Raw genomic sequence first — 54,747 nt, forward strand, 5'->3', positions numbered from 1 at the left:
AGTCCAGCAGCGGCAGCAGGGTCTCCAGGCGTTCCGGGTAGGGGCCGGCGGTATGCAGGCCCACCGCCAGCCCCAGCTCGCGGCAGGCCCTGGCGGCATCAGGCAGGTCGGGGTGCAGGGTGGGCTCGCCGCCGCTGAACACCACCGCCTCCAGGTCGCCGGCCCGGGCGGCGAGCAGCGCCTCGACGGCCTCCCACTCGCCGGCCACGGCGCGGCGTGCTTCCCCCATGGTGCTGGCCGTCTCGCAGTAGCCGCAGCGCAGCGGACAGCCCTGCAGGTAGACCACCGCGGCCCGCCGGCCGGGAAAGGCCGTGTGGCTGGTCGCGGCCAACCCGGCGAGGGGCAGGCGGGGGAGGGGAGGAGAGTGGCTTCCAGGCGCATGGGGAGGCTCGAGTATCGACGATGCGACCATGCTAGACGAGCTGCCGGCCGCGCCCTTTGACGAGCGTCATAAGCGGGCGTGCTTTGCCGCGCCGGGGAGCGGCAGAGTGTCACTGGCGCAGCGTCAGCTGCCGGAAAGCGGGCTCTAGCGCCTTGACCAGCGTCTCGACCTCGGCGGTGGTCGGGGCGCCCGGCACCGGCGCGGCGTAGGCGCCGTCCAGGCACTGGTCGGTGCGGGCCAGCTGGATCGCATAGTGGCGCACGCCTTCGTCGGCGAGCGTCAGCGCCAGCTCCTCCAGGCGGGCCAGGTCGAAGTCGCGCCAGTGCACCGTGGTGCGGCACTCGAAGGCCACCCCGCTCTCCCGCAGCAGGGCGAGGCTCTCGGCGTGGGAGGCGGCCATGCCGGGGCGGCCGACGATACGGTCAACGTCATCGGCCAGGCCCTTGACGTCCAGGCCTACCCAGTCGAGCCAGGGCAGCAGCTCATGCAGCCGCCTCGGGTATACGCCAGCCGTATGCAGGCCGACCTTGAAGCCGAACGCCTTGGCTCGCTGCACCGCGGCGGGCAGCTCGGCGTGCAGGGTGGGCTCGCCGCCGCTGAAGACCACGCCCTCCAGCAGGCCCTGGCGCTTTCTCAGGAAGGCCTCGATCTCGGCCCACTCGCCGGGCGCGCCCCGACGGGAGGTGAGCATCCCGGGGTTGTGGCAGTAGCCGCAGCGCAGCGGGCAGCCCTGCAGGAAGACCACGCAGGCCAGGTGCTCGGGGTAGTCCAGGGTGGTTATGGGGGTAAAGCCGGCCACGGGCAGTCGCAGCCGGACATCGTTGCGGTGGGGCATGGCGGTCATCCGGGCGAGCGCCCCGCATCGGCGCGGGACGCCCGGTGTGGCGGTGGGGTCAGAGAGAGGCGGCCTGCTCGTTAAAGTGCCGGCGTTCGCGGTGTTCGGACTGCTTGCCATGGTTGAACTGGCTGACCGGGCGGTGATAGCCCATCACGCGGGTCCAGACTTCGCAGCGTTGGCGCTGTTCGGTGGGCAGGGTCGTGTACTGTTTCTGGCTCATGGGATGCTCCTTTTCGTTGATGGAGGGGAAATATCCGAGGCTGTTTCAGATAGTGGCATCCTGTAAGGAGCATCCGGCGACAGGTCTGCGAGGAGGCGCTGTGAACCCGTCCCTGGGCGCTACATTTGCCATCCTTGGCAAATGACCTCCTCTTCGACCTGTCCCCGGAGTCCCTACGGATAGACTTCGGGTGCCTCAGGCCGTGGCGGTTTCGGCATGCGAGGCCCGTTGTGCCAGAAGCGCGTCGTCGCACTTCGGGCAGAACTCGTGTTCGCCGGCCAGGTAGCCGTGCACCGGGCAGATCGAGAAGGTTGGCGTCACGGTGATATAGGGCAGGCGAAAGCGTGACAGGGCGGTGCGCACCAGCTTGCGGCATGCCGCGGCGCTGGAGAGCCGCTCACGCATATAGAGATGCAGCACCGTGCCGCCGGTATAGCGGGTCTGCAGCGGGTCCTGGTGGAGCAGCGCCTCGAAGGGGTCATCGGTGAAGCCCACCGGCAGCTGGCTGGAATTGGTGTAGTAGGGGGCCTCCGGGGTGCCTGCCTGGAGAATGCCGGGGAAGCGCTTGGCGTCCTCCTTGGCGAAGCGGTAGGTGGTCCCCTCCGCCGGGGTCGCCTCCAGGTTGTAGAGGTGGCCGGTGGCCGCCTGGAACTCGCGCATCCGCTGACGCACGTGGTCGAGCACCTCCAGCGCCAGCTGCTGACCCTCGGGGTCGGCGATGTCGAAGCGGTCCTCGCTGAAGTTGCGCACCATCTCGTTGAGGCCGTTCACGCCCAGGGTGGAGAAGTGGTTGCGCAGGGTGCCCAGGTAGCGGCGGCTGTAGGGATAGAGGCCGTCGTCCATCCAGCGCTGGATGCAGTCCCGCTTGATCTCCAGACTGTCGCGGCCGAGCGCCAGCAGGCGGTCCAGTTCGGCGTAGAGGCCCGTTCTGTCGCCGGCGAAGCGGTGCCCCAGGCGCGCACAGTTGACGGTCACCACGCCCAGCGAGCCGGTCTGCTCGGCGCTGCCGAACAGCCCGTTGCCACGCTTGAGCAGCTCGGACAGATCGAGCTGCAGCCGGCAGCACATGGAGCGCACCATATGCGGCTCCAGGTCCGAGTTGAGGAAGTTCTGGAAGTAGGGCAGGCCGTACTTGGCGGTCAGGGCGAAGAGCCGCTCGGCGTTGTCGCTCTCCCAGTCGAAATCGGGGGTGATGTTGTAGGTGGGGATGGGAAAGGTGAAGGCCCGCCCGTGGCAGTCGCCCTCTTCCATGACCTCCAGGTAGGCGCGGTTGAGCCGATCCATCTCGACCTGCAGCTCGCCATAGGTGAAGGGCTGCTCCTCGCCGCCGATGACCGGCACCTGGTCGCGCAGGTCGTCCGGGCAGACCCAGTCGAAGGTAAGGTTGGTGAACGGCGTCTGGCTGCCCCAGCGCGACGGCACGTTGAGGTTGTAGATGAACTCCTGGATCGCCTGCTTCACCGCCGGATAGTCGAGGCCGTCCTTGCGCACGAAGGGCGCCAGGTAGGTATCGAAGGAGCTGAAGGCCTGGGCGCCGGCCCATTCATTCTGCAGGGTGCCGAGGAAATTGACCATCTGGCCCAGGGCGCTCGAGAGGTGCCTGGGGGCGCGCTCTCGGCGCGACCCGGCACGCCATTGAAGCCTTCGATCAGCAGCTGGCGCAGCGACCAGCCGGCGCAGTAGCCGCTGAGCATGTCCAGGTCGTGAATGTGCAGATCGCCCTTGCGGTGGGCGGTGCCCACCGCCGCCGGGTAGACCTCGTCGAGCCAGTAGTTGGCGATCAGCTTGCCGGCGGCGTTGAGGATCAGCCCACCCAGGGAGTAGCCCTGGTTGGCGTTGGCGTTGACGCGCCAGTCGGCGCGCTGCAGGTACTCGTTGACCGTCGAGGCGACCTCGACGTGGCGTTTGCCGGCCTGGCGACTGGTGGGGGCGCTCACCGCAATCTCCCTATATATGGCGTCTATTTGAAGAAATGGCACTATATGTTGTGTCAGGAAGGCTAGAGGCTAAGGCGTGAGAAGGAAATGATCCAGATCAGAAAACGGCCAGATAGGGAGAGACTCGCGGTGCAACGACAGCGGGCCCCGTCGTGTGACGGGGCCCGTTGGTAGGGGGATCGCATGATGCAACGCTGTCTCATCGAGCGGCTTCTGAATTGGCCAGGGGTGACATGTGAGGGGGCCAGTTCACGCCAGCCAGCGATGTGTCGCAGCGCTCAGTCGACCGCGGCGCGGGTGTTGTCCATGCCGGGCCGGCCGTGCCAGTAGCCGTCGCAGATCTCGGCGTCCACCAGTGAGAGCGGGTCCGGCGCGGGCAGCTCGCCGCGGCGGGCGGCATCGAAGGCCGCCACCACCTCGGCCATGCCCTCGGGGCGCGGGCTGAGACGCGCCACCCCGGCGCCCATCTCGGCCATGTCGGGCACCTCGTGACGCAGGTCCTGGCAAGCGCCGGAGAGGGTCTGGATGCCGTTCAGCGTGAACACCTGAGCCGACTCCTGGGTACGCAGCGGCAGGCCCTCCGGGTGCTTCTGGCAGACGAACTGGCAGCGGTCCTTGGGCTTCTGGTAGCGGCGTGCGGTGAAGCAGCGCGACGACCAGGCCAGCGGCAGGTGGCCGTAGGCGAACACCTCGCAGGGCTCGTCGAGGCCCTGATCCCGACAGTCGGCGAGCAGGCGGGCCAGATCACTGCGTGACATCTCCACCGGGGCGTTCCAGCGTTTCATGCTGGTGCGGGCCAGCACCGCCAGGGTGGTGGGATTGTAGAGGTTCAGGGCAGCCCCGGCGACGAAGGGCAGGCCCGCCGCCGAGAGGCGCTGCAGGGCGCTCTGGTCGTTGGCCTCGACCAGGAACTCGCCGTTGTCGCACAGCTTTCGCAGGTCGCGCAGGTCGGCCTCGGATTCGATCAGGGTCTGGCTTGCGAGCACCACCTGCTTGCCGCTCTGGGCCAGCTCGCGGCCGATGCCCATCCAGTCGTCGAGCTTCATGTCGCGGCGGCGCGAGCAGACGGACTCGCCCAGATGCACGATCTCGACGGGCCAGTCGGCAGCCTCGCGATAGAAGTCGGCGTAGCGCTCGCGGGTCCAGTAGAAGAGGACCGGGCCCAGCGACAGCTGAAGGGAGTGAGGGGTGGACATGGCGCTCTCCTATTTCCAGCGGCGCTCGTAGGCGCCCAGGGTGGTGGTGCTGCCCTCCGAGACCTCGCCGAGGCCGGTCATCCAGGCGGGTTCGGTGTGGAAGCGGCCCGGGGCCTGCTCCAGGCGGTCCAGGGCCTGGCGCCAGATCCCTGCCACCTTGGAGACATAGGCGGGGCTGCGCTGGCGTCCCTCGATCTTCACCGCCGCAATGCCCAGTTCGGCAAGCTCGGGCAAGAGCTCCAGGGTGTTGAGGCTGGTGGGCTCCTCGATGGCGTGGTAGGTCTCGCCCCCCACCTCGAAGCGCCCCTTGCAGAGCGTCGGGTAGCCGGCGTTCTCGCCCTCGCCGTAGCGGTCGATCAGCACGCCGTTCAGCCGCGACTCCAGGCCCTCGGGGGTCTCCTCCCAGCGCACATGGGCGGCCGGCGAGCAGACGCCGCGGGTGTTGGGCGACTCTCCGGTGAGGTAGGACGAGAGATAGCAGCGCCCCTCGGCCATGATGCACAGGCTGCCGAAGGCGAACACCTCGAGCTCCACCGGGCTCTGCTTGGCCAGGTCGCGCACCTGGGTGATGGAGAGCACCCGGGGCAGCACGGCGCGCTTGATTCCGAACTGGTCGTGATAGAAGCGCAGGGCCTCGTGACTGGTCGCCGAGCCCTGCACCGAGAGGTGGCGGGCGAGATCCGGGTGGCGGCGGGCCGCATAGTCGAGCAGGCCCATGTCGGCCATGATCAGGGCGTCGACGCCGAGATCGGCGGCCTGATCCACGGCGCGGGTCCACATATCCCAGCCGTCCGGCTGCGGGTAGGTGTTGATGGCGCAGAATACCCGCTTGCCGCGAGCATGGGCGTAGTCGATTCCCTCACGCGCGCGCTTGTCGGTGAAGTTGAGCCCGGCGAACTGGCGAGCGTTGGTGGTGTTCTGGAAGCCGAAATATACGGCATCGGCCCCTTCGTCCACAGCGCGCTTCAGGGCGGGCAGGTTGCCGGCGGGGCAGACGAGCTCCATGGTGAGCCTCCTGTCGTTGGAAACCCGACCATGCTAGTCGACTACGTGGCGCGGCCTTTTGACTCGGGTCATGGCGGGCTCGGTTCTCCGTTGCAGTTCCCTTATCGCAGCGCGGCGGTATCGGCGGTGGCGCAGGAAAGCTCTCCGTAGCGTCCTTCGATGACCGGTTCATGGGTATCGACGGAGCGCTTGCCTTCGGTGGGCAGCGCGTCCTGTCGTGTCTCGGGCCGGTACTTGCGCATGATATAGCGAAGCCGCTTCATCACATCCAGGTTGGCCGACTCCATGCGCGAGAGTGCGTCCATGGCGTCGTCCATCTGGCCGGCTCGATAGTGAGTCACGGCCTCGATGGCGCAGCGGTGGACCTGGCGGTGGGGCATTTCCAGGGCCTGGAAGTCCTGGTCACTGTAGAACTGCTGGCTGCCGGTGCCCTCGTAGTACCAGCGCCCCAGGGCGCACTGGGTCTCATCGGGGATGTCCGTGACCCCTTTGTCTGAGAGCCCCATGAAGATGCGGTAGACCTCGAGCTTGATCTCCAGCTCCTCGAGGTTGGCCAGCTCGACTTCGCTAAGCATGGCCGAGAAGGCCAGTGCCTGGCTGCTCTCGCCGGTCAGGCCCAGCAGCTGCTCCGTGCGCTCCATCACCCGACTGGCCTCGGCGCTCAAACGCTCGGCCTTACGTGCGTTGTCCTCCATCACGCTATCGACATGGTCGGCCTGGCTCAGAATGCTGCCGTTGAGTCCGCCGATCTCTTCGGTGGCATCGTTGGTCCGCGAGGCAAGCTGGCGAACCTCGGTGGCCACCACGGCGAAGCCACGCCCGGCATCCCCGGCGCGGGCCGCTTCGATGCTGGCATTGAAGGCCAGCAGGGTCGTCTGCATCGAGATCTCGTCGATGACCTTGACGAAGCCATCAATGTGGCCTGCGTTGCCGCGCAGCGAGGTGACCTGTTCGGCGGCGTTGGCAATGCGCTGGTTGAGGGCGCGCAGCTCCCCCACCATGGCGTTCAGGGCTTCCTGGCTGCGCTGGGACTCGCTGGTGGTGAAGTCCGTGGCCTGTCGATTGCCTACCAGCAGCCCCGAGAGGTCCGAGAAGGATTCGCGCAGCGCTACCAGCGAATGGCCGAATCCGGTGAGATTGGTGAAAAGCTGCTGATGGAGTTGCTGGTCTGCTTCCAGCGTGTCGATGCGGGCCTGGAGGCGGTCGCGCTCCGCGTGCAGTGCGGCCTCGTTATCGGGTTGTTTGTTGGGAGCGTGGCGGCGGAAAAGGCGCATAGGACCTCCGAGTCGTTCGTTGCAGGTGAGGGGTGTTCTCATATAAGCAATAGCCGTGCCAGGCCGGCAGCGTCCGATCTGCGGGCATGGCGGACTTATCGGGTGATTTAAACCCAGGTAAGATGGGGTTATTCATACCCTGAAAGGTAAAAAACACCATGCTGGACGATACTCTGCTGGCCGATTTGGTGGTCGACCTGCCCAGCGCCGTGCGTCTGCAGCGGCTGGTGCGCACCCTGCGGGAAGGCTTTCGCTGCGGCGCGGTCTGTCTGCTGCGTCGGGAGGAGAGCGCCCTGGTGCCGGTGGCCGTGGATGGCCTGGTGCGCGAGGCACTGGGGCGGCGCTTCGAGGTGGGCCAGCATCCACGCCTGGCCACCATTCTCGCCAGCCGGGGCACCACGCTGTTTCCGCCGGATGCCGGCCTGCCCGATCCCTACGATGGCTTGGTGGAGCAGCAGCCGGGCCAGCCGCTGCATGTGCACGACTGCATGGGGATCAGTCTGCACGTGGAGGGAGAGCCATGGGGCGTGCTGACCCTGGATGCGCTGGAGGCGGGCACCTTTGACGCGGCTGATCGGACTGCGCTGGAGCGCTATGCGCTGCTGGTCGAAGCGGCAGTTCGTGTCAGCCGCCTGGAGCGTGATCTGCGGGCCCTGCATATGATCCGCGAAGATGCCGGTCTGCCCCAGGCGCTGCCCGAGGCGCGCGATATTCTCGGCCACAGCGCCGTGCTCCAGCGCCTGCTGCACGAACTCGACGTGGTGGCGCAGTCCGACCTGCCGGTGCTGCTCAGCGGTGAGACCGGGGTGGGCAAGGAGCTCTTTGCCCGTCGGCTGCATCGCCGCTCGGCTCGTCACAATGAACCTCTGGTGCAGGTCAACTGCGCCGCCCTGCCCGAATCACTGGCGGAGAGTGAGCTGTTTGGCCATGTCAAGGGAGCGTTCTCCGGGGCGAGCGCCGACCGCGCCGGCCGCTTCGAGGCAGCCAACGGCGGCACCCTGTTGCTCGACGAGGTGGGCGAGCTGCCGCTGCCTGTTCAGGCGAAGCTGCTGCGCGCCCTGCAGGAGGGGAGGTGCAGCGTCTGGGCGAGGATACGCCGCGGCGGGTGGATGTCCGCATCATCGCCGCGACCAACCGCCAGCTTGCCGAAGCAGTACGCGACGGCCACTTCCGGGCCGACCTCTATCACCGGCTGTCGGTCTATCCGGTGGTCATTCCGCCTTTGCGCGAACGGGGCAGCGATGTTCTGGTGTTAGCCGGTCACTACCTGGAAATCAACCGTGCCCGTCTGGGGCTGCGTAGCCTGCGCCTCTCGCCGCAGGCCGAGGCGTCGCTGCTGGCGTATGCCTGGCCGGGCAATGTCCGCGAACTCGAACACGTGATCAGCCGGGCGGCCATCAAGGCGCTCAGCCGAGGGGCTCATCGTGGCGATATCATCACGCTGGAGCCCGAGAGGCTCGACCTCCCGCCGGTGGCGGACGGAGCTAAGGGCGGCTCGGAGCCGCTCTCTGCGTCATCTTCGGCCGCTGCCCTGCCGCTGCGTAGCAGGGTCGAGCAGGCCCAGCGTGCGGCAATTCGCGAGGCGCTTTCGGCCTGCGATGGGCGCTGGGCGGCGGCGGCCCGGTGGCTGGAGGTGGATCCCAGCAACCTGCACAAGCTGGCCCGACGGCTGGGCATGAAGCCAGAGGGGTAGCAGCCTGCAACGAAACCCTTGCCATCTTCTACATGACGTTCCATTACGATTGGGGTGACGATCCCGCCGGCTGAGCCCGCCACCCTTACCACCGAGCCCGGCACGCAGGCCCCCCAGGCGAGGCCCAGGGGGGCTGTGGCGCCATCTGCTTGCCGGATCAGGAAGAAGTGGCTGGCCTGGCGTCGCAGAGCGGGCAGAAGTCGGCCTGTTCGCCATGGCCCAGGCGCAGCCCTGTGTGGTGATCGGCGATCTGCCGGTAGAGCTGCTGGAAGCCGGGGCTGCCCTCGGCGGGGCTGGTGAGCGTGATCCGCGGCGGCATCGCCTCCAGTTCCGCCGCCGGGAGGCAGCGCTCGATGAGCGGGTAGACGTGGCGGTTCTCGCTATGCAGGTGATGGTGGTAGAGCTCGCTGAAGGCGCGTGCCAGGTTGAGCCGGTTGGCGTCGAGCTCCTCTCCCGGCGCCTCGTCCGCCTGGCGGCGGAATGCTTGCTCGAGCTCGCTGCCATAGCGGACGATGCGCCGATGCTCCTCGGTGAGCACCTCCAGCAGTTCGGCGCTCTGAGAGTGACAGCTGGCCAGCTGCTCGAAGAGGGCATCCTCCACCGGGTGGTGCCACTCCTCGGGCTGGCGGGTCAGGTAGTGGCACAGCCTGGCCAGCAGCCGGTAGTCCGGGAGCTCGTTGCAGGCCGCGATATGCAGCTGGCGATCGAGGATGCACAGTAGCGCCTCGTAGCGGTAGTGGTCGGCGTGCAACCGTTCCAGAACGATGGCTTTCATGGTGACCTCCCTGACGCGCCGCCGCGGGACGGCGCGTCGCTGTTGGGCGCCGCCCAGGGTTCAGCCGGCGCGTTCGAAGAGCAGGTTGTTCTCCAGATGAATGTGCTGCATCAGGTCCTCGCGGAACTCGCGCAGCCCGGTGTAGAGGGCGCGCCAGGTGGTGCAGGCGCCCTTGGGCGGGGTGATGTTGTCGGTCAGCGCCAGCACCTGCTCGAGGTTCTCGCCGTGGTCGTCGTGCTCGTGGCGCATCACCGCGATGGGGCCCTGGGCCTGGGCGCCCATCCCCCGGCGCAGCATCGGGAAGAGGATCTGCTCCTCCTTCTGCATATGGCTCTCCATCTCCTGGTGGATGGTGGTGAGCAGGTCGGCCAGGCCGTTGGGGCAGGTATCGCGTTCGCCGTGGACCTGCTCGACGCGACGGGCCATGCGCACCAGCTCGGGCAGCTGCTGGCGATGGACGTCGTGGTAACGAGTCAGGATATGGTCGATCAGCTCGTAGTTGCTGGCCGCCTGCCAGTCGCGCTCGTCGCTGGCAACGGCCGGCAGCCCCTCGAGCTCAGCGACCAGGGCTTCGGGCGCGAGGCCAATGCGCTCGGCGGCCTCGCGCAGGCTGATGCGTCCGCCGCAGCAGAAGTCGATGTTGTGTGCCCGGAACACCCGGGTGGCACCGGGCAGGGTCAGGGCGGTACGGCCGACGGTCTGTTCGATCAGGCTCATGGCAGGAACTCCTTGGGAGATGGGTCGCAGAGATTGAGTGACACTCTATACCAAGCAAGTGGCGTGCCAGCTCACGGGAGTGCGTCATCAGGGGGCTTGCCGGATTGATGGTGAAAATTACCTGGAACGTTTAGGGTCAATACAACCCTTGAGGGTAGAAATAACTATGCCGTCCGATTTGGTGGCCGACTTGCCCAGCGCCGTGCTCCAGCGCCTGCTGCAGGAACTCGACGTGGTGGCGCAGTCCGACCTGCCGCTGCGTACCAGGGTCGAGCAGGCCCAGCGTGCGGCAATTCGCGAGGCGCTTTCGGCCTGCGATGGGCGCTGGGCGGCGGCGGCCCGTGGATCCCAGCAACCTGCACAAGCTGGCCCGACGGCTGGGCATGAAGCCAGAGGGGTAGCAGCCTGCAACAAAACCCTTGGCAACTTGATGGCTGGCGTTACGTGGTGACCTCGCATAAGATAGTAATCAATTACTATCTTATGGGGATCAGGACATGTCTGAACGCCAGCATCTTTCCGCCGATGAGCGCCGGGAACGCACTGTGGAAACCGTCGTCGCCCTGTGCGGCGAAGAGGATCCCGCGACCCTGACCACCGGACGTATCGCCAGCCGCATGGGCGTCACCCAGGGGGCGCTGTTTCGCCATTTTCCCAACAAGGAGGCGATCTGGGAGACGGTGGTAGCCTGGGTGTCCGAGCGAGTCATGGCCAGAGTCGGTGCCGCCGCCGAGGGCGTTGAAAACCCTCTTGACGCTATGGAAGCGATGTTCCTGGCCCATGTGGCTTTCATCGCCGAGCATCCCGGGGTGCCCCGGCTGCTGATGGGGCAGCTGCAGCAGCCGCACCCTACCCCGGCCAGTCGTTTGGTGAAGGGACTCCTGGCGACCTACCGAGAGCGACTGATGGGACTGCTTGAGGAGGCTCGGTGCCGCGACCAGCTGCGCCCTGGGCTTGATTTGGACGCCGCGGCGGCCCAGTTCATCGGCTGCATTCAGGGGCTAGTGCTGCAGGCGCTGATCAACGACGACGTGGTCGGGATCGTCGGCCGTGCGCCGGCGGCTTTCGACCTCTATTGGCACGGCATCCGAGCGGATCGCGGAGGTGAGGCATGAGTCCCCGGGTGAAGCGCCTGGGCAAGGGATGATGGTACTGGTGGGCGTCGCTGCGGGCGTGGCGTTGCTGGTCTTCTTCTTGGTCAATCGCCAGGTCCCAGAGCGCAGCGACACGCCACCGGCACCTGCGGCGGTGGCGGTGATTGAGGCCCAGCCGCTGGCGCTTCGCCTGGAGGCGCGCGGCCACGGCGTGGCGCGCCCCGCCGAGACCTGGCAGGCCGTGGCCAACGTCTCGGGCCGGGTGGTGGCGCGCCACCCGGACCTGGAGAGCGGCACTCTGCTGCGTGAAGGCATCCTGCTGCTGGCGCTGGACCCGAGCCGCTATGAGCTGGCCATCGCTGAAGCCGAGGCGGAGTTGACTCAGCTCGAGGCAGAGGAGGCCAATACCCGGCGCCTGCTGGAGCTGGAGCGTCAGTCACTCGATCTCGCCGAGCAGGAGCTTTCCCGAATCGAGCGATTGGCGGCCACCGGCTCGGTCTCCACTTCTCAGCGAGACGCTCAGCGTCGCAGCACGGTAGGGCAACGCCAGGCAGTGACCACGCTGGAGAATGCCTTGGCCCTGATGCCGGCTCAGCGCGAGCGGGCATCGGCGCGCCTGGCCCAGGCCCGGCAGGACCTGGCGGATACCCGCTTCGTGGCGCCCTATGACCTGCGCCTCGGTGAGGTGGACGTAGCGCTGCACCAGTTCGTGGGCGCGGGGCAGCGGCTGTTCGAGGCGGATAGCCTGACCGCCGCCGAGGTGGAGGCGCGTATCCCGTTCAGCATGATGCGGCGCCTGCTGGGCAGCGTGGCGCCGGTCGAGCCTGAGCCCGGCACCCTGGATCTTGGTGAGCGCATCGACCTCGGCGTGATCGAGGCCGAGCTGGCGCTGGTCGGGGCGCCCGGCGTGGGCTGGCAGGGTAAGGTCGTCAGAGTGGCCAGCGGCCTCGACCCTGCCACCCGCGCCGTGCGGGTGGTGGTCAGGGTCGATGAGCCCTGGCGCGATGCGCGGCCCCCGGATCATCCACCGCTGCAGCGCGACATGTATACCCGGGTGCGGCTCTCGGCTCTCGATCCCAGGGCCTTGATGGTGGTGCCGGCGTCGGCGCTCCATCAGGGCGAGCTCTATCTTGCCGATGAGCAGCAGCGTCTGGTGCGTCGCCCGGTCTCCGTGGCCTTCGAGCAGGGTGGGCTGGCGGTCATCGAGGCGGGGCTTGCCCGGGGGAGCAGGTGGTGGTCGATGACCTGCAGCCGGCCATCGAGGGGATGGCACTCTCCGTGCGTCGGGACGAGGAAGCCGAGGCGCGTCTGGCCAACCGGGCCCGAGGCGAAGTGCCGGAGGGAGAGCAGCCATGATCCGCTGGTTTGCCGCTCACCCCACCGCCGCCAACCTGCTGCTGATCCTGCTGCTGGCCGCCGGGCTCTTCGCTGCCCCCAACCTCAAGCGCGAGACCTTCCCCGACTACCGCCCGGTGGAGGTGTCGGTGGAGGTGGTCTACCGCGGGGCCAGCGCCGCCGACGTCGAGGACGCCGTCTGCAGACGCCTGTTCGATGCCGTCAAGGGCGTGGAATTTCTCGATGAATTTAGCTGCGTGGCACAGGACAATCTGGCCAGCGCCACGGCCACCATGGCCGTCGGCGGCGATGCCATCCGCTTCCTCAACGAGATCGACACCGAGGTGAGCGCCATCACCGAACTGCCGGCCCGTGCCGATCCCCCGGTGGTACGTGAACTCCACCGCAGCGACCTGGTAGCCGCGATCGCGGTGTCCGGCGACATGCCCAAGCGCCAGCTGGAAGACTACGCCCTGCGCCTGGAGGAGCGCATCATGACGCTGCCCGGGTCGCTCGGGTAGCGATCCACGGCATGCCCCAACGCCAGTGGCAGGTGGAGGTGCCCCGTGAGGTGCTGGGGCAGCACGGCCTCTCGGCCCGGAAGCTGGCGGGGCGGGTAGCCGGTCAGAGCCTCGATTTGCCCCTGGGTACCCTGGAAACCGCCGAGCGCGATATCCTGCTGCGCTTCACGGATCAGCGTCGTTCGCCCGCTGAGCTGGAAGAGCTGGTAGTGGTCTCCGACGCCGGAGGCGGTGAGCTGACCTTGGGTGAGCTGGCCACCATCACCGAGGCCGGCGAGCGAGCCGAGGAACAGGTCCGCTTCAACGGCGAGCCGGCGCTGGTGCTGGAGGTGAGCAAGGCGCTGCGTGACGATGCCCTGACGGTTAAGGAGCGGCTCGAATCGCTGCTCGAGGCCGAACGTCGGCGCTTCGACGGCGGCATCTCGCTGACGCTGACCCAGGATGCGACCAGCATCGTCCGAGACCGCTTGCAGATGCTGGTGGGCAACGGCCTGATGGGCCTGGTGCTGGTAGTGCTGGTGATGAGTCTGTTCTTCCGCCCCCGGCTGGCCCTGTGGGCGGTGCTGGGCCTGCCGGCGGCCTTCATGGGCGCTTTCATCGTCATGGCCCTGACCGGGCTGTCGATGAACATGATCACCTTGGTGGCGCTGCTGATGTCCATCGGCATCGTCATGGACGATGCCATCGTGATCACCGACAACATCGCCCGCCACGCCCTGCAGCAGAAGTCGCCGCTGGAGGCGGTAGTCGATGGGGCTCGCCAGGTCATGCCCGGTGTGCTCTCGTCCTTCTTGACCACCGCCGCGGTCTTCGTGCCTCTGTCCTTCCTGGCCGGGGAACTGGGGGTGGTGTTGCAGGTGCTGCCCGTGGTGCTGATCGCCGCCCTGGCGGCAAGCCTTGTCGAGGCATTCTGGATCCTGCCACATCATCTGAAGGGCAGTGTGCAGAAGCTGGCCGATGGCCACGACTCCCGCTTTCGAGCTGCCTTCGAAGCTCGCTTTGACAGGTTCCGCGAGGCCGTCGGGCGACTGGCCGATCGGGCGATCCGCTTTCGGTATGCGGTACTGGGGGCCATCCTCGCCGTCATGCTCGGCTCCTTTGGCTTTATGGCCGGGGGGCATGTGGGTAGCGAAGCGATGCCGGATATCGATGGCGACGTGCTCGAGGCGCGCATCCTGATGCCCCAGGGCACGCCCCTGGCGCGCACAGAGGCAGTGGTCGAGCGGGTCGAGGCGGCGATCCGCGAGCTCGATGCTCGCTTCTCGCCAGCGCAGCCGGGAGGTGCCTCACTGGTCGAAGCGACCCAGGTGCGCTTCAACCATAACCTCAGCGCCCGGGAGACGGGCCCCCATGTGGCCACCGTCATCGTCGACCTGCTGACCGCCGAGCGGCGCCGGGTGACCCTGGATGAGCTGACCCCCGCCTGGCGGGAGGCCATCGGCGAGGTGGAGGGTCTGCAGCGGCTGATCATTCAGGAGCCCGGATTCGGGCCTGCCGGCGTGCCGGTGGAGGTGCGCCTGACGGGAAACGATCTCGATGCCATGAAGGCGGCAGCGCTGGAGCTGAGAGAGCATCTCGAGGGCTATGCGGCCGTCTACAACGTCATCGATGACCTGCGCCTGGGCAAGCCCCAACTGACCCTCTCCATCGCCGAGGGCGCCCATGGCCTGGGGCTCTCCGCCGAGGAGGTGGCCGGCCAGCTGCGCGCGGCGCTGCTGGGGGAGGTCGCCGATACCCAGCGTATCGGTGACCGGGAGGTCGAGGTGCTGATCCGCCTGGCCGAGGAGGACCGGAACTCCCTCGATGCGCTGGTCGACATGACCATCGCCCTGCCCGATAGGAGTCGGGTACCCCTGGAAGTGGTGGCCAACGCCGAGGAGCGGCGCGAATGGGCGCACATCACCCGCATCGACGGGCGGCGTACCGCCACCGTGGAGGCCAACGTGGATGCGCGACAGGCCAGCGGCCAGGCTATTGTCGATGACCTCGCCGGCAGCGGCTGGCTCGAGGGTTTCCGCAATCGCTATCCTGATGTCGCTGTCTCCTTCGAAGGCCAGGTGGCCAGCTCCGCTGAAACCGGTGGCTCCATCGGCCGTGGACTGCTGATCGGCCTGGTGGGCATCTTCGTCATCCTCTCCTTCCAGTTCCGCAGCTATGTAGAGCCACTGATCGTCATGCTCGCCATTCCCCTGGCCTTCATCGGTGCCATCTGGGGTCACGTGCTTATGGGCTACTACCTCTCCATGCCCTCGATGATTGGCGCGGCCTCTCTGGCCGGTATCGTGGTCAACAACGCTATCCTGCTGATTCACTTCATCAAGGGGCATCGGTCCCAGGGGCTCGGTGCCGTGGAGGCTGCCGGCCAGGCCAGCCGCGACCGGCTGCGTGCCATCCTGATCTCGTCCACCACCACCATCGCCGGGCTGCTGCCGCTGCTGGCCGAGACCAGCACTCAGGCGGCGGCCATTAAGCCGCTGGTGATCTCGGTGGTGTTCGGACTGCTCAGCGCCACCGTGCTGGTACTCCTGGTGATCCCGGCACTTTACGTGCTACTGGATGAGTGGGGGTGGGTGAAAGAGTCTGCCAACGCTTCTTGAGAGATTTCCCCTTGATAATAGTGAGCTCTCAGCTACCTTAAAAGAGGCATGTAAAATACATCTTCTAGGGGTGCCTTGATATCCACGCCAGACAACAGAAAAGCACAGGAGGCCGATATGCCACTTTTCGATCGAGTCTCACCCTTGGCGGGCAGGCTCTCGGGTGTTCTGGCCCTAGCCGCAGCTTTAGTGTTGGGAAGTGCGGTTGCAGCGGCAAATGACTACTGGCGGGAGTAATGCGCCCAGTCGTGATTTGAAGATCATGGGAGCTATCGTCATGCTTGATTTTTTTCACAATGCACAACGTACCCATGTCGTTGGCAATATGTTGATGGTGATTGGTCTTCTGCTGCTTCTAGTGGGTGTGCTGGGTGGTTACGTCATTAATGCGCATCTGGCGCTGTATCTACAGGTAGTGGCCCATCTGCTGGTCATTGCCGGGCCAACTCTGATCAAGATTGGCTATGTGATGCGCCTCAATGCGCGCCAGCGGCTGCATCTGGCCTACTGACACGGCCACCCAGCAAGAGGAGCAAGCACCGCATGATCCAAGTCCGACTCTACCGCTACCATCCCGAGTACGATGAAGCGCCGCGGCTGGAAACCCATGAAGTCGCGGAGCACTTCCGCAAGGCGATGGTGTTGGACGTCCTCGAGCACCTGAAGCAGCAGGATGCGACTCTGGCCTATCGGCGCTCCTGTCGCGAGGGGGTGTGCGGCTCCGACGGCATGAATATCAACGGCAAGAACGGACTGGCTTGCGTGACCCCGGTGACAGAAGCGCTGGATGGTAGCGATACCCTGATCCTTCGCCCGCTGCCGGGCATGCCGGTAATTCGCGACTTGGCGGTGGATTACGGCCTTTTTTTCCGCCAGTTTGAGAAGATCCGCCCCTGGCTCATCAACAATGAGTCACCGGCTACCATCGAGCGGCTGCAGAGCCCAGAGGACCGTGAGAAACTCGACGGCCTCTACCAGTGTATCCTCTGTGCCTGCTGCAGCTCTGCCTGTCCCTCCTGGTGGTGGAACCCGGATAAGTACATCGGGCCGGCCGGGCTGTTGCAGGCCTACCGGTTTCTGATCGATAGCCGCGATACGGCCACCGATGAGCGGCTGGCCGACCTCGACGATCCCTTCAGCGTGTTCCGCTGCCGGCAGATAGCCAACTGCACCTGGGTTTGTCCTAAGGGGCTCAATCCCATGCGCGCGATCGGACACATCAAGGCGATGCTACTGGCGCGTGGTAGCTGATCAAAGAGGAGTCGCGAAGATGGCATTTCGACAGGTGAAGGATCTGCTGGCATGGATCCATGACTTCCACGAGCAGCTTGGAAAACAGTATGTCCGTCTAGGGGATCAGCAGCAGGATGAACGAATGAAGATGGCCCTGGTCTTTCTGGCTGACCGTGAGTGGCGCATGCAGGAGGGGATGGCAGCCTATTTGGAAGATGCAGATGAGGGTCTGCTGTCCACCTGGCTGATCGATAGCCAGGAATTTGGCCATCCCGGTGTGCTGGAGCGCATTCCCCAGTGCCTGGGGTGCCATGATGTTCACGATATCCTGGCCAATGTGACGACCGCTCACCAGACCCTCAAAGACATGTACCGGCTGCGCGCTGAGCTGGCTTCCATTCCAGAGGAAACGGAGCTTTTCGAGCGGCTCGCCGACCAGCAAGAGGCTGAGGCTCGCCTCCAGACCCGAGATATTGCGCGTCTGGATATCTATTGAGCGCCGGCATTGCTGAACAGGCTGGCGGCAGGTTGTCGGGCCCCAGGGGAGTAACGGCAGAGGGTGATGTGCCGCCTGCATGATCCAGGTCATGCAGCGCGACATTGCGCGACACAAGTGGATGTCGTCGTTCCTGGCCTGTTCTAGGCTGCTTGGATAGCTACGCCATGGCGACGCTCCTATGGATATCGAAAGGCTCTTCGATGCCAGCTATATGCACGTCCTCAATCGCCGGCTCGAAGGCCGGGAGTTCTTTGACGTCTTCTACGAGTGTTTCCTGGCGGCATCGCCGGAGGTGGCGGCGAAGTTTCGCCATACCGACATGCCGCGTCAGCAGGCCATGTTGAAGAAGGCCTTCTACCATCTGCTGACCTTCTATGTCTCGAGCCATGCCGACTACTACCTGCACCAGGTGGCCGTGCTCCACAGCCGCGCCCACCTCGACGTTCGCCCCGAGCTCTACGATCTCTGGCTCGATGCCCTGATTGATACGGTGCGGCATTTCGATGATCGCTTCAGCGCCGATGTCGAGCTGGCCTGGCGGCTGGTGATGACGCCGGGCATCGTCTACATGACCTTTCATTACGATCGCGGCGGGGATGACTCCGCGCCTTGAGCGGGACAAGCCGCCGACGGGGCTCGACAGGGGAGGCGACACCGGCGCCGGGCCGGTGTCGCTTGGGCGGGTCAGGCCGCTTCGAGGGGGCGTGAAGGGCCGAAATGCTCGTAGTGGCGTCGCTCGGCGGGCACCCCGAGGTCGGTCAGTGCAGCGTCGATGGCGCTCATGAAGCCCTGGGGGCCGACGTAGTAGCAGCGGGCGTCCGCCGGCAGCAGCCGCGCCAGCAGGTCACGGTCGATTCGGCCGCGATGGTCGGCCGCCTCGCCGCGCTCGTGGACGCTCACCGCCTGCAGCGTTTCCGGATGCGCCTGGGCCAGCGCCGCGACCTCGTCGCGAAAGGCGTGGTGCTCGGCATCCAGGGCGGCGTGCAGATCGACCACCCGGCGGCCCTGGGCGAGGGCCTGGCGGGCCAGAGGCAGCATCGGGGTCTGGCCGACGCCCCCGGAGGCCAGCAGCAGCGGCTCGTCGCCGCCCTGCAGGGTCAAGTCGCCGGCGGGGGCAGCAGCGCCAGGGTATCGCCCACGCGCATGGCGTCATGCAGGTGGCGGCTAGCGCGGCCCTGCGGCTCGCGCTTGACCGAGATGCGATAGTGCCTGCCGTTGGGCACATCCGACAGGCTGTAGTGACGATAGAGCGGCTCGCCGTCGAGGGTCAGCCTTACGCCGATGTACTGGCCGGGGGCATGGTCGGCCACCGGGCCGCCGTCTACCGGCTCCAGCACGAAGGAGCGGATCACCGCGCTCTCCTGACGAACCTCGGCGATGCGGAACTCGCGGGGGCCGCGCCAGCCGCCGGGTCGCTCTTCGAACTCTCGATAGCGATGGTCCTCCAGCTCGATCAGCAGCCCGGCAAGCTCCTCGTAGAGCGTGCTCCAGGCGTCGGCGACCTCCGGCGTCACGGCATCGCCCAGCACCTCGCCGATGGCGGCCATCAGGCATTCACCGACAATCGGGTAGTGCTCGGGGCGGATGTCCAGCGAAACATGCTTGCTGACCACCGTGGCCAGGGTCTCGCGCACCTTCTCGCGGTCCTGGCGCAGCTGGACATAGGCCAGCACGGCGCCGGCCAGTGCCCGGGGCTGGCCGCCGTCGGCCTGGTGAGCGTCATTGAACAGCGGCTTCACCTCGGGGTAGCGGGCGAACATCAACGGGTAGAAGCGCTGGGTGATGGCGTCGAGGTGTTCGGCCACGGTGGGGGCGGTGGCCGCGATCAATTGCTCCTGCTCGGCGTTGAGCATAGGGGTCTCCTTCGTCGATGGGGGTATTTTTTATAAGAGGTATTTAGAATACTTCTTATGAGGGGCGACGAAGTGAGGCGTTTTGTCGCAGCCTTCGGCTGGAGCGTTGAGAGCGGGGCTGGACGGCGGCCGGGCTGGCCGCCGCCGCGGCGTGCTATAGCCCGATACGGTGGGCGCGATGGGTGAAGAAGATACCGCTGGGCGATTCGGCCGGCAGGCGCGCCAGCTCCTCGAAGGTGCGAGTGTCGTAGACGACTACCTGGTCGCTGTCCCGGGCCGAGATCCAGATGTGTTCACCACGGGGGTGAACTCCTTGTGCAGGATCGATTCGCCAGGCTCGAGGGTCTTGATGATCTCCAGCGTTCGCGTATCGATCACCTGCACCTTGTCGTTGAGCGGGTGGGCGAAGGTGACCCATACCTGCCGCTCGTCGGGGCGGCTCATCACGAAGATCGGCTGGCCGTGGACCTCGATGCGCTCGGTCAGCGACCAGTCGCGGGTGTCGGCCACCAGCACCTCGTTGCGGCCCACGGCGGGGAAGAAGGCCTGGTCGCCGGCCATCGCCCAGCCCTCCAGGTGGGGCATCTTGTAGACCGGCAGCCGCTCCTCGCCGCGGCCGTAGTCGGGCAGGATGCGTTGCACGCCCTTCTCCGGGTACCAAAGGTCGAGCATCGCCATGCCGTCCTCGCCGAACAGCCCGGCGATATAGTAGCGGCCGTTGGCGGTGATCAGAGCGTCGTAGGGCATGCTGCCCACGTCGCGATACTGGGTCAGCTCGGGCTCCTCGGAGGACATGTCCAGGGTCCAGATCTCGCCGGCCTCGAAGAGGCTGAACACGAACATGTTGCCGGGCACGTCCACCACCCCGACCACCTTGGCCTGGTCGGTGGTGCCATCGGGCTTCTCGTAGGTGGCCGGCACGTCGATCACCAGCTCCATGGTCTCGACGTCGAAGACCTTGACGCCGCCGGGCTCGTAGTTGCCCACCGCCACGAAGCGGCCGTCCTGGGAGATCGCACCGCCGATGCTGTTGCCGCCCTGGATGATGCGCCCGTCGATCTCGCCGGTGAGCAGGTCGAGCCGGGTCAGGCCGCCGTCGCGGCCGAAGACGAAGGCGTAGCGGGCGTCGCGGGTGAACTTGACCGAGGCGTGGGAAAGGTCGCCGAAGCCCTCGACATGGCGCAGCACTTCCCGGTGGGTGGTGTCGACCAGCGCCACGCTGCCGGTGGCGCGCTCGATGATCACCCCGAGATCGCCGGTACCGCGCAGCTCGGGCAGGGCGTTGGGCGAGCTATCGGCCAAGGCCGGGGCCCCGACCATCAGAGCCAGGCTGCCGGCCGCCAGCAGCGATTTGAGGGAGGTGGGTAGGGGCATCGGAAATCTCCTGATCAGTCTTGTGATGTCAGCGTGTCGAGGGGGTTGTCGGTCTGCAGGTGCTCGGCGATCCAGCGGGCATCGGCCTCGCTGATCAGGGCCTTCCAGCCGGGCATGGCGCTGCCGGGGATGCCGTGCAGGATGATATGGCTCAGCGCCTCCACGCTGAAGGTCTGCATGCGGTCGCGGGGCAGCGCCGGGCCCAGGCCGCCGCGCAGGGTCATCCCGTGGCAGGAGCCGCAGTCCTGGTAGAGCAGGGTTTCAAGCTCCGCCTGGCGCGCCGGGTCGAGTTCGTCTTGCAGATCCTGCGCCTGGGCGGAGGTCGACGACAGCAGGATGCCCAGGAGCAGCGTGATCAGAACCGGCATATGCATGTGAAAGGGCCTCGTAGGACGGATGGGAAACAGGGGGCGCGGCGGTGTCATGGTCGACGTGACGGTTAGACGCAGTGTCCCGCCGACGATCAGGCGTTGCTTTGACGGGCATCAATGCCCTGTCGGGTAGTCGTGGACCAGGAACGCAGAAGTGCCATTGAAAATACCTCTTTTGACTTGTGTCAACGCCAGCGACGATCACGGCATTCGGGATTGATGGTGCATGTAATATACGCCTTAACATCATGCTTTCTATCGACCTCAGCGGGTGGCTGCCGATGGTTTCACTGGATGCTCAGGATCGCGCTCTCATCGACGCCTATCAGCGTGGCCTGCCGATCTGTGAGCGGCCCTTCGCCGCCATGGCCGAGCGGCTGGGCGTCAGCGAGGCCGAGGTGGTCGAACGCCTCGAGCGCCTCCAGTCGCTGGAGGTGCTGAGCCGGGTGGGGCCGGTGTTCGACCATGCCCGGGCCGGCGCCAGCCTCCTGGCGGCGGTGGCGGTACCCGCCGAGCAGCGCGATGCCGCCGCCGCGGTGATCAACCGCTGTCCCGGGGTCAACCACAACTATGCCCGCGAGCATCGCTACAACCTGTGGTTCGTGATGACCGCCGCCGACGAGGCGCAGCTCGAGGCCCGCCTCGATGCGCTGGAGGCCGAGCTGGGCGAGCCGCTGCTGCGCCTGCCGATGCTCGAAGGCTTTCATATCGATCTGGGCTTTCCCATTCCCTGGGCCGAGCTGGAGGGTGCATGAGCCATCTGTCGCATGACCCGATCCCCTGCACCGAGGCCGAGCGTCGCCTGCGCGCCCTGCTCGAGCGCGGCCTGCCGATCACCCCCGCCCTTGGCAGCGGCTGGCCGAGCAGTGCGGCATGCACGAGGCCGAGGTGATGGCCTGTGTAGAGCGCTGGCAGCAGGCGGGCCTGATCAAGCGCCTGGGGCTGGTGGTCAAGCATCACAGCCTGGGCATTCGCGCCAACGCCATGGTGGTCTGGGACGTGCCCGACGCAAGCGTGGGCGAGCTTGGCCGGCGCCTGGCGGACGAGGCGGCGGTAACGCTGTGCTATCGCCGCCCGCGCCGGCTGCCCGACTGGCCCTACAACCTGTTCTGCATGATCCACGGTAGCCGCCGCGAGCGGGTGCTGGCGTCGCTCGACGAGATCGTCGAGCGCCAGGGGCTGCAGGCCATTCCCCACCGCGTGCTGTTCAGCCTCAAGGCCTACAAGCAGCGCGGCGGTCGCTACACCCGAGAGGACGACGCCCATGACAGCCGAGCCTGCCACCCGGCCTGAGCCGGCCCAGCTCGATGCCGCCGACCGGCGCATCATCAACCGCCTGCAGGACGGCCTGCCGCTGGTCGAGGCCCCCTTTGCCGTGGTGGCCGAGGAGCTTTCGCTCACCGAGAGCGAGCTGCTCGAACGGCTGGCCTGCCTGCGCGAAAGCGGCGTGTTGAGCCGCTTCGGTCCCATGTACCACGCCGAGCGGCTCGGCGGCGGCCTGACCCTGGCGGCCCTGGCGGTGCCAGAAGATGACTTCGAGCGGGTTACCGAGGCGGTCAATGCCTTCCCCGAGGTGGCCCACAACTACCGGCGCGAGCACCGCCTCAACATGTGGTTCGTGCTGGCCACCGAGACGCCGGAGCGTATCGCCGAGGTGATCGCCGAAATCGAGGCGGCCACCGGTCTTACGGTCTTCAACATGCCCAAGCAGGAGGAATTCCATGTCCGTCTCCACCTGCCCGTCTGACCCGGCGTCCACGCCGAGCGCCGCGCCCGGCGTCCTGGACGCCCAGGACCGGGCCATCATCCTGGCCACCCAGGCCGGGTTGCCCCTGGTGCCGGACCCCTGGCGCGCGGTGGGCGAGCCGCTGGGGCTCTCCGGCGAGGAGGTGCGGCGGCGAATGGAGCGCATGCAGGAGAGCGGGATCATCCGCCGCATCGCCGCGGTGCCCAACCACTACCGGCTCGGCTATCTGGCCAACGGCATGACGGTGTGGGACGTGGAGGACGCCGAGATCGAGCGGCTGGGGCGCGCCGTGGCGGCGCTTCCCGGCGTCAGCCACTGCTACCGGCGCCCGCGTCATCTGCCGGACTGGCCCTACAACCTCTTTGCCATGCTGCACGGACGGACCCACGCTGAAGTGGAGGCCCAGGCGGAGGAGCTGCGCGACCTGCTCGGCTCGGCCTGTCGGGATCACCGCATCCTCTACAGCTCACGCATTCTCAAGAAGACCGGCCTGCGTCTCGCGGGGCGGTCCGACAGGCAGCGTTAGGGGCGACCCCGCCTGCCGCCAGAGGAGTTACCATGTTCAGAGTCACCCGCTACATCAAGTCCCTGGTCGAGCCCACCCCGGTGCCGCCGGCCCGCAAGCCGCCCGGCCCGGTGGTGATCTGGAATCTGATCCGCCGCTGCAACCTGACCTGCAAGCACTGCTATACCACCTCGGCGGACATCGAGTTTGCCGGTGAGCTCTCCAACGCCGAGGCGCATGCGGTGCTCGACGACCTGAAGGGCTTCCGGGTGCCGGCGCTGATTCTCTCCGGCGGCGAGCCGCTGATGCGCCCGGATATCTTCGAGCTCTCCCGCCGGGCGCGGGCGCTGGGCATCTATACCGGGCTGTCCACCAACGGCACCTTGATCGACGAGTCCAACATCGACGAGATCGCCGACATCGGTTACGACTACGTGGGCATCAGCATCGACGGCCTGGAGGCGACCCATGATGTGATCCGCCAGCGTCAGGGCGCCTTCCGCGAGTCGATGCACGCGGTGAAGCTGTGCAAGGAGCGCGGCATCAAGGTGGGGCTTCGCTTCACCCTCACCCAGCAGAACTACGAACAGCTGGGCGACATCCTGGCGCTGCTCGAGGAGCACGACGTCGACAAGTTCTATTTGTCGCACCTCAACTACGGTGGGCGCGGTCACCGCCACGGCAAGCACGACGCCTGGCACCAGATGACCCGCGACGCCATGACGCGACTCTTCGACCACTGCCGGGCGGAACTGGCCCGCGGCGTCGAGCGCGAGTACGTCACCGGCAACAACGACGCCGACGGCCCCTTCCTGCTGATGTGGGCCCGCGAGCACTTCCCTGAGCAGGCCGAGGCGCTGGAGCAGCGGCTGATCAACTGGGGGGGCAACGCCTCCGGTGAGAACATCGCCAATATCGACAACCTCGGCAACGTGCATCCGGATACCTTCTGGTGGGATCACACCCTGGGCAACGTCCGCGACCGGCCCTTCTCCGCGATCTGGCGGGATACGCAGGATCCCCTGATGCTCGGCTTTCGACAGCGCCCCAGGCCGCTCAAGGGACGCTGCGCCGAGTGCCGCTATCTGCCGATCTGCAACGGCAACACCCGGGTGCGGGCCTGGAAGGTCACCGGCGACCCCTGGGAAGAGGATCCCGGATGCTATCTCAGCAATCAGGAAATCGGCGTCGATGAGCGCCGAGAGCGCCGCGTGGCGGCCCCCTACGATGCCATCCAGAGCATCGAGCTATAGACCGTAGAGTAGAATCCAAGACAAGAGTGACGCTTCGGGGAGAGGCCGACCATGACCATACATCGCCATTCGCGACACCTGAATTTCGACCTTGACGAGGCGCCCCTGGCGCCCGGCGAGGTCGCCATCGTGGGGGCCGGCCCCGGTGACCCGGGCCTATCGACCCTGCGCGCCCTGTCGCTACTTCAGCAGGCCGACTGCCTGGTCTTCGACCGCCTGGTCTCCCAGGAGGTGCTGGCCCTGGCCCCGGCCGGCGCGCGGCGCTTCTACGTCGGTAAGGCCTCGCGCTGCCACGCCCTGACCCAGGAGGAGACCAACGCTCTGCTGGTGCGCCTGGCCGGGGAGGGCAAGCGGGTACTGCGCCTCAAGGGCGGCGATCCGTACATCTTCGGCCGCGGCGGCGAGGAGGCCGAGTACCTGATCGAGCATGGCGTCGGCTTTCGCGTGGTGCCGGGGATCACCTCGGCGTCGGGCTGCTCCACCTATTCCGGATTCCCGCTGACCCACCGCGACTTCGCCCAGAGCGTCACCTTCGTCACCGGCCACTGCAAGGCCGACGGTGAGCTGGCGCTCGACTGGTCGGCCCTGGCGGTGCCCAACCACACGGCGGTGTTCTACATGGGACTGGCCAACGCCGAGCTGATCAGCCGTGAGCTGCAGCGCCACGGCTTGCCCGCCACCCACCCGGTGGCCCTGGTGGAGCGTGGCACCACCCCCGAGCAGCGCCACGTGTTGGCGACCCTGGGCGACCTGGTCGAGGTGATCGAACGCGAGGGCTTCAAGCCGCCGACGCTGATCGTGGTGGGCGAGGTGGTGCGTCTGGCCGACACCCTGGCGCCGGCCATGAGCCGGCTGACCCGGGAGGATGCCGAGACATCCGAGGAACTCGACATGGGGAGACTGGCACTGTGATGCGACCCGCGCTTCTGATCGGCACCCTGCTGGGGCTGGCCGCACCCTCGCTGCCGGCGCTGGCCGACGACCCCGATGCCAACGTGCTCTACAACCACCACTGTGCGGTGTGTCACGGCGTCAGCCGGCTGGGCGGCATCGGTCCGGCGCTGCTGCCGGACAACCTCTCACGGCTCAAGCCCGACGAGGCCGTCGAGGTAATTCGCGACGGCCGGGTGGCCAGCCAGATGCCCGCCTACGGCGAGCTGCTCAGCGAGCCCGAGATCGCCGCCCTGGCCGAGTGGATCTACGAGCCGCCGGAGGTGGAGCCGACCTGGACCGAGGAGGACATCCTGGCCAGCCACGAGGTGCGCTACCCCTATGGCAGCCTGCCCGACGAGCCGGTGTTCGAGGTCGACGACCTCAAGAATCTGTTCATCGTGGTGGAGATCGGCGACCATCACGTCAGCCTGCTCGACGGCGACACCTTCGAGCGTATCACCCGCTTCCCCAGCCGCTACGCGCTGCACGGCGGGCCCAAGTACACCCCGGACGGCCGCTACGTCTACTTCGGCTCCCGCGACGGCTGGGTAACCAAGTACGACATCTACAACCTGGAGGTCACCGCCGAGGTGCGTGCCGGCATCAACATGCGCAACATCGCGGTCTCCGCCGACGGCCGCTATGTGCTGGCCGGCAACTATCTGCCGCATACCCTGGTGCTGTTCGACGCCCGGGACCTGGAGCTGATCGCCACCATCCCGGTGGAGGGGCTCAACGGCGAGACCTCGCGGGTCAGTGCCGTCTACACCGCGCCGCCGCGTGACAGCTTCGTGGCGGCCCTGCGTGACATCCCCGAAGTCTGGGAGATTCGCTGGCCGGAGGAGCGCGCCGAGGGCGACGAGACGATCACCGGCGACTTCGCGCTGCACCGCATGGAGGCGCCGGACTACCTGGACGACTTCTTCTTCGACATGGAGTACCGCTACCTGGTGGGGGCGGCCCGTGGCGGCAAGGGCGGCCAGGTGTTCGATATGGATGAAGAGGTCAAGGTTGCCGACCTGCCCCTGGAAGGCATGCCGCACCTGGGCGCGGGCATCACCTGGGAGCTGGATGACCGCCGGGTGATGGCGATCCCGCATATCGACAAGGGGCTGGTATCGGTGTTCGACATGACCGACTGGTCGCTGATCACCAACATCGAGACCGACGGCCCGGGCTTCTTCATGCGCAGCCACGAGAACTCGCCCTACGCCTGGGTGGACGTCTTCTTCGGCCCCAACCATGACCGGGTGCACGTCATCGACAAGCAGCGCCTGGAGATCGTCGAGACCCTGATCCCCGAGCCGGGCAAGACCGCCGCCCACGTGGAGTTCGACCGCCGCGGCGAGACCCTGCTGCTCAGCGTCTGGGACGACGACGGCTACTTGCTGTGGATCGACGGCAACACCCTGGAGGAGATCGACCGCATGCCCATGAAGCGCCCCTCCGGCAAGTACAACGTCTGGAACAAGACCCAGTACGAGGAGGGGACCAGCCACTGACGGGCCGCCCGCTCGTGGGTATGCCAAGCGCCTGGCCGGAAGCGGCCAGGCGTTTTTGCGGGGAAGCGCTAGTCTCGAAAAGGAGTATTCTTGATACCTGTCATAGCGTTGTGCGCCGCTTTTCCACACAATGGCTTTATCCAAGCCTTCAAGTCGGGTATCACGTCATGAAATCAGCCACTGCCGCATCCGGCCTGACGCACCTGCCCGTGGCGCGTCTGGCGTTTCGTCCCTTCTTCCTGCTGGCCTCGCTGTTCAGCGTACTAGCCCTGGTGGTGTGGTTCGCCTTCTGGCACGGCGATATCCTGCTGCGCCCCCACGGCGGCCTGATGTGGTGGCACCAGCATGAGATGATCTTCGGTTTCGGCGCCGCCATCATCGTGGGGTTTCTGCTGACCGCGGTACAGAACTGGACCGGCCAGCGCAGCCTGCACGGTGCGCCGCTGCTCGGCCTGGTGCTGCTGTGGCTCGCGGCGCGGGTGCTGCTCGCCTATCCGCTGGGCCTGCCGGCCTGGCTGCTGATGTTGCTCGACGTGGCCTTCCTGCCGCTGGCGGCCCTGGCCATGGCCCGGCTGGTGATTCGCGCCAAGCTGTGGCGCAACCTGATGTTCGTGCCGCTGCTGCTGCTGATGGCCGTCGCCAACCTGGCCATGCACCTGGGGATCATGCGCGGCGAGCTGCCGCTGATCCGCGAGGGGGGCTACCTGGGGGTGCTGCTGATCGCCACCCTGATGGTGCTGCTGGGCGGGCGGGTGATCCCCTTCTTTACCTCGCTCAAGCTGGGCCGGCCCAAGCCCACGCCCAATGCCATGCTGGAGAAGCTGGCGGTGGGCGCGATGCTGGCGGTAGTGCTGATTCAGCTGCTGATCCTGCTGGGCATGGACGCCCTCTCGGCGCTGCTGGGCTGGGTGATGCTCATTGCCGCGGCGGCCAACGCCGTGCGGCTGGCCCGCTGGGAGGGCCTGCGCACCCTGCATGAACCGCTGCTGTGGGGCCTGCACCTCAGCTACGCTTTTATCCCGCTGGGACTGGTCATGTGGGCCCTGGCGCTGACCGGGGTGTTCCGCGTCGAGCTGGCGCTGCATGCCCTGGCGATCGGCGGCGTTGCGGCCATGATGCTGGCGATGATGGCGCGGGTCTCGCTGGGCATACCGGCCGTACCATTCGCACCCTGCCCGGCATTGGCGTGGGGCTGGCGCTGATGTTTGCCGGCGCCCTGCTGCGCTCGCCGGTGCTGGCGATGTTTCCGCAGATCACCCACTGGACCTACAACCTGAGCATCCTGTTCTGGTGCATCGCCTACCTGATCTTCCTGTTCCACTACACGCTGCCGCTGGTAACGGCGCGGGTGGACGGCAAGGACGGCTGAGGCGCCCGGCGATGCTCGAACACTACTTCCTGATCAAGCACCTGCACATGGCCACGGCGGGGCTGAGCCTGGCCTTCTTCCTGCTGCGTGCCTGGTGGTCGGTGAGCGAGGCGCCGATGCTCCAGCGCCGCTGGGTCAAGGTCCTGCCGCATCTCAACGACACCCTGCTGCTCACCCTGGGCCTCGTGCTGATGGCGATGCTGTCGATGTGGCCGCACCAGCACCCCTGGTTGGCGGCCAAGCTGGTCGCGCTGCTGGTCTATATCGGCCTGGGCACGGTGGCGATCAAGCGCGGCGCGACCCCGGCCATTCGCGGGGCGGCGGCGCTGGCCGCGGTGGCGGTGTTCCTCTACATGCTGGGGGCGGCGGTGCACGATAGCCCCCTCGCCTGGCTGGCGCCTCGCTAGCGATGTTGACGTATGTTCCACTGCTTACATATCTAGCCGCTTCAGATCCCTGGATGAACCGTGGGAGGGCGGCTCCGCCGCGCGAAGGCGCCGTCAGGCGCCCTATTCCTGGCAGCGCTGCACGCTGCTTCGCTCGCTGAAGCGGCCTCCCACAGCACGACCTCGCCATTGGCTAAAGTTATTTCTGTCATGCTTTCGCCAGCGGCAATGGCATCTATACTGAGGGCACTTCGACACATCCCGCAGCGAGGAGAGCTGGCATGAGCAAGCAGGACCTTCCCGCCGGCGCCGGCAAGGTAGCCGATCAGTATCCCGAGGTATGGAATGCCTTCCAGTCCCTGGGCGAGGCCTGTGCCGAGGCCGGGCCCCTGGACCACCGAACCCGGCGGCTGGTGAAGCTGGCGCTGGCGGTAGGGGCCGGCTCCGAAGGCGCGGTCCACTCCCATATGCGCCGCGGCCTGGCCGAAGGGATCGAGCCCGAGGCGCTCAAGCAGGTGGCCATGCTGGCCGTGCCGACCCTGGGGCTGCCCGCCGGCGTGGCGGCCCTGACCTGGATCGAGGACCTTACCGACTCCTGAACGCCTGCCCGTTGCCGCGGCGGGGGCCTTGGCTGCCCGCCGTGCGACACTAGGCCGCAAGCCCCGACCCGCCAAGACTCCTCGGCTTGCGCCCTTGTTTTACCGCCATTTGACGAAGGTCAATGCCCGACCCTGCCGGGGCCTGCTACTCTAAACATGCATTATAAATGCATGTTATAAGGGGTGGGACTGGTCGATCTCGGTCGCAGGTCCCGAAAGTGCCACATGAGCAAGGGGGGATGGCCCATGACCGAAGGCCTCACCAAGGCGGCGGCTCGTAATATCTTTTACGGCGGCTCGCTGTTCTTCTTCCTGCTGTTTGCCGCGCTGACGGCTCACAGTCACTTCTACATCGTCAACACCTCGACGCAGCCCATGTCGGACTCCGTTCGGCTGGGCAAGCACGTATGGGAAGAGCATAACTGCATCAACTGCCACACGATTCTCGGCGAAGGCTCCTACTTCGCTCCTGAAGTCGGCAACGTCTGGACCCGCTACGGCGGCCGCGACAACCCCGAGGGTGCCCGCATGGCCCTCGAGGCGTGGATGAACGCCCAGCCCACCGGCGCACCTGGTCGTCGCCAGATGCCTGCCTTCGACATCAACGATGAAGAAATGCAGGCGCTGATCGACTTCCTCGAGTGGACTGACTCCATCGACACCCAGGGCTGGCCGCCGCATCCGGCCGGCTGATCCGGACTTCAGGAACCAAGGAGAGTCGAAGCGATGAAATATGAAACGCAGAAGGTAGCCTTACCCTTCTTCATGGTGGCGATGGCGCTCTTTGCGCTACAGATCGTCTTCGGGCTGGCGGCGGCGGCGGCATACGTCTGGCCGCACTTCATGTCCGAGGCGATGCCCTTCAACATCACCCGTACCAGCCATACCAACCTGCTGATCGTCTGGTTGCTGATCGGCTTCATGGGGTGCACCTACTATCTGATGCCGGAAGAGGCCGAGAACGAGATCTACAGCCCCAACCTGGCCTATTTCCAGCTGGCGCTGTTCGCCATTGCCGGTGCCGGCGCGCTGATCAGCTATCAGTTCGGCATTCATGAGGGACGCCACTATCTCGAGCAGCCGCTGTGGGCCAAGCTGGTGATAACGGTCTCCTTCCTGATGTTCCTGTTCAACACCAGTCTGACCATGCTCAAGGGGCGCAGGACTGCCATCAACATGGTGCTGATGCTGGGCCTGTGGCTGGCGGCGGTGTTCTGGCTGTTCGCCTTCTACAACCCCGACAACCTGGCGCTGGACAAGCTGTGGTGGTGGTGGATCGTCCACATCTGGGTGGAAGGCGTGTGGGAGCTGATCATGGCCTCCCTGCTCGGCTACCTGCTGATCAAGATGACCGGCGTCGACCGCGAGGTCATCGAGAAGTGGCTCTACGTCATCGTCGGCCTGGCGCTGTTCTCCGGCCTGCTGGGCACCGGGCACCACTACTACTGGATCGGTACCCCCGCCTACTGGCAGCCGATCGGCAGCATCTTCTCCACGCTCGAGGTGATCCCGTTCTTCGCCATGGTGGTGTTCGCCTTCTACATGTTCTGGAAGGGCAGCCGTAACCACCCGAACAAGGCCGCCATGCTGTGGACCCTGGGCTGTGCCGCCGTGGCCTTCTTCGGTGCCGGCGTGTGGGGCTTCATGCACACCCTGTCGTGGATCAACTACTACACCCACGGCACCCAGGTCACCGCGGCCCACGGCCACCTGGCCTTCTATGGCGCCTACGTGATGCTGATCATGGGGATCATCACCTACGCCATGCCGCAGATCCGCGGTGTCCAGCCCTACAACCAGGTGCTGAACATGTGGGCCTTCTGGATCATGACCGCCGCCATGTGGTTCATGACCTTCACCCTGACCTTCGCAGGCGTCGTCCAGACTCACCTGCAGCGGGTGCTGGGCATGAACTTCATGCAGATCCAGGAGCAGCTCGACCTGTTCTACGTCATGCGCTTCGGTACCGGCATCTTCGTCGCCGCCGCCGCCGTGATGTTCATCTACGCGGTCTTCGGGCCGGCGCGCGAGCAGGTGCCTGCCACCAGCAAGCCGCTTACCGCCACCGAGTGATCGACCCGACGGGGCGCGCTGCGCCCCGTCACCCCTTCCCCCTGGAGTGACGCCATGTCTCACACTGCTACCGCCGCTGCGGCCGTGTCCCCACAGGAACGCGACCTGCCCTACTACGAATCGGTCGGCAACGAATGTGCGCTTTTCGAGCAGGCGTACCAGCAGCATCTGCCGCTGCTGCTCAAGGGGCCTACCGGCTGTGGCAAGACCCGTTTCGTCAGCCACATGGCGGCCAAGCTGGGTCGCCCGCTGTTTACCGTTTCCTGCCACGATGACCTGACTGCCGCGGACCTCACCGGGCGCTACCTGCTGCAGGGGGGCGAGACCCGCTGGGTCGATGGTCCCCTGACCCGTGCGGTACGCGAAGGCGGCATCTGCTACCTCGACGAGGTGGTGGAAGCGCGCAAGGATGTCACCGTGGTGCTGCACCCGCTAACCGACGACCGCCGCCTGCTGCCGTTGGAGCGCACCGGCGAGCTGCTCGAGGCGCCGGACGATTTCATGCTGGTGGTCTCCTACAACCCCGGCTACCAGCACATTCTCAAGTCGCTCAAGCCGAGCACCCGCCAGCGTTTCGTGGCGATGTCCTTCGACTTCCCCCGCCCCGCGTGGAGTGCGACATCGTCTCTCGCGAGAGCGGCCTGGCCCACGAGCGCTGCGCCGCCCTGGTCAACCTCGCCGCGCGGCTGCGCCAGCTCAAGGGCCAGGACCTGGAGGAGGGCGTCTCCACCCGCCTGCTGGTCTACTGCGCGACCCTGATCGCCGCCGGCATGCCGATCCTCGAGGCGACCCGGGCGGCCCTGGTCGAGCCGCTCACCGACGACCTGGATGTCCAGGAAGGGTTGATGGAAGCCATCAACGCCACCTTTGGATAACGGCTGAATAAGGGGAGGCTGCCATGCTGCCATTTCTCGAGGTCGAGGAGTTCGTCGGCCGCCACTGGCACCGCTGGGCCTCCAGCGCGGCCAGCTACCAGCGATACCCGAGTGCCGCCGTGGAACTCGAGAGCATGCGCCATATGCTGGGCGTCTTCTTCCGCGCCAGCGGCGGTGAGGCGGGCGTGGAAGTGGCCGCCATCGTCGCCCGCAGCTCCCAGCACCGCCTCTCCCTGCGCCAGCGGCTTGGCTTCGACGACGAAGCCATCGACCAGGCGCGGCGCGACGAGGAAAACCTGCTGTTGCCGCCGACGCTGGATTTCTTTCCCGAGGCGCAGCTCAACCGCGATCTCTATTTCTGGCTGGTGGCCTTCCTGGCCGTATCGCGCCGGCCCGCCCGACAGCGCGATCCGCTGCGCCAGGATCTGGCCAGCCTGCGCGAAGCCGTGCGCGCCCGCGACGCGGCCCTGGCCCGCTTCCCCGGCCTGGCCGAGCGCCACCGGCGCCTGTGCCTGGGGCTGCTGATCATCAGGCCCGAGCGCAAGCGGCTGCCGCCCATGGAGATGGCGCTGGAGCAGACCCTGCGCGCGCTGCTCGGCGAAGAGGACGAGCTCGAAGGCTGGGCAGCGGCCATGCACCGCGCGGTCTGTGATCCAAACGCCTCGCTGGAGGACTTCAAGGCGCCGCGCGGCTACAAGCCGCCGCTGCCGGTCCCCCTGTGGGGCCAGGTGGTAGAGCTGGGCACCGGTTCAGGCCGCGAGGAGAGCGGCGACGACCCCCAGGAAGGCGAGACCAACAGCCCCCAGTCGGTGGCCGGCGGCAAGCGCAAGGCCGAGCGCAAGCGTCAGGATCAGACCGAGCGCGACGACCCGCTGGTCGCCAACCGGTTCGAGAAGATGCTCTCCTGGACCGAGATGGTCAACCTCAATCGCCTGGTCGAGGACAACGAGGACGAGGAAGCCAAGCGCGCCGCAGAGCAGATGGAGGAGATCATCCTTAGCCCCCACAAGCAGCGTGCGGCGACCCGCATCAAGGTCGATCTCGACCTGCCGCCCGACGAGGTGCTGGGCGAGCGGCTACGCGGCAAGCATGCCTATCCTGAATGGAACTACCGCAAGCAGATCTATCTCCCCGACCACTGCCTGGTGCACACCGAGCTTGCCAGCGAGGAGGGCGAGCAGTGGGAGCCCGACGACGCCACCCGGCGGCGCATTCGCCGGGTGCGCCGCGAGTTCGAGGCGCTGCGGCCGCGCCGCGAGATCCTGCGCGGCCAGCTCGACGGCAGCGAGCTGGACATGGACGCGGTGATCCGCTCACGCTGCGACCTGGCCGCCACCGGCGAGTCCAGCGACCGACTCTACCAGGCCACCCGTCAGCAGGCCCGCGACCTGGCGGTGTCGATCCTGGTCGACGTCTCGCTCTCCACCGACGCCTGGCTGGAGGATCGCCGGGTGCTGGACGTGGAGAAGGAGGCGCTGCTGGTGCTGGGGCACGGTCTGGCCGGCTGCGGCGACGACTACGCCATCCACTGCTTCACCTCCCACCGTCGCCAGAAGGTCTGGGTCAACACCCTGAAGCCCTTCGAGGAGACCATGAGCGAACGGGTGGCGCGGCGTATCTCGGCGCTCAAGCCGGGGCACTATACCCGCATGGGGCCGGCGATCCGCCACGTGGCCAAAGAGCTGTCCGAACGCCCCAACCGTCACCGCCTGCTGCTGGTGATCACCGACGGCAAGCCCAACGACACCGACTACTACGAGGGGCGCTACGGCATCGAGGACACCCGCAAGGCGGTGCTCGAGGCGCGCCAGCAGGAGGTGCGAGTCTTCGGCGTGACCGTCGACAGCGAGGCTCACCAGTACGTCTCGCGCCTGTTCGGCCGCGGCAGCTACGCCATCGTCAATCGTCCCGAGCATCTGGCGCTGGCCCTGCCGGGCATCTACCGTCAGATCATCGGCAGCTAGGAGCCTGTCGGACTTAACGCTGATCTGCTGTGAAACCCGGGCTTTCGGCCAATTTCATTCGATCTGATTCGTTAAATAGCGCGCTATTCGCCTCACCAGATCGATAAACTTGTCTCGAAATCCGTGTTCCTCGCGACGATCGGTCAAACCCGACAGGCTCCTATATCGCCGGCCTGCGCCGGCAAGAGAGGACTCCCATGACACTGAGCCGCCCCGTAATGGCCACGCTCTTCGGGGTGATCGCGGCCTTCGCCGTGCTCACCCCGCTGATCTGGCTGATCAATACCCGCGACTGGGGTATCTTCCTGATGCTGCTGGCGCCAGTGGTGATCTACGCCCTGATCCATGCCGGGCGCCGGCTCGCGGAATGGGCGCAGCCGGCCCCGCCGGAGCCCCCCGAGGAGCGCTGAACGGCGCCGATTGCCGTCACCACGGTGCCCGACAGCCAAGCGGCGCCGCCCTCCGGGGTGGCGCCGCTGGCGTCTTGGCAGGGCATCCGGTGAAAAGGGAGCATTGCAGACGGGCGTGAATGGGCCTTGTGGGAGGGAGCTTTAGCTCGCGAAGTAGCGCGCAGCGCTACCCATGGGCGCCTGCGGCGCCTTCGCCCGGCGGAGCCGGCCTCCCACCTTGAAGCTTGCCAAACATGCTCACGCTAAAGTGCAAGGAGCCGTGAAAAGTGGCAAGCGTTCAGCGCGCCAGCAGGTAACCGAAGGCCACCAGCACCAGGGTAAAGAGGGTCAGTCCGATAAAGGCGCCCCGCCAGGCGGGGGTGGCGTCGCGCAGGCCCAGGTAGACCATCAGTACCTGATGGGCCTTGAACAGCGTGCTCAGCAGCAGCAGGCCCGCCGACCACAGCGGTAGCGCCGACAGGCGGGCATCGCCGCCGAGCTGGGCCGAGAGCATGGTGACCAGGGTCAGGCCCATCAGCACGGCCCAGGTGATCAGCAGCCGGCGGGTGGCCGGTGGCAGGGTGGCGAAGGGCATCGGCAGGGTCACCTCAGCAGGTAGATGATCGGGTAGAGCAGGATCCAGATCAGGTCGACCATGTGCCAGAAGGCGGCGGCGGTCTCCACGTTGTCGTGGGAGATGCGCCAGGCCACCAGGGAGATCAGGGCCAGACCGAACAGCACGTGGGCGAAGTGGAAGCCGGTCAGCAGGTAGTAGAAGGTGAAGAAGGTGTTGGTTTCCGGCATCAGGCCCTGGCCCAGCTTGTCGGCATACTCCATCACCTTGACCACGCAGAACACTACCCCGAGGGCGAAGGCGCCGGCCAGCCACTGGCGGCAGCGGCGTTTATCGCCGTGACCGATCGCCTGCACCGCCAGGGCGGCGAAGAGCCCGCTGGTCAGCAGCACCAGGGTGTTGATCCCCCCGGCCACCGGGTCGAGCAGCTGCTGGGAGGCGTCGAAGACCTCGCGCTCGGCGATGCGCAGCCAGGCGAAGAGGCCGAAGAAGGCGGCGAAGACCACCATCTCGCTGAGAATCAGCACCCACATCAGCGGGTTGCCGGGCAGGGCGGAGAGCGGCCCCCAGCCCGGGTTGGGCAGGGGCGGGGAGGCGCTTCCTTGCGTTGGGGCATCTCAGCCCTCCGGGGCGATGGGGGTTCGATCGAACTCGGCGCGCACCGCCGGGGTGGTCAGCTTCCAGCCGGCCCAGGCGAACAGCGCCACCAGGGCGGTGGCCATCATGATCAACAGGCTCAGCGCGCCCACCAGGCCGGCGACCGGGTTGCCGGGGTTCACCGCCTCGGTAGTGGCGGCCTCCGGCAGCAGGCCGAAGGTCATCGGCGTCAGCGCCGCGGCGCCGAACACGCCGACAAAGCCAGCCAGCATCAGCCCGACGAAGGCGGGGCGCGCCCAGCGGCGACGCTGTAGCAGGGCGATGGCCAGCACCAGGGTGACCAGCGCACCGGTGATCAGCAGGGCGGCGAGGGTAGCGCTGCGCTCGATGAGCCAGGCGACCCCGCCGGTCAACCCGCCGCTGCCGGCTTCGACCCCCAGCGAGGCCACTAGGGCGTCGCCAGGCAGCAGGGGCAGCGTCAGCAGCGCCAGGGTCAGCAGCGAAAAGAGGATAAAGCCCCAGGCGATGCCGGAGACGGCGCCCGAGCGCGGCGCCGCCGCGGACGAGGAGAGGCTAGCGCTGGTCATGGGTCGCTCCCGTTTGATCGTCTTCCAGCGTGACGGCGGCACCACCGAACAGCAGGCTGCGCGGTGCCGCGATGGCCTGGTTGTTCATCAGCCGGTTGATGCCCACGCCGCAGCGGCCGATGGTCCAGCCCAGGCAGGCGGTAAAGAAGCCGTAGCCCAGGGTCCAGGAGACCCAGGAGGGGGCGCCGATCAGGCCGAGCAGGTTCCAGGCCGCCAATACCGCGGCACCTGCCAGGGCACCGAGCCAGAAGGTGCGGATCTGGAACTGCAGGTGGCTGCCCACCCAGCCCTCGCTGCGCCGGCGGAACAAGTGGGCGATCAGCACGCCGATGGGGGCGGTGATCACGGTCATCACGCTGCCGAGGAACAGCACGTAGACGGTGGCGGCCAGGCCCTTGCCGCGATGGCGGCCAGCCGGTTCACCGGCAGAGGTCGACGGGGATGTGGAGAGCGGCGTGGAGGGCATGCTCTACCTCCTGATGGTGAAAGTCGCTGGGTGACCGCCTGCTGACCTCGGCCGGCAGGCTTGGCCACTACGATGGCCCAGCGGGGCAGCGCTGTCCTTGTCGCGGATCAAATCCTGACCGTCAAGGTCGGATACCGGACTTGACAGAATGTCGCAGGCTCACCGGCTCTCGCTGGCCTGCGGTACCACGGTGGCCTGGTGGTAGGCGTCGCGAGTCAGCAGCGGGGTGCGGCGTTCGGTCCACCACATCCACACGATCGACACCAGGGTCACCCCGAAGCAGAGCATCCACACCGAGGTGGCCACGCCGGTGATGTCGACCAGGGCGCCGAACATGATCGGCAGCAGGAAGCCGCCGACGCCGCCGGCCAGACCGACGATCCCCGATACCAGGCCCAGGTTCTTGTCGTAGTCGTCCGACAGGTACTTGAACACCGAGGCCTTGCCGATGCCCCAGGCGATGCCCACCACGAAGAGAGCAAAGGTGAACAGCCAGACCGGAATGCCAAAGCCGAACTCGATGGTGCCCTCGCCGCCGGTGGCCGTCACCGCGTACTGGGTCTCCGGGTAGGACATCACGAACAGCGCGACCAGGCTGGCCCACATGCACGCCCAGGTCACCGTGTGCGCGCCGAAGCGGTCGGAGAGCCAGCCGCCGAAGGCACGGATCACCCCAGAGGGCAGCACGAAGATGGTAGCGATCAGTGCCGCCAGCTGGATCCCCATGCCGTACTCGTTCATGTAGTAGCGGGTGAGCCACAGGGAGACCCCCACATAGCCCCCGAAGACCACCGAGTAGTACTGGCAGTATTTCCACACCCTGGGGTCGCGCAGCACCGCCGCCTGCTCCTTCAGGGAGGGGCGGTCGGCGTTGCGATGCGTGGGGTTGGTGAAGGTGAAGAACCAGAAGAACAGGGCCGTGATCAGCATGATGGCGGCGTAGATATTGGGGACCGCCTGCCACCCCAGCAGGATGATCACCGTCGGCGCGATGTATTTGGTCACCGCGGCCCCGGCGTTGCCGGCGCCGAAGATCCCCATGGCCAGCCCCTGGCGGTCGCGCGGGAACCACTTGGCGGTATAGGTGATACCCACCGAGAAGCCGCTGCCGGCCAGCCCCACCACGGCACCGAGCAGCAGCAGCTGCCAGAACTGGGTGGAGAACTGCACCGCCCAAATTGCCGGCACCGTGGAGAGCATCAGCACCATGAACACCGGCCGGCCGCCGATGCGGTCGGTGAGCGCCCCCAGCGGCAGGCGCATCAGCGCGCCGGTGAGAATCGGCACCGAGGTCAGCAGCCCGAACTGGGTGCTGGAGAGGCCCAGCTCCTCGGCGATGGGGACGCCGATTTCGCCGAACATGGTCCACACCATGAAACAGATGGTGAAGGCGAAAGTGTTGGCGGCGAGTACCGAATACGACTTGAAACGCTGCGATGCCATGGAGTCTCCTGCAGCAGGCAAAAAAGGGTGATGGCCGCCGGTGCGGCCATCACCCGTCTATGGTGCGACGATCAGCCCTGCTGGGCTTTCAGGTTTTCCTGCTCCTCGATCATGCGATCCACCGAGGAGACGTAGTACTCCTCGTCGAAGGCCCCCTCCGGCTCCTTGAGCCAGATGAAGCAGACCAGCCAGCTGAGGAAAGCGCCGCCCGCCAGGATGTAGAAGAACTGGGTCGGCGTCACGAAGGTGAAGATGGTCAGGTAGACCACCGCCCCCACGTTGCCGTAGGCGCCGGCCATGCCCGAGATCTGGCCGGTGATGCGGCGCTTGATCGAGGGAATGATACCGAAGGTGGCGCCCTCGGAGCCCTGCACGAAGAAGGAGGTGAAGATGGTGATGGCGATGGCGACGATCAGCGGCCAGCTGGAGTTCATCATGCCCATCAGCATGAAGCCGATGCCGATGCCGAACATGTAGCTGAGCATCACGAAGCGCCGGTTGCCCATGCGATCGGAGACCGCACCGCCCATGGGGCGGGCCACCAGATTGACGAAGGCGAAGGAGGCGGCGATCAGGCCCGCAGCGGCAGCCGAGAGTCCCCAGGTCTGCTCGAAGAACAGCGGCAGCATGGAGATGACCGCGAGCTCGGCGCCGAAGTTGGCGAAGTAGGTGGTGTTGAGCGCCGCCACGCTGTTGAAGTGATACTTGTCGTCCTCCGGCACGCCCTTCTTGAGGATCGGCACGTTGACGCGAATGATCTGTGCCACCTGATAGATGACGACAGCCAGGATGGCGAGATAGGCGATCACCGCGCCGGTGGTGGAGAGGAAGCCCATGTTCTGGATCCGCCACACCAGGATCGCCAGGCAGCCCACCAGGGGAATGGTCCACAGAATCAGCTTGATCATGTCGCCCCAGGTGCTGACCTCCATGGCCAGGGCTTTGCGGGTCTTGCGGTGGGAGGTGGCGCTGGGGCCGTCGGTGATGGCAAACCAGTAGAAGACGCCGTAGGCGGCCATCACGATGGCGCTGATGGCGATGGCCCAGCGCCAGCCGTCTTCGCCGCCGAGCATCGTGAGCGCAATGGTTGGCAGGGTCATGGCGGCGGCGGCGGAGCCGAAGTTGCCCAGCCGGCGTAGAAGCCCTCGGCGAAGCCGATATGCTTGGGCTTGAACCACAGCGCCGTCATGTGGATCCCCACCACGAAACTGGCACCGATGGAGCTGAGCACGAGGCGCGCCACCAGCAGCTGGGTCATGGTGTTGCCGAAGGCGAAGGCCAGCGCCGGGATTGCCATGACGACCATCAGGATCGAGAAGACGCGACGTGGGCCGAAGCGGTCGAGCGCCATGCCGACGATGATGCGTGCGGGAATGGTCAGCGCCACGTTGGCGATGGCAAATAATCGTATATGGTCCTGGGTCAGCCAGTCGACGCTTCTCAGCATGCTACTGGCCAGCGGGGCCATGTTGAACCAGACGTAGAAGGTGATGAAAAAGGCAATCCAGGTCAGGTGAAGTGCCCTGATCTCCGGGGTACGAAACTTGAAGAGGTCGGCGACTTTCATGGTCGTATCATCCTGATATCGCAAGAGGGAAAGTGGATGGTTTCAGGCACCTCGATTCACGGACTGGGCAAGATCAGCAGGGGGCATTCGACCCGGCGGGCGAGAAAGGAACTGACGCTGCCGAAGGTCATGTAGTCGAGTTCATCGACGAAGTAGCTCAGCGACTGGGCGATGATGCCGCCGTCGGGCTTGTTGCTGTGGCGGGCGATGACCAGTACGTCCGGGCGATGCTTCTGGGTGGCCTGCAGCAGCATCTTGCGGGCATCCCCCTCGGCCAGCGTCCAGTCGACGTCGAAGCCCTCCCGGGTGGCGAAATCGACGCCCTCCTGCAGTGCGGCCTTCAGCTCCTCGTACTCCTCCTGGAACAGGTCCTCGTTGGCATCGGTGGCGTCGCGGGGGTTTTCCGCCACCCCGACCAGTATCAGCAGGGGGGCGTTGCAGCGGAACATGCTGACGGTTTGTGCTAGCGCCAGCTTGGCGTTTCGTGAGCCGTCATAGGCGATCATGACTTTCATGACGTACCTCCGTAAGGGACGGGGTGAGGTCGGGCCCTCTCCCGGACCGGGGGCGGGAGAGGGTGACGACGGCGTCAGGGATTCTTGACGTAGGCGTTGGGGCGCAGATAGAACCACCAGTTGATCACCAGGCACAGCGCGTAGAAGATCGCGAAGCCGTACATGGCCAGTTCGGGAGTGCCGGCCTGGATCTGTTCGCCCATCACCCGCGGGGCGATGAAGGCGCCGTAGGCGGCGATGGCGGAGGTCCAGCCGAGCACCGGGCCCTTCTGGTGCTGGTCGAAGATCACCCCGATGGTGCGGAAGGTGGAGCCGTTGCCGATGCCGCTGGCGGCAAAGAGGATCACGAACAGGATCATGAAGATGGCGAAGTAGCTGTTCGGATCGGTGGAGTTATAGGCCTGCATCATGACCCAGCCGGTGACGGCGGAAGCCACCACCATGACCACTGAGATCACCTGGGTGACGATGGAGCCGCCTACCTTGTCGGAGACCCAGCCGCCGATGGGGCGAATCAGGGCGCCGACGAAGGGGCCGATCCAGGCCCAGGTGAGGGCGCTGGGGCCGTCGGGGTTGGAGACCCGGGTCACGCTGCCGTCGGCGGCCACTTCCATCATGTTGCCGAAGATCACGTTAATGGAGAGGGGCAGGGCCGCAGAGAAGCCGATAAAGGAGCCGAAGGTCAGGATGTAGAGAACGGTCATCGACCAGGTGTGTTTGTTGGAGAAAATCGCGAACTGCTTCTGGATATTGGGCTTGATGTCGCCGGGAATCAGGCGCATCAGCACCAGAGTCAACACGATGGTCAGCGGCAGGGCGATCCACATGTTGAGCCACACCAGTGCCAGCATGCCGACCACGGAGGTCACCAGACCCACGCCGTAGAGGCCGAGGATCTTGCCGAAGGCCTGGGCGGGCGTGCCGGGGTTGGGGGTAATGGGGCGTAGATTGTTCATGCCGAACCAGCCGGCGATGGCCAGCGGAATCAGGAAGACCAGCCAGATGAAGCCGGCGTTCTGGATCCAAGTGTCGGTGCCTGCTTCGATACGGCCGATCAGGGTGCCGCTGGAGCTCTCAAGTGCCATGGGAGCGCCGGCAATGGCGCCGAAAATGCCCACGGTCATAACCAGCGGAATCAGGATCTGCATGGTGGTGACGCCGAAGTTGCCTAGCCCGGCGTTCATGCCCAGGGCGTAGCCCTGCTGTTTCTTGGGGAAGAAGGTAGAGATGTTGCTCATCGAGGCGGCGAAGTTACCGCCGCCGATACCCGAGAGCAGCGCCAGCATCTGGAAGACCCAGAAGGGCGTGTCGGGATTCATCAGCGCCACGCCGGTACCGAAGGCCGGGATCATCAGCAGGGACGTGGTCAAAAAGACGGTGTTGCGCCCGCCGGCGATGCGGATCATGAAAGAGGCGGGGATGCGCAGGGTGGCGCCGGAGAGACCTGCCAGGGCGGTCAGGGTGAAGAGTTGGCTAACCGTAAATGGGAAGCCCAGGTTCTGCATCTGGGTGGTGATCATGCCCACATCAGCCAGACGGCGAAGCCCATCAGCAGGCTGGGGATAGAAATCCATAGATTGCGGTTGGCGATGCGCTTGCCTTCCCGCTCCCAGAACTGCTCGTTTTCGACATCCCAGTGGTCGATGTCGGCATTCTTGCGCGATGTCGCGACCCGTTCGAGGTCGGCATTCGTTTTGGCCATGGTGGTTTCCCCTTGGTGGTTCCGCTGACTCCCGGCTTGCACCCTGAGGCCTGACCGGGGTCAATGCAGTACGTCTGGGGCAAAGATACGACGCTCGAATGGAGGGGGAAACTGGCCAAAATGGCGGGAAAAGCGGCGAAATACCTCTTGAGGGGTAGCGGGGGTAGAGTTTCAGGATGTTGATTTAAAAGGAGTTTTTTTGAAATTCGGAATGGGGTGGGCCGCCGTACAGCCCGGAGGATTATTTGGAGGTATCCACACAGAATGCCGGGTGCATCTAGCGCTCGATGCCCTCCTGGACGGCCCAGACGGCAGCCTCCACCCGCGAGCGCAAATTGAGCTTTTTTAGCAGGTGTTTGACGTGCACCTTGACGGTTCCCTCGGTGATATCGAGCTTGCGGGCGATCAGCTTGTTGGAGAGCCCGGCGGCCAGCTCGCGCAGGATCTCTCGCTCCCGCTGGGTCAGGCTGTGGATGTCCGGGGTGGCCGGCTGGTTTCGCTGGTTGCGCAGCGCCTCGGCCAGCAGGGCGGTGAGGCTCTCGCTGACTACCATGCGCCCCAGGGCGGCCTGGCGAAGCTGGCGTACCATCTCCTCGGGCTCCATGTCCTTGAGCAGATAGCCGTCGGCACCGCCGCGCAGCGCCGCCACCAGGTCATCCTCGTGGTCGGAAACGGTAAACATGACCACCCGTCCGGCGAAGCCGTCATCGCGTAGCGCCTTGAGGGTCTGGATGCCGTCCATGCCGGGCATGTTGAGGTCCAGCAGGATCATGTCCGGATCCAGTTTCCTGGCCAGGGAGACGGCTTCGGTCGGCTCGCCGGTGTCGCCGACCAGCTCGAGGTCGTCTTCCAGCTCCAGCAGCTGGGCCACCCCGCGTCGCAGTAGCGGGTGGTCATCGATGATCAGGATGCTGGCTGGGGTCTCGTTGACTGATTGGCCCATGGGTGTCTCAGTTTCCTTGCTGGTGGGTGGTGACGTCCTGTGCCGGCTGCCGAGTGATCAGGCGCGCGGTCTGGGGGGTGAACGCCAGCTCGATCAGGGTGCCGCCGCCGGGTCGGTTGGTCAGATGGAGTTCACCCCCAGGGTATGGGCGCGGTCGCGCATGATCACCAGGCCGTAGTGCATGGGCGGCGAGTCGCCGTTTGCCAGGCCAATTCCGTCATCCTCGATCCGCAGCAGGATGCGGGCGTTGTGGAAGCGCACCGTGACCGCGGCCCAGTGGGCCTCGGCATGCTTGTGGGTGTTGCTCAGTGCCTCTCGGGCGACCTGTAATACGTGGATCTCTTCGTTGGGATTGAGCAGGTGCGGCGGCACGTCGTAGTGCAGCTCTACCGGCGCGCCCATGCGCTCGGCGAACTCGGCGGTGGTCTGCTGCAGGGCCGACTGCAGCCCCGGTCCCTCCAGCTTGAGGCGAAAGGTGGTCAAGAGCTCGCGCAGCTGGCGATAGGCGCTGTTGAGGCCGGTACGCAGCTCATCGAACACCGCTGCCTGCATCTCCTTGGGGGCGTCCTTGGCCTGCATGCGCTCCAGCCGCGCCACCTGCATCTTCAGGTAGGAGAGCGACTGGGCCAGGGAGTCGTGGAGCTCCCGGGCAATGATGGTGCGCTCGTTCATTAGTGAGACCTGTTGCTCCTCTTCGATGCGACGCTGCAGATAGACCGCCGTCGCCAGCTGATCGGCCAGGGCGTTGAGCAGGCGCCTGACGCTATCGGAGAGAGGCTGTGACTGGGGGTACCAGATCTCCAGGGTGCCGAGCATCTCGTCGCCGACGCTGACCGGCAGCAGCAGGCAGTCGCCCTCCTCAGTGTCCGGCAGATTCAGTGGCTGAGGGTCGAGCAGACAGGCGTGGCAGTCGTGGTCGCGGCAGTAGGTGGGGCGGCGTGCCGAGTGGGTGGCGAGAATCGGGATCTGACGATCATCGTGGGGGTCGTTGAGCGACAGCCGGATGGGGCCGATCTCCAGCAGCTGCTCGATATGGCGCAGCATGGGGGCGGCGCTGGCGCACAGGTCGTTGCCGCCGCCGTAGAGCGAGCGGCTGCCGTCGTGCATCAACTGCATGGCCTGATTGGAACGTTCCAGCTCCTCGGTCTTGTGGGCGACCCGGGCCTCCAGATCGGCGTAGCTCGAGGCGAGCTGCTCGGCCATGTTGTCGAAGGTGCGGCCCAGCATGGCCAGCTCGTCGCTGCCGGTGAGCCGGGTGCGCCGGGAGAAGTTGCGCCGGGCGGCCTCCCGGGCCAGCACCATCAGCTGGCGCAGCGGCGCCACCAGGTTGTGGCGGATGTCATACAGCGCGATGGCAACGACCACTGCGGTCAGTCCCAGAAACAGAATCTGCAGAGCGCTGAGCAGGCGAATCTTGGCCTCGGTGTTCTGCTCGAGCTGGCTGACCATGGTGTCGATGTCGCCCACCAGGCCGTCCAGTGCGAAATTGAGTGGCTCGGCGCGCAGGTACTGGCTGGTGATGGCCCGGTTGACCTCGGGCGCGAGCTCGTTGTGCCAGCGCGATAGGACCAGGCGGTACTGCCGGCGCAGCTCGTGGGCCTCGGAGGTGGGAATGGCGCCGGTCAGGTCATCGCTGGCCAGCCGCTCCTCGAAGCGCTCCTTGAGCACTCTGACCTCGCTCTGGTTCTCCCAGGTGGGCCGGCGCTCGAAGCGCTGTAGGGCGGCAACGATCTGGTAGGTGTTCATGCGCAGCGAGCCGGCCACGTTGATGGCCGCGGCATCGCCGCGGCTGCCTCCTGCCACGGCCATGGTCACCATGATGCTGACCAGCGCCATGGCGCTGATAGCCAGCAGGGAGGCCACGATCCGGGCCACCAGGGAACGTTGCAGCAATCTCATCGCCAGCCGTGCTCTCCCGTGCAATCAAGGGGTTGATTCGACACTATACCCCAGCGGGTAGCCTCTGCCCTCTATCCAAGGAGGTAGCGCAGAGGGTGCCAGGGGGGTACCTGGCATGCCCTTTTGACGCAGGCCGCGGGGGTCTCGAAAATTCTTGGACCCTGTCGTGGAATCCAACGTTCATGAGCGCTGCCAGGAAAGCCCCGGTCACGGCCCCTCCAGATGCGCTGCCGGCCGATGATTACCGCTCGCTAGTGGTGGTATTGCTGTCGCCGCTGGCCTTTGCGCTGGTGTTCGCCAGCTGGACCATTTTCGCCGTACTGGGCGTAGAGTTGAAGAGCGCGCGGGATTTCGGCGAGGTGCAGTTCGCCCTGCTGTTGGCGATGCCGATGTTTACCGGCGGCCTGGCCGCGCTGCCCATGGCGCTGCTGGCCAGGCGCATCGGCGGGCGGCGGGTGATGATCGGCTGCCTGCTGCTGATCTGCCCGTTTCTGTGGGCCATCGCTCACTCCGCTGCCTATCCGCACTTCCTGCTGGCCGGTGCCGGGTTGGGCCTGGGCGCCGGCTCGCTCGCCGCCGGTCTGGTCTATGTGGCCTCGCTCTGTCCGCGGCGCCACGCTGGCCTGGCGCTGGGGCTCTATGGCGCCGGTATGCTGGGGGCGGGGTTGACCTATTTCCTACTCCCGCTGATCAGCCAGGCCTACGGATGGCCCGCCGCGCCCAAGCTCTACCTTCTGCCGATCGGTCTGGTGGCACTGCTGCTGTGGCTGTTTGCCGATGATGAACCCGCGCTGTCGGCGTCTCGCCCCAGGGACCCGCTTCAGGGAGGGCAGCGCTGGCTGCCGCCGCCGGCGGTGTGCCGCATGGCACTCTACTACAGTTTCTTCTACGGCGCTTTCGTGGCGTTGGCGCTGTGGCTGCCGGGTTATCTCGCCGCCCAGTATGCGCTGCCGCTCAAGTCGGCCGCACTCTGGGCCCTGCTGTTGACCCTGCCGGGCGGGCTGGGGCAGATTCTTGGCGGTGCCCTGGCCGATCGCCGTGATTTTCGCGACCTGCGCTGGTGGCTCAGCGCCTGCGTCATGGCTTGTCTGTTCCTGCTCTCCTATCCCCCCTTCACCATGCAGATCCACGGCGTGCATGGTGACCTCGCGCTGCGCTTTTCGATGCCGCTTGGCGGTTTCGCCGCCCTGCTGGCGGTGATGGGGCTGGCCATGGGCATCGGCAAGGGCAGCCTGATGTGCCTGCTCTATCGTGAACACGCCGACGATATGGCCCGGGTCGGTGGCCTGGCCCTTGCTCTCGGCGGGCTCTTTGCCGGCGTTCTGCCCCTGATGTTCGTGGCTGGAGACGAGTGGATCGGCATTCGCACCGCCGGCTTCATGTTCCTCTATGCCGCGCTCGCGGTGTGCATGCTGGCGATGCTCTGGGACCGCCGTAGCCACCGCGGAACCCGTGCCTGACCGGGTTTATCTCCTTTCTTTTCGGTGCCTATCACCTTGGGGGTAGAGAGGGTGTATATGGAGGTAACCGGGCAGTAATCCGCCTTTCGATCCCCCAGAATCTGAACGCATAGACCGTGCCTGGCGCGGTGGTCGATACCCACCGACCGCCCGGTGCAAGACGGGTGACCCGCAGAGGTCACGCAGCTTTCGAGGAGCCTGGAGATCGACCATGAGTCACTTCTTAGATCGGCTGAATTTCTTCCGCAAAGAGCGTGAGCCCTTTGCCAACGAGCACGGCGAGGTCCGCAGCGAGGCCCGCGGTTGGGAAGACGGCTATCGGCAGCGCTGGCAGCACGACAAGGTCGTGCGCTCCACCCATGGCGTCAACTGCACCGGCTCGTGCAGCTGGAAGATCTACGTCAAGAACGGCCTGGTGACCTGGGAGACCCAGCAGACCGACTACCCGCGCACCCGCCCGGACCTGCCCAACCACGAGCCGCGGGGCTGCCCGCGGGGCGCCAGCTACTCCTGGTACATGTACAGCGCCAACCGCCTCAAGTACCCGCTGATCCGCAAGCCCTTGCTCAAGCTGTGGCGCGACGCCCTCAAGGAGAAGAAGGACCCGGTCGACGCTTGGGCCTCCATCGTCGAGGACCCGGCCAGGACCAAGCAGTACAAGCGGGCCCGCGGCATGGGCGGCTTCGTGCGCGCCAACTGGGACGAACTCAACGAGCTGATTGCCGCCTCCAACGTCTATACCGCCAAGCAGTACGGCCCGGACCGCATCATCGGCTTCTCGCCGATTCCCGCCATGTCCATGGTCAGCTACGCCGCGGGCAGCCGCTACCTGTCGCTGATCGGCGGCGTCTGCATGAGCTTCTACGACTGGTACTGCGACCTGCCGCCGGCGAGCCCCCAGACCTGGGGCGAGCAGACCGACGTGCCCGAATCCGCTGACTGGTACAACTCCGGCTACATCATCGCCTGGGGGTCCAACGTGCCCAGACCCGGACGCCGGATGCCCACTTCTTCACCGAGGTGCGCTACAAGGGCACCAAGACCGTCTCCATTACGCCGGACTACGCCGAGGTCTCCAAGCTCACCGACGAGTGGCTGTCGGTCAAGCAGGGCACCGACGCCGCACTCGGCATGGCCATGGGCCACGTCATCCTCAAGGAGTTCCACCTCGACAATCCCAGCGCCTACTTCACCGAGTACGTGCGCAACTACTCCGACATGCCCTTCCTGGTCGAGCTGGAAGCCCGCGAGGACGGCAGCTACGCGCCCGGCAAGCAGCTGCGGGCCAGCGACTTCGCCAAGAACCTGGGCCAGGACAACAATCCCGAATGGAAGACCGTGGCCTGGGACGAGAGCCGCGACCAGCTGGTGGTGCCCCGCGGCTCCATCGGATTCCGCTGGGGCGAGGAGGGCAAGTGGAACCTCGAGCCCCGCGACGCCGACGGCGAAGAGATCAAGCCGCTGCTGACCCTGGCCGACCACCGCGATGACGTGGCCAAGGTCGCCTTCCCCTACTTCGGCGGCATCGAGCACGACCACTTCGATCACGTGGCCGGCAACGAGCTGCTGTTCCACAGCCTGCCGGTGAAGCGCCTGAAGAAGGCCGACGGCAGCGAGGCCCTGGTGGTCACCGTCTTCGACCTGATGTGTGCCAACTACGGCATCGATCGCGGGTTTGGTAAAGAGGGCGAGGACGACGGTGCCACCTCCCTGGACGAGGTGAAACCCTACACTCCGGCCTGGCAGGAGAAGATCACCGGCGTCCCCGCCGAGCAGGTCACCCGTATCGCCCGGGAGTTCGCCGACAACGCCGACAAGACCCGGGGTCGGTCCATGGTCATCGTGGGTGCCGCGATGAACCACTGGTACCACATGGACATGAACTACCGCGGCCTGATCAATATGCTGGTGATGTGTGGCTGCATCGGCCAGAGCGGCGGCGGCTGGGCCCACTATGTCGGCCAGGAGAAGCTGCGCCCGCAGACCGGCTGGCTGCCGCTGGCCTTCGGCCTCGACTGGACCCGCCCGCCGCGGCACATGAATTCCACCTCCTTCTTCTACAACCACTCCTCCCAGTGGCGCTACGAGAAGCTCGAGATCAAGGAGATCCTCTCGCCGCTGGCCAAGGCCGAGGACTACTCCGGCAGCCTGATCGACTTCAACGTGCGCTCCGAGCGCATGGGGTGGTTGCCCTCGGCGCCGCAGCTCGGCACCAACCCGCTGCGCCTGGCCAAGGCCGCCGAGGCCGCCGGCATGTCCACCAAGGACTACGCCGTTCAGCAGTTGAAGGAGGGCAAGCTGGCCTTCGCCGCCGAGGACCCGGACAGCCCCCAGAACTTCCCGCGCAACCTCTTCGTGTGGCGCTCGAACCTGCTGGGCAGCTCGGGCAAGGGCCACGAGTACATGCTCAAGTACCTGCTGGGCACCCGCCACGGCATCCAGGGCAAGGACCTGGGTGAGTTCGGCGGCCAGAAGCCCGAAGAGGTGAAGTGGCATGACGAGGCCCCGGAAGGCAAGCTCGACCTGGTGGTCACCCTGGACTTCCGCATGTCCTCCACCTGTCTCTACTCGGACATCGTGCTGCCCACGGCCACCTGGTACGAGAAGGACGACCTCAACACGTCCGACATGCACCCCTTCATCCATCCGCTGACCGCGGCCACCGATCCGGCCTGGGAATCGCGCAGCGACTGGGACATCTACAAGGGCATCGCCAAGGCGTTCTCCAAGGTCTGCGTGGGGCATCTGGGCGAGGAGACCGACCTGGTCACCCTGCCGCACCAGCACGACTCCCCCGCCGAGCTGGCCCAGCCCGAGGTGAAGGACTGGAAGAAGGGCGAGTGCGAGCCGATCCCCGGCAAGACCATGCCGGCGCTGATCGAGGTCAAGCGCGACTACCCGGCCACCTATGAGCGCTTCAGCTCGCTGGGCCCGGCGCTGGGCAAGCTGGGCAACGGCGGCAAGGGCATCAGCTGGAACACCGACAGCGAGATCGAGCTGCTCGGCAAGCTCAACTACGTCAAGCAGGACGGCCCGGCCAAGGGACGCCCGAAGATCGAGACCGCCGTCGATGCCGCGGAAGTCGTGCTGACCCTGGCGCCGGAGACCAACGGCCAGGTGGCGGTCAAGGCGTGGGAGTCGCTCTCCAAGATCACCGGGCGGGATCACAGCCACCTGGCGGTCAACAAGGAGGAGGAGAAGATCCGCTTCCGCGACATCGTCGCTCAGCCGCGCAAGATCATCTCGAGCCCGACCTGGTCCGGCCTGGAAGACGAGCACGTCTCCTACAACGCCGGCTACACCAACGTGCATGAGATGATCCCGTGGCGCACCGTCAGTGGCCGCCAGCAGTTCTACCAGGATCACCCTTGGATGCGTGCCTTCGGCGAGAGCCTGCTGACCTACCGGCCGCCGATCAACACCAAGACCATCACCGGCTTTACGATGCCGGAGGACAACGGCTATCCGTCCAAGGCGCTGAACTGGATCACCCCGCACCAGAAGTGGGGCATCCACTCCACCTACTCGGACAACCTGCTGATGCTGACCCTCAATCGCGGCGGCCCGGTGGTGTGGATGTCGGAGATCGATGCCCAGGAGATCGGCATCGAGGACAACGACTGGATCGAGCTGTACAACGCCAACGGCGCCATCACCGCCCGGGCCATCGTCAGCCAGCGCGTCAAGGCCGGCATGGTGATGATGTACCACGCCCAGGAGCGCCAGGTGAACGTGCCGGGCTCCGAAATCACCAAGACCCGCGGCGGCATGCACAACTCCGTGACCCGGGTCTGCCCAAGCCGACCCATATGATCGGCGGCTATGCGCAGCTTTCCTACAGCTTCAACTACTACGGAACCGTTGGCTCCAACCGCGATGAATTCGTCCTGATACGCAAGATGAAGAGAGTCGATTGGCTGGATGGCGAGGGCAACGACAGCGTTCAGGAGGCCGTGAAATGAAGATTCGTTCCCAGGTAGGCATGGTCCTCAACCTCGACAAGTGCATCGGGTGTCACACCTGCTCCGTGACCTGCAAGAATGTCTGGACCAGCCGTGAAGGCATGGAATACGCCTGGTTCAACAACGTCGAGACCAAGCCCGGTATCGGCTATCCCAAGGAGTGGGAGAACCAGACCAAGTGGAAGGGCGGCTGGATGCGCCGCAAGGATGGCAAGATCGAGCCGAGGATCGGCGGCAAGTGGCGGGTACTGGCGAACATCTTCGCCAACCCCGACCTGCCCGAGATCGACGACTACTACGAGCCGTTCGACTTCGACTACGAGCACCTGCATACCGCCAAGCAGGGCGAGCATCAGCCGGTGGCGCGCCCCGCTCACTGATCTCAGGCGAGCGTATGCAGAAGATCGAGTGGGGCCCCAACTGGGAGGAGATTCTCGGTACCGAGTTCGCCAAGCGCCGCAAGGACAAGAACTTCGAGAAGGTGCAGGCCGATATCTACGGTCAGTTCGAGAACACCTTCATGATGTATCTGCCGCGGCTCTGCGAGCACTGCCTCAACCCGACCTGCGTGGCGAGCTGTCCGTCCGGCGCGATCTACAAGCGCGAAGAGGACGGTATCGTGCTGATCGACCAGGACAAGTGCCGCGGCTGGCGGATGTGTATCTCCGGCTGCCCGTACAAGAAGATCTACTACAACTGGAAGACCGGCAAGTCCGAGAAGTGCATCTTCTGCTACCCGCGCATCGAGGCGGGCATGCCGACGGTCTGCTCCGAGACCTGCGTGGGGCGCATCCGTTACCTCGGCGTGCTGCTCTATGACGCCGACCGCATCGAGGAGGTGGCGAGCTCGCCGGACGAGCGCGATCTCTACCATCGTCAGTGCGAGATCTTCCTGGACCCCAACGACCCGGAAGTGATCGCCCAGGCGAAGAAGGACGGCATCGCCGACAACGTGATCAAGGCCGCCCAGGCCTCCCCGGTCTACAAGATGGCCATGGACTGGGGCCTGGCGCTGCCGCTGCACCCCGAGTATCGCACTCTGCCCATGGTCTGGTACGTGCCGCCGCTGTCGCCGATCCAGTCCGCCGCCGAGGCCGGCAAGATCGAGCTCGACGGCGTGATGCCGAAGATCGAGTCGCTGCGTATCCCGGTGCGCTATCTCGCCAACATGCTCACCGCCGGCGAGGAGGAGCCCGTGGTGCTGGCCCTCAAGCGGCTGATGGCCATGCGCCTCTACATGCGCGGCAAGCATGTCGACGGCCAGCCCAACACCGATGTCCTGAAAGATGTCGAGCTGAGCGAGGCGCAGGTGGAAGAGATGTATCGCTATCTTGCCATCGCCAACTACGAGGATCGCTTCGTGATCCCCACCAGCCACCGCGAGATGGCGACCGAAGCCTTCCCGGAGCGCGGTGGCTGCGGCTTCAGCTTCGGCGACGGCTGCCACGGCGAGAGCAAGCCGAGTCTGTTCAACGGCCGGCCCCAGACCACCACCCTGGTCGAACCGGTGGAGACCTACGACCCCCAGCACGGTGAGAAAACCGAGGAGGCCCGTCATGGCTGATGCTGCCCTGAAGATGGCCGAGCCGGCGCCCGGCATGCTGAGCCTACGCGCCCTGGCCCGCCTGCTCGACTACCCCACCGAGACGCTACAGGCGGCGGCCGCCGAGCTCATCGAAGTCATCGACCAGGAGCGTCGCCTGCCGGCGGCGCTGCGTGGCGAGCTGATGGCGTGGTGCCAGCGCATCGCCGACGGCGACCTGCTGGAGCTCCAGTCGGAGTACGTGGCGCTGTTCGACAAGGGGCGCGCTCATTCGCTGCTGCTGTTCGAGCACGTCCACGGTGAGTCCCGCGACCGGGGCCAGGCCATGGTCGACCTGATGAACGAGTATCAGGCCGCCGGCTTCGCCCTGGACGCCCGGGAGCTGCCCGACTACCTGCCGCTCTTCCTGGAGTATCTCTCCACCCGCGACGAGGCGGAGATCGGCCGCTGGCTGGGCGAGATCGGCCATATCCTCGGCCTGCTCGCCGCGCGTCTCGAGGAGCGCGATGCCGATCACGCTCTGGTGCCTCGGGCGCTGCTGGCGCTGATCGGGGCCGAGGCGGAGATCGAGGCTCACCGCGAGGAGGTGAAGGGCGAGTCCCGGGACGACACCCCCGAGGCGCTGGACGCGGTCTGGGAAGAGGAGGCGGTGCGCTTCTCCGCCGAATCCGACCAGGACTGCGCCCTGCAGTCCGCCGAGGGCCGCCGCCTGGCCGAGCGCAAGCAGGGCGTCCACAGCGAAGCCGTTCGCATTCTCTCACCCGAGGCGCAGCCTCCGGTGACGGGTCGTTAACAGGAGAATCACCATGTCTGCATTCGGCACCTATCTCGACCACCTGATTTACGGCTACTACCCGTATCTGGTCGGCACCGTCTTCCTGGTCGGCAGCCTGCTGCGCTACGATCACGGGCAGTTCACCTGGAAGACCGGCTCCAGCCAGATGCTGTCGTCGAAGAACATGCGCCTGGCCAGCAACCTCTTCCATGTCGGCATCATCGTGATCTTCTTTGGCCACCTGTTCGGCATGCTGACCCCGCACTGGGTCTACTCGCCCTTCCTCCACGCCGGCACCAAGCAGTTGATCGCCATCGTGGTGGGCGGGGCCGCCGGCATTGCCTGCCTGGTGGGCGGCGCCATGCTGCTGCATCGCCGCATTACCAACCCGCGGGTTCGCGCCTCCTCCAGCACCATGGATACCCTGATTCTCGGGCTGATCGTCTTCCAGGCGGCGCTGGGCATGATCACCGTCCTCTTCTCGCTGGGCCACCTGGACGGCGAGATGATGGTCACCCTCTCCAGCTGGGCCCAGGCCATCGTCTTCTTCGGCGGCGGTGCCGCTCAGTACATGGAGGGCGTGTCCTGGATCTACAAGCTGCATATCTTCGTGGGCCTGACCATCATCCTGCTGTTCCCCTTCTCGCGGCTGGTGCACGTGTGGAGCATTCCGCTGGGCTATATCACCCGTCGCTACCAGTTGGTGCGCAAGCGGGGCTGATGAGGGGCACTGCTGGCGACGCGGGGCGCCGGGGCAGGCCGAGAGGAGGTCCTATGCCAGGGATGGCATCGGTAGCGCCCAGGGACGGGTTTACAGCGCCTCCTCGCCGGCCTGCCGCCGGATCAGCCCCGCCCACCGGTGCTGGGGCCATGAATTGAGCTGTAAGGGTTTATCACCATGCAAAAGATCGATATCGAGATGATCCCGGGGGGCGCGAGTCCCCTCCCATCCGGGTCGGCGGCGCCACCATCGAGGAGGCCGCCATCGCCCAGGAGATGCAGTACCACCCCGCGGCCAGCGCCGGCGAGGCGCAGCTCGAGGCGGCTCGGGCCCTGGTGGTGCGCGAGCTGTTGCGTTCACGCGCCGCCCAGCTGGGGCTGGTCGCGGCCGACAGTGCAGATGACGGCGACAACGACGCCGCCATCGCCGCGCTGCTGGATCGCGAGCTAGAGGTGCCGGAACCCAGCGAGGCGGACTGCCGGCGCTTCTTCGAGGCCGACCCCGAGCGCTTCAGCGAGCCGACGCGCCTGGCCGTACGGCATATCCTCCTACCTGCGGCGCCGGATGACGCCGAGGCACGGGACGCCGGCTATCGGCAGGGCGAGGGGCTCATCGAAGCGCTTGTCGCTGCGCCCGAGCGTTTTACCGAGCTGGCCATGCGCTACTCTGCCTGCCCCTCCAAGGACGAGGGCGGCGAGCTGGGCTGGCTGGCGCCGGGCCAGACCGTGGCCGAGCTCGACCGCGCCCTGCATCACCTGCCGGAGGGGCTGCACGAGCGACCTCTGGCCTCGCGCTATGGCTGGCATGTGGTGCTCATCGACCAGCGCCTGGAAGGGAAGACGCTGCCCTTCGACGAGGTGTTCGACCGGGTGCGTCATAGCCTGCGCGAGCAGTCCACGCGTCGCGCCCTGCGTCATTACCTGCTGGCGCTGGAAACCGACATCGGCGTCGAGGGCATCGCCCTGGATGACGACAGCGCCAACTCGCTGATGCAGTAGAACTCCCCGCGCGAGCAGGCGTTTCCGGTGAATCACTGCGCTGCGCGGTGCCCGCTTTCCTCATATCCATGTCGCCGCTCGCGTCGCGGGCGGTGAGGAGAATCCCATGGCCCATGTTCACGCCAATACCCCCTTCGCGCCGCTTGGTATCGCCGTGCTGACCGTCTCCGATACCCGCGGCTACGACCGCGATGGCAGCGGTGACCTGCTCAGCGAGCGGCTCTCCGAGGCCGGCCACGCGCTGGTCGAGCGACGTATCGTGCCCGACGATATCTATCGCATCCGGGCGGTGGTCTCCAAGTGGGTGGTACGCGAGGATATCCAGGTGATCCTGGTCAACGGCGGCACCGGCTTCACGGCGCGCGACACCACCCCCGAGGCGCTGGCGCCGCTGTTCGACCGCGCCGTGGACGGCTACGGCGAGCTGTTCCGCCAGCTCTCCTATGAAAGCATCGGCACCTCCACCATCCAGTCCCGTGCCGTGGC

General features: G+C 66.2%; 52 protein-coding genes and 8 pseudogenes (2 of these 60 only partly in view). 35 read left to right on the forward strand and 25 right to left on the reverse strand.

Annotation, left to right across the window (positions count from 1 at the left end; genetic code table 11):
• The 7 genes and pseudogenes from ACSJDS_RS02625 to ACSJDS_RS02655 all read right to left on the reverse strand — a co-directional run.
• Positions 1-412 carry the 5' portion of an anaerobic ribonucleoside-triphosphate reductase activating protein gene (locus ACSJDS_RS02625; RefSeq protein ID WP_473031989.1) on the reverse strand. The gene continues 353 nt to the left of window position 1, outside the view, so the window shows 412 of its 765 coding nt (coding positions 1-412); it begins with the start codon at positions 410-412; its stop codon lies off the left edge, out of view.
• 79 nt (positions 413-491) lie between these two features.
• Positions 492-1,217, reverse strand: coding sequence for an anaerobic ribonucleoside-triphosphate reductase activating protein (locus ACSJDS_RS02630; RefSeq protein ID WP_473031990.1), 726 nt, complete (start codon positions 1,215-1,217; stop codon positions 492-494).
• 58 nt (positions 1,218-1,275) lie between these two features.
• Positions 1,276-1,440 (reverse strand): anaerobic ribonucleoside-triphosphate reductase, encoded by a 165-nt coding sequence (nrdD, locus tag ACSJDS_RS02635; RefSeq protein ID WP_473031991.1) that lies wholly within the window; start codon positions 1,438-1,440, stop codon positions 1,276-1,278.
• Between the two features lie 195 nt (positions 1,441-1,635).
• Positions 1,636-3,377 (reverse strand): annotated as a pseudogene (locus ACSJDS_RS02640) (ribonucleoside triphosphate reductase).
• A 278-nt stretch (positions 3,378-3,655) separates the two neighbouring features.
• Positions 3,656-4,573, reverse strand: a complete 918-nt coding sequence (locus ACSJDS_RS02645) for a U32 family peptidase (protein WP_473031992.1) — start codon at positions 4,571-4,573, stop codon at positions 3,656-3,658.
• A 9-nt stretch (positions 4,574-4,582) separates the two neighbouring features.
• Complete coding sequence (gene ubiU / locus ACSJDS_RS02650; RefSeq protein ID WP_473031993.1) at positions 4,583-5,578, reverse strand: ubiquinone anaerobic biosynthesis protein UbiU; 996 nt, start codon at positions 5,576-5,578, stop codon at positions 4,583-4,585.
• A 101-nt stretch (positions 5,579-5,679) separates the two neighbouring features.
• Positions 5,680-6,852: a methyl-accepting chemotaxis protein gene (locus ACSJDS_RS02655; protein ID WP_473031994.1), complete on the reverse strand. Its 1,173-nt coding sequence runs from the start codon at positions 6,850-6,852 to the stop codon at positions 5,680-5,682.
• A gap of 158 nt (positions 6,853-7,010) precedes the next feature.
• On the opposite strand from ACSJDS_RS02655, the pseudogene ACSJDS_RS02660 reads away from it, so the two are divergent.
• Both ACSJDS_RS02660 and ACSJDS_RS02665 read left to right on the forward strand, forming a co-directional pair.
• Positions 7,011-8,002, forward strand: a pseudogene (locus ACSJDS_RS02660) (sigma 54-interacting transcriptional regulator); the annotation flags it as partial.
• Between the two features lie 99 nt (positions 8,003-8,101).
• Positions 8,102-8,545 (forward strand): AAA-type ATPase lid domain-containing protein, encoded by a 444-nt coding sequence (locus tag ACSJDS_RS02665; protein WP_473034960.1) that lies wholly within the window; start codon positions 8,102-8,104, stop codon positions 8,543-8,545.
• 157 nt (positions 8,546-8,702) lie between these two features.
• Here the strand turns inward: ACSJDS_RS02665 and ACSJDS_RS02670 are convergent, their stop codons facing one another.
• Both ACSJDS_RS02670 and ytfE read right to left on the reverse strand, forming a co-directional pair.
• Positions 8,703-9,320 carry a hemerythrin domain-containing protein gene (locus ACSJDS_RS02670; RefSeq protein ID WP_473031995.1) on the reverse strand — a complete coding sequence of 206 codons (618 nt, stop codon included), beginning with the start codon at positions 9,318-9,320 and terminating at the stop codon, positions 8,703-8,705.
• A gap of 60 nt (positions 9,321-9,380) precedes the next feature.
• Positions 9,381-10,037, reverse strand: coding sequence for an iron-sulfur cluster repair protein YtfE (ytfE, locus tag ACSJDS_RS02675; RefSeq protein WP_473031996.1), 657 nt, complete (start codon positions 10,035-10,037; stop codon positions 9,381-9,383).
• 37 nt (positions 10,038-10,074) lie between these two features.
• On the opposite strand from ytfE, the gene ACSJDS_RS02680 reads away from it, so the two are divergent.
• The 9 genes and pseudogenes from ACSJDS_RS02680 (at position 10,075) to ACSJDS_RS02720 (ending at position 17,929) form a co-directional block, all read left to right on the forward strand.
• Complete coding sequence (locus ACSJDS_RS02680; RefSeq protein WP_473031997.1) at positions 10,075-10,488, forward strand: hypothetical protein; 414 nt, start codon at positions 10,075-10,077, stop codon at positions 10,486-10,488.
• Positions 10,489-10,534: 46 nt separating this feature from the next.
• Positions 10,535-11,152, forward strand: a complete 618-nt coding sequence (locus tag ACSJDS_RS02685) for a TetR/AcrR family transcriptional regulator (RefSeq protein ID WP_473031998.1) — start codon at positions 10,535-10,537, stop codon at positions 11,150-11,152.
• Between the two features lie 31 nt (positions 11,153-11,183).
• Positions 11,184-12,299 (forward strand): annotated as a pseudogene (locus ACSJDS_RS02690) (efflux RND transporter periplasmic adaptor subunit); the annotation flags it as partial.
• A gap of 184 nt (positions 12,300-12,483) precedes the next feature.
• A complete protein-coding gene (locus ACSJDS_RS02695) occupies positions 12,484-12,987 on the forward strand; it encodes an efflux RND transporter permease subunit (protein WP_473031999.1) in 504 nt (167 codons plus the stop codon).
• Between the two features lie 11 nt (positions 12,988-12,998).
• Entirely contained in the window at positions 12,999-15,584 is a 2,586-nt protein-coding gene (locus ACSJDS_RS02700; protein WP_473032000.1) for an efflux RND transporter permease subunit, read from the forward strand.
• Positions 15,585-15,861: 277 nt separating this feature from the next.
• A complete protein-coding gene (locus ACSJDS_RS02705; protein ID WP_473032001.1) occupies positions 15,862-16,095 on the forward strand; it encodes a hypothetical protein in 234 nt (77 codons plus the stop codon).
• Between the two features lie 35 nt (positions 16,096-16,130).
• Positions 16,131-16,835: a succinate dehydrogenase iron-sulfur subunit gene (locus tag ACSJDS_RS02710; protein ID WP_473034961.1), complete on the forward strand. Its 705-nt coding sequence runs from the start codon at positions 16,131-16,133 to the stop codon at positions 16,833-16,835.
• 19 nt (positions 16,836-16,854) lie between these two features.
• The gene (locus ACSJDS_RS02715; protein ID WP_473032002.1) at positions 16,855-17,313 is read left to right on the forward strand and encodes a 2-hydroxyacyl-CoA dehydratase; all 459 of its coding nucleotides are present in this window, start codon (positions 16,855-16,857) and stop codon (positions 17,311-17,313) included.
• A gap of 181 nt (positions 17,314-17,494) precedes the next feature.
• Entirely contained in the window at positions 17,495-17,929 is a 435-nt protein-coding gene (locus ACSJDS_RS02720) for a globin (RefSeq protein WP_473032003.1), read from the forward strand.
• A gap of 71 nt (positions 17,930-18,000) precedes the next feature.
• Here the strand turns inward: ACSJDS_RS02720 and ACSJDS_RS02725 are convergent, their stop codons facing one another.
• The 5 genes from ACSJDS_RS02725 to ACSJDS_RS02745 form a co-directional block, all read right to left on the reverse strand.
• The gene (locus ACSJDS_RS02725) at positions 18,001-18,417 is read right to left on the reverse strand and encodes a ferredoxin reductase domain-containing protein (RefSeq protein ID WP_473032004.1); all 417 of its coding nucleotides are present in this window, start codon (positions 18,415-18,417) and stop codon (positions 18,001-18,003) included.
• On the reverse strand, positions 18,414-19,169 hold the full coding sequence (locus tag ACSJDS_RS02730) for a globin domain-containing protein (RefSeq protein WP_473032005.1): 756 nt from the start codon (positions 19,167-19,169) through the stop codon (positions 18,414-18,416). The genes ACSJDS_RS02725 and ACSJDS_RS02730 overlap by 4 nt, the downstream gene beginning before the upstream one ends.
• 154 nt (positions 19,170-19,323) lie before the next feature.
• Positions 19,324-19,497, reverse strand: coding sequence for a cytochrome D1 domain-containing protein (locus tag ACSJDS_RS02735; RefSeq protein ID WP_473034962.1), 174 nt, complete (start codon positions 19,495-19,497; stop codon positions 19,324-19,326).
• Complete coding sequence (locus tag ACSJDS_RS02740; RefSeq protein ID WP_473032006.1) at positions 19,425-20,543, reverse strand: cytochrome D1 domain-containing protein; 1,119 nt, start codon at positions 20,541-20,543, stop codon at positions 19,425-19,427. The genes ACSJDS_RS02735 and ACSJDS_RS02740 overlap by 73 nt, the downstream gene beginning before the upstream one ends.
• 14 nt (positions 20,544-20,557) lie before the next feature.
• Positions 20,558-20,917 carry a c-type cytochrome gene (locus tag ACSJDS_RS02745; RefSeq protein WP_473032007.1) on the reverse strand — a complete coding sequence of 120 codons (360 nt, stop codon included), beginning with the start codon at positions 20,915-20,917 and terminating at the stop codon, positions 20,558-20,560.
• 278 nt (positions 20,918-21,195) lie between these two features.
• Here ACSJDS_RS02745 and ACSJDS_RS02750 point away from each other — a divergent pair, with 278 nt between their 5' ends.
• The 17 genes and pseudogenes from ACSJDS_RS02750 to ACSJDS_RS02830 all read left to right on the forward strand — a co-directional run bounded on the left by ACSJDS_RS02750 (position 21,196) and on the right by ACSJDS_RS02830 (position 34,530).
• Complete coding sequence (locus ACSJDS_RS02750; protein WP_473032008.1) at positions 21,196-21,669, forward strand: AsnC family transcriptional regulator; 474 nt, start codon at positions 21,196-21,198, stop codon at positions 21,667-21,669.
• Entirely contained in the window at positions 21,666-21,806 is a 141-nt protein-coding gene (locus tag ACSJDS_RS02755) for a hypothetical protein (RefSeq protein ID WP_473032009.1), read from the forward strand. The genes ACSJDS_RS02750 and ACSJDS_RS02755 overlap by 4 nt, the downstream gene beginning before the upstream one ends.
• Positions 21,788-22,207: a siroheme decarboxylase subunit beta gene (gene ahbB, locus ACSJDS_RS02760; protein WP_473032010.1), complete on the forward strand. Its 420-nt coding sequence runs from the start codon at positions 21,788-21,790 to the stop codon at positions 22,205-22,207. Before ACSJDS_RS02755 ends, ahbB (ACSJDS_RS02760) begins: the two co-directional genes overlap by 19 nt.
• Positions 22,179-22,661: an Lrp/AsnC family transcriptional regulator gene (locus ACSJDS_RS02765; protein WP_473032011.1), complete on the forward strand. Its 483-nt coding sequence runs from the start codon at positions 22,179-22,181 to the stop codon at positions 22,659-22,661. Before ahbB (ACSJDS_RS02760) ends, ACSJDS_RS02765 begins: the two co-directional genes overlap by 29 nt.
• A complete protein-coding gene (gene ahbB, locus ACSJDS_RS02770; protein ID WP_473032012.1) occupies positions 22,636-23,187 on the forward strand; it encodes a siroheme decarboxylase subunit beta in 552 nt (183 codons plus the stop codon). Before ACSJDS_RS02765 ends, ahbB (ACSJDS_RS02770) begins: the two co-directional genes overlap by 26 nt.
• Before the next feature lie 32 nt (positions 23,188-23,219).
• Positions 23,220-24,419, forward strand: a complete 1,200-nt coding sequence (gene nirJ, locus ACSJDS_RS02775; RefSeq protein WP_473032013.1) for a heme d1 biosynthesis radical SAM protein NirJ — start codon at positions 23,220-23,222, stop codon at positions 24,417-24,419.
• 51 nt (positions 24,420-24,470) lie between these two features.
• Positions 24,471-25,331 (forward strand): uroporphyrinogen-III C-methyltransferase, encoded by an 861-nt coding sequence (gene cobA / locus ACSJDS_RS02780; RefSeq protein ID WP_473032014.1) that lies wholly within the window; start codon positions 24,471-24,473, stop codon positions 25,329-25,331.
• A complete protein-coding gene (locus ACSJDS_RS02785; protein WP_473032015.1) occupies positions 25,331-26,854 on the forward strand; it encodes a cytochrome D1 domain-containing protein in 1,524 nt (507 codons plus the stop codon). The genes cobA and ACSJDS_RS02785 overlap by 1 nt, the downstream gene beginning before the upstream one ends.
• Before the next feature lie 167 nt (positions 26,855-27,021).
• A pseudogene (locus tag ACSJDS_RS02790) lies at positions 27,022-28,223 on the forward strand (NnrS family protein).
• An 11-nt stretch (positions 28,224-28,234) separates the two neighbouring features.
• Positions 28,235-28,630 (forward strand): SirB2 family protein, encoded by a 396-nt coding sequence (locus ACSJDS_RS02795; RefSeq protein WP_473032016.1) that lies wholly within the window; start codon positions 28,235-28,237, stop codon positions 28,628-28,630.
• 260 nt (positions 28,631-28,890) lie between these two features.
• Complete coding sequence (locus ACSJDS_RS02800) at positions 28,891-29,208, forward strand: carboxymuconolactone decarboxylase family protein (RefSeq protein ID WP_473032017.1); 318 nt, start codon at positions 28,891-28,893, stop codon at positions 29,206-29,208.
• A gap of 246 nt (positions 29,209-29,454) precedes the next feature.
• A complete protein-coding gene (locus ACSJDS_RS02805) occupies positions 29,455-29,901 on the forward strand; it encodes a c-type cytochrome (protein WP_473032018.1) in 447 nt (148 codons plus the stop codon).
• 33 nt (positions 29,902-29,934) lie between these two features.
• Positions 29,935-31,281 (forward strand): cbb3-type cytochrome c oxidase subunit I, encoded by a 1,347-nt coding sequence (locus ACSJDS_RS02810; protein WP_473032019.1) that lies wholly within the window; start codon positions 29,935-29,937, stop codon positions 31,279-31,281.
• A 54-nt stretch (positions 31,282-31,335) separates the two neighbouring features.
• Positions 31,336-32,040 carry an ATP-binding protein gene (locus tag ACSJDS_RS02815; protein WP_473032020.1) on the forward strand — a complete coding sequence of 235 codons (705 nt, stop codon included), beginning with the start codon at positions 31,336-31,338 and terminating at the stop codon, positions 32,038-32,040.
• Positions 31,947-32,156, forward strand: a complete 210-nt coding sequence (locus tag ACSJDS_RS02820) for a CbbQ/NirQ/NorQ domain-containing protein (protein WP_473034963.1) — start codon at positions 31,947-31,949, stop codon at positions 32,154-32,156. Before ACSJDS_RS02815 ends, ACSJDS_RS02820 begins: the two co-directional genes overlap by 94 nt.
• 23 nt (positions 32,157-32,179) lie before the next feature.
• Positions 32,180-34,120 (forward strand): nitric oxide reductase activation protein NorD, encoded by a 1,941-nt coding sequence (locus tag ACSJDS_RS02825; protein ID WP_473032021.1) that lies wholly within the window; start codon positions 32,180-32,182, stop codon positions 34,118-34,120.
• A gap of 197 nt (positions 34,121-34,317) precedes the next feature.
• On the forward strand, positions 34,318-34,530 hold the full coding sequence (locus ACSJDS_RS02830; protein WP_473032022.1) for a hypothetical protein: 213 nt from the start codon (positions 34,318-34,320) through the stop codon (positions 34,528-34,530).
• A gap of 277 nt (positions 34,531-34,807) precedes the next feature.
• Here the strand turns inward: ACSJDS_RS02830 and ACSJDS_RS02835 are convergent, their stop codons facing one another.
• The 11 genes and pseudogenes from ACSJDS_RS02835 to ACSJDS_RS02885 all read right to left on the reverse strand — a co-directional run bounded on the left by ACSJDS_RS02835 (position 34,808) and on the right by ACSJDS_RS02885 (position 44,802).
• Positions 34,808-35,104: a cytochrome C oxidase subunit IV family protein gene (locus ACSJDS_RS02835; RefSeq protein WP_473032023.1), complete on the reverse strand. Its 297-nt coding sequence runs from the start codon at positions 35,102-35,104 to the stop codon at positions 34,808-34,810.
• An 8-nt stretch (positions 35,105-35,112) separates the two neighbouring features.
• Positions 35,113-35,616, reverse strand: a complete 504-nt coding sequence (locus ACSJDS_RS02840; RefSeq protein ID WP_473032024.1) for a cytochrome c oxidase subunit 3 family protein — start codon at positions 35,614-35,616, stop codon at positions 35,113-35,115.
• 84 nt (positions 35,617-35,700) lie between these two features.
• Positions 35,701-36,267 carry a hypothetical protein gene (locus ACSJDS_RS02845; RefSeq protein ID WP_473032025.1) on the reverse strand — a complete coding sequence of 189 codons (567 nt, stop codon included), beginning with the start codon at positions 36,265-36,267 and terminating at the stop codon, positions 35,701-35,703.
• A complete protein-coding gene (locus tag ACSJDS_RS02850; RefSeq protein ID WP_473032026.1) occupies positions 36,254-36,733 on the reverse strand; it encodes a DUF4870 family protein in 480 nt (159 codons plus the stop codon). The genes ACSJDS_RS02845 and ACSJDS_RS02850 overlap by 14 nt, the downstream gene beginning before the upstream one ends.
• Positions 36,734-36,892: 159 nt before the next feature.
• Entirely contained in the window at positions 36,893-38,176 is a 1,284-nt protein-coding gene (locus ACSJDS_RS02855; RefSeq protein ID WP_473032027.1) for an MFS transporter, read from the reverse strand.
• A gap of 71 nt (positions 38,177-38,247) precedes the next feature.
• The gene (locus tag ACSJDS_RS02860) at positions 38,248-39,276 is read right to left on the reverse strand and encodes an MFS transporter (protein WP_473032028.1); all 1,029 of its coding nucleotides are present in this window, start codon (positions 39,274-39,276) and stop codon (positions 38,248-38,250) included.
• Entirely contained in the window at positions 39,273-39,743 is a 471-nt protein-coding gene (locus ACSJDS_RS02865; protein ID WP_473032029.1) for an MFS transporter, read from the reverse strand. The genes ACSJDS_RS02860 and ACSJDS_RS02865 overlap by 4 nt, the downstream gene beginning before the upstream one ends.
• Before the next feature lie 56 nt (positions 39,744-39,799).
• Entirely contained in the window at positions 39,800-40,258 is a 459-nt protein-coding gene (locus ACSJDS_RS02870; RefSeq protein ID WP_473032030.1) for a universal stress protein, read from the reverse strand.
• 74 nt (positions 40,259-40,332) lie between these two features.
• A pseudogene (locus ACSJDS_RS02875) lies at positions 40,333-41,960 on the reverse strand (MFS transporter).
• Positions 41,961-42,237: 277 nt separating this feature from the next.
• Positions 42,238-42,903, reverse strand: coding sequence for a two-component system response regulator NarL (gene narL, locus ACSJDS_RS02880; protein ID WP_473032031.1), 666 nt, complete (start codon positions 42,901-42,903; stop codon positions 42,238-42,240).
• 120 nt (positions 42,904-43,023) lie between these two features.
• Complete coding sequence (locus ACSJDS_RS02885) at positions 43,024-44,802, reverse strand: histidine kinase (RefSeq protein WP_473032032.1); 1,779 nt, start codon at positions 44,800-44,802, stop codon at positions 43,024-43,026.
• Positions 44,803-44,984: 182 nt separating this feature from the next.
• Here ACSJDS_RS02885 and ACSJDS_RS02890 point away from each other — a divergent pair, with 182 nt between their 5' ends.
• The 7 genes and pseudogenes from ACSJDS_RS02890 to moaB all read left to right on the forward strand — a co-directional run.
• On the forward strand, positions 44,985-46,262 hold the full coding sequence (locus ACSJDS_RS02890) for an MFS transporter (RefSeq protein ID WP_473032033.1): 1,278 nt from the start codon (positions 44,985-44,987) through the stop codon (positions 46,260-46,262).
• A 211-nt stretch (positions 46,263-46,473) separates the two neighbouring features.
• Positions 46,474-50,224, forward strand: a pseudogene (locus ACSJDS_RS02895) (nitrate reductase subunit alpha).
• Positions 50,221-51,788 (forward strand): annotated as a pseudogene (gene narH, locus ACSJDS_RS02900) (nitrate reductase subunit beta). Before ACSJDS_RS02895 ends, narH begins: the two co-directional pseudogenes overlap by 4 nt.
• Positions 51,781-52,560: a nitrate reductase molybdenum cofactor assembly chaperone gene (gene narJ / locus ACSJDS_RS02905; RefSeq protein ID WP_473032034.1), complete on the forward strand. Its 780-nt coding sequence runs from the start codon at positions 51,781-51,783 to the stop codon at positions 52,558-52,560. Before narH ends, narJ begins: the two are co-directional and overlap by 8 nt.
• A 13-nt stretch (positions 52,561-52,573) precedes the next feature.
• Positions 52,574-53,263, forward strand: coding sequence for a respiratory nitrate reductase subunit gamma (narI, locus tag ACSJDS_RS02910; protein WP_473032035.1), 690 nt, complete (start codon positions 52,574-52,576; stop codon positions 53,261-53,263).
• A gap of 177 nt (positions 53,264-53,440) precedes the next feature.
• Positions 53,441-54,261, forward strand: a pseudogene (locus ACSJDS_RS02915) (peptidylprolyl isomerase).
• Between the two features lie 106 nt (positions 54,262-54,367).
• On the forward strand, positions 54,368-54,747 hold the 5' portion of the coding sequence (gene moaB / locus ACSJDS_RS02920; RefSeq protein ID WP_473032036.1) for a molybdenum cofactor biosynthesis protein B. It continues 205 nt past the right edge of the window; the window shows 380 of its 585 coding nt (coding positions 1-380); it begins with the start codon at positions 54,368-54,370; its stop codon lies off the right edge, out of view.

It is taken from the genome of Halomonas sp. SL18_1 (assembly GCF_055755715.1).

Excerpts from the sequence above, each read along its gene's own strand:
- ACSJDS_RS02740 (WP_473032006.1), bottom strand. The coding sequence starts at position 20,543 with ATGCCCCTACCCACCTCCCTCAAATCGCTGCTGGCGGCCGGCAGCCTG.
- narI (WP_473032035.1), top strand. The coding sequence starts at position 52,574 with ATGTCTGCATTCGGCACCTATCTCGACCACCTGATTTACGGCTACTAC.
- ACSJDS_RS02685 (WP_473031998.1), top strand. The coding sequence starts at position 10,535 with ATGTCTGAACGCCAGCATCTTTCCGCCGATGAGCGCCGGGAACGCACT.
- cobA (WP_473032014.1), top strand. The coding sequence starts at position 24,471 with ATGACCATACATCGCCATTCGCGACACCTGAATTTCGACCTTGACGAG.
- ahbB (WP_473032010.1), top strand. The coding sequence starts at position 21,788 with ATGCACGAGGCCGAGGTGATGGCCTGTGTAGAGCGCTGGCAGCAGGCG.
- ubiU (WP_473031993.1), bottom strand. The coding sequence starts at position 5,578 with ATGGAGCTCGTCTGCCCCGCCGGCAACCTGCCCGCCCTGAAGCGCGCT.
- ACSJDS_RS02785 (WP_473032015.1), top strand. The coding sequence starts at position 25,331 with ATGCGACCCGCGCTTCTGATCGGCACCCTGCTGGGGCTGGCCGCACCC.
- ACSJDS_RS02805 (WP_473032018.1), top strand. The coding sequence starts at position 29,455 with ATGACCGAAGGCCTCACCAAGGCGGCGGCTCGTAATATCTTTTACGGC.
- ACSJDS_RS02845 (WP_473032025.1), bottom strand. The coding sequence starts at position 36,267 with ATGACCAGCGCTAGCCTCTCCTCGTCCGCGGCGGCGCCGCGCTCGGGC.
- ACSJDS_RS02670 (WP_473031995.1), bottom strand. The coding sequence starts at position 9,320 with ATGAAAGCCATCGTTCTGGAACGGTTGCACGCCGACCACTACCGCTAC.
- ACSJDS_RS02870 (WP_473032030.1), bottom strand. The coding sequence starts at position 40,258 with ATGAAAGTCATGATCGCCTATGACGGCTCACGAAACGCCAAGCTGGCG.
- ACSJDS_RS02630 (WP_473031990.1), bottom strand. The coding sequence starts at position 1,217 with ATGCCCCACCGCAACGATGTCCGGCTGCGACTGCCCGTGGCCGGCTTT.
- ACSJDS_RS02715 (WP_473032002.1), top strand. The coding sequence starts at position 16,855 with ATGGCATTTCGACAGGTGAAGGATCTGCTGGCATGGATCCATGACTTC.
- ACSJDS_RS02825 (WP_473032021.1), top strand. The coding sequence starts at position 32,180 with ATGCTGCCATTTCTCGAGGTCGAGGAGTTCGTCGGCCGCCACTGGCAC.
- ACSJDS_RS02885 (WP_473032032.1), bottom strand. The coding sequence starts at position 44,802 with ATGAGATTGCTGCAACGTTCCCTGGTGGCCCGGATCGTGGCCTCCCTG.
- ACSJDS_RS02750 (WP_473032008.1), top strand. The coding sequence starts at position 21,196 with ATGGTTTCACTGGATGCTCAGGATCGCGCTCTCATCGACGCCTATCAG.
- ACSJDS_RS02800 (WP_473032017.1), top strand. The coding sequence starts at position 28,891 with ATGAGCAAGCAGGACCTTCCCGCCGGCGCCGGCAAGGTAGCCGATCAG.
- ACSJDS_RS02695 (WP_473031999.1), top strand. The coding sequence starts at position 12,484 with ATGATCCGCTGGTTTGCCGCTCACCCCACCGCCGCCAACCTGCTGCTG.
- ahbB (WP_473032012.1), top strand. The coding sequence starts at position 22,636 with ATGTCCGTCTCCACCTGCCCGTCTGACCCGGCGTCCACGCCGAGCGCC.
- ACSJDS_RS02745 (WP_473032007.1), bottom strand. The coding sequence starts at position 20,917 with ATGCATATGCCGGTTCTGATCACGCTGCTCCTGGGCATCCTGCTGTCG.
- ACSJDS_RS02810 (WP_473032019.1), top strand. The coding sequence starts at position 29,935 with ATGAAATATGAAACGCAGAAGGTAGCCTTACCCTTCTTCATGGTGGCG.
- ACSJDS_RS02655 (WP_473031994.1), bottom strand. The coding sequence starts at position 6,852 with ATGCGCCTTTTCCGCCGCCACGCTCCCAACAAACAACCCGATAACGAG.
- ACSJDS_RS02840 (WP_473032024.1), bottom strand. The coding sequence starts at position 35,616 with ATGTGGGTGCTGATTCTCAGCGAGATGGTGGTCTTCGCCGCCTTCTTC.
- ACSJDS_RS02815 (WP_473032020.1), top strand. The coding sequence starts at position 31,336 with ATGTCTCACACTGCTACCGCCGCTGCGGCCGTGTCCCCACAGGAACGC.
- nirJ (WP_473032013.1), top strand. The coding sequence starts at position 23,220 with ATGTTCAGAGTCACCCGCTACATCAAGTCCCTGGTCGAGCCCACCCCG.
- ACSJDS_RS02705 (WP_473032001.1), top strand. The coding sequence starts at position 15,862 with ATGCTTGATTTTTTTCACAATGCACAACGTACCCATGTCGTTGGCAAT.
- ACSJDS_RS02855 (WP_473032027.1), bottom strand. The coding sequence starts at position 38,176 with ATGGCATCGCAGCGTTTCAAGTCGTATTCGGTACTCGCCGCCAACACT.
- ACSJDS_RS02795 (WP_473032016.1), top strand. The coding sequence starts at position 28,235 with ATGCTCGAACACTACTTCCTGATCAAGCACCTGCACATGGCCACGGCG.
- ACSJDS_RS02720 (WP_473032003.1), top strand. The coding sequence starts at position 17,495 with ATGGATATCGAAAGGCTCTTCGATGCCAGCTATATGCACGTCCTCAAT.
- ACSJDS_RS02830 (WP_473032022.1), top strand. The coding sequence starts at position 34,318 with ATGACACTGAGCCGCCCCGTAATGGCCACGCTCTTCGGGGTGATCGCG.
- ACSJDS_RS02860 (WP_473032028.1), bottom strand. The coding sequence starts at position 39,276 with ATGACCCTGCCAACCATTGCGCTCACGATGCTCGGCGGCGAAGACGGC.
- ytfE (WP_473031996.1), bottom strand. The coding sequence starts at position 10,037 with ATGAGCCTGATCGAACAGACCGTCGGCCGTACCGCCCTGACCCTGCCC.
- ACSJDS_RS02890 (WP_473032033.1), top strand. The coding sequence starts at position 44,985 with ATGAGCGCTGCCAGGAAAGCCCCGGTCACGGCCCCTCCAGATGCGCTG.
- nrdD (WP_473031991.1), bottom strand. The coding sequence starts at position 1,440 with ATGAGCCAGAAACAGTACACGACCCTGCCCACCGAACAGCGCCAACGC.
- ACSJDS_RS02730 (WP_473032005.1), bottom strand. The coding sequence starts at position 19,169 with ATGCTCAACGCCGAGCAGGAGCAATTGATCGCGGCCACCGCCCCCACC.
- ACSJDS_RS02835 (WP_473032023.1), bottom strand. The coding sequence starts at position 35,104 with ATGCCCTTCGCCACCCTGCCACCGGCCACCCGCCGGCTGCTGATCACC.
- narL (WP_473032031.1), bottom strand. The coding sequence starts at position 42,903 with ATGGGCCAATCAGTCAACGAGACCCCAGCCAGCATCCTGATCATCGAT.
- ACSJDS_RS02645 (WP_473031992.1), bottom strand. The coding sequence starts at position 4,573 with ATGTCCACCCCTCACTCCCTTCAGCTGTCGCTGGGCCCGGTCCTCTTC.
- ACSJDS_RS02755 (WP_473032009.1), top strand. The coding sequence starts at position 21,666 with ATGAGCCATCTGTCGCATGACCCGATCCCCTGCACCGAGGCCGAGCGT.
- ACSJDS_RS02850 (WP_473032026.1), bottom strand. The coding sequence starts at position 36,733 with ATGCCCTCCACGCCGCTCTCCACATCCCCGTCGACCTCTGCCGGTGAA.
- ACSJDS_RS02765 (WP_473032011.1), top strand. The coding sequence starts at position 22,179 with ATGACAGCCGAGCCTGCCACCCGGCCTGAGCCGGCCCAGCTCGATGCC.
- narJ (WP_473032034.1), top strand. The coding sequence starts at position 51,781 with ATGGCTGATGCTGCCCTGAAGATGGCCGAGCCGGCGCCCGGCATGCTG.
- ACSJDS_RS02700 (WP_473032000.1), top strand. The coding sequence starts at position 12,999 with ATGCCCCAACGCCAGTGGCAGGTGGAGGTGCCCCGTGAGGTGCTGGGG.
- ACSJDS_RS02865 (WP_473032029.1), bottom strand. The coding sequence starts at position 39,743 with ATGAAAGTCGCCGACCTCTTCAAGTTTCGTACCCCGGAGATCAGGGCA.